The sequence below is a fragment of the Variovorax sp. V213 genome (assembly GCF_041154455.1).
In the GTDB taxonomy this organism is placed as follows: domain Bacteria; phylum Pseudomonadota; class Gammaproteobacteria; order Burkholderiales; family Burkholderiaceae_C; genus Variovorax.
This window is the reverse complement of record NZ_AP028664.1, coordinates 3410621-3466650: the sequence shown is the minus strand read 5'-3', so window position 1 is coordinate 3466650 and position 56030 is coordinate 3410621. Positions and strand designations below refer to the sequence as shown.

The window sequence follows — 56030 nt, the reverse complement described above, 5'->3', positions numbered from 1 at the left end:
CGCGCACATGGCAGTACAGGTCGCCCGGATAGCTCGAGCGCACGCCCTTGATGCCCTTGCCGCGCAGGCGGAACTGTTTGCCGCTCTGGGTGCCGTCGGGAATGTCGATGGCCGCGGCACCCTTGAGCGTGGGCACGCTGATCTCGCCGCCCAGCGCTGCCGTGGTCATGCTCACGGGCACCACGCAATGCAGGTCGTCGCCGTCGCGCTCGAACAGCTCGTGCTTCTTGAGGCGGATCTCGATGTACAGGTCGCCGGGCGGCCCGCCATTGGTGCCCGGTTCGCCGTTGCCGGTGCTGCGAATGCGCATACCGTCGTCGATGCCGGCCGGGATCTTGACTTCGAGCGTCTTGTTGTTCTTGATCTTTCCCTGGCCATGGCACACCGCGCAGGGCTCGGGAATGATCTTGCCGCTGCCGTGGCAGGTAGGGCAGGTTTGTTGCACGCTGAAAAACCCCTGGCGCATCTGCACTGCGCCAGCACCGTGACAGGTTGTGCAGGTAATGGGCTTGGTGCCCGGCTTGGCGCCGGAGCCGTGGCAGGTGCCGCAGTCGTCCCAGCTCGGGATGCGGATCTGCGCTTCCTTGCCGTCGGCCGCTTCTTCCAGCGTGACTTCCATGGCATAGCTCAGGTCGCTGCCGCGGAACACCTGGCGGCCACCGCTGGTGCGGCCGCGTCCGCCGCCGAACACGTCGCCGAAGATGTCGCCAAAGGCCTCGGCAAAGCCGCCGAAGCCGTCGGCGCCGGGGCCGCCGCGCATGTTCGGGTCGACACCGGCGTGGCCGTACTGGTCGTAGGCTGCGCGCTTCTGTCCGTCGGACAGCATTTCGTAGGCTTCCTTGACCTCCTTGAACTTGGCCTCGGCGTCCTTGCTGGTGTCGCCGTGGTTGCGGTCCGGGTGGTGCTTCATCGCAAGCTTGCGATAAGCCTTCTTGATTTCCTCCTCGCTCGCGTTCTTGGGAACGCCGAGGGTCTCGTAGTAGTCGCGTTTTGTGGCCATGGCTGATTCGGTCGGGGCGGGCGGGAAGCCGTAACTTGAAGCGAGAAAGGCTGGACCACCCGATCAGGTGATCCAGCCTTGTTCAAAGGGCTGAAGCTCAGCCTTTCTTGACTTCCTTGACTTCGGCGTCGACCACGTTGTCATCGGCCGGGGCGCTTGCAGCTTCCGGGCCAGCAGTGGCGCCCGGGCCGCCAGCGGCGCCTGCCGCGGCCTGCGCATCCGCATACATCTTTTCGCCGAGCTTCTGGCTCGCGGTCATCAGCGTGTTGGTCTTTTCCTCAATCGAGGCCTTGTCCTCGCCTTTGAGGGCTTCTTCCAGGTCCTTGATCGCGGCTTCGATCTTTTCCTTCTCGCCGGCGTCCAGGCTCGCGCCGTGCTCGCCGAGCGACTTCTTCACGCTGTGCACCATGGCTTCGCCCTGGTTGCGGGCCTGCACGATCTCGAGCTTCTTCTTGTCGTCGGCCGCGTTGAGTTCGGCGTCCTTCACCATCTTCTGGATCTCGTCCTCCGAGAGGCCCGAGTTGGCCTTGATGGTGATCTTGTTTTCCTTGCCGGTGCCCTTGTCCTTGGCGCCCACGTGCAGGATGCCGTTGGCGTCGATGTCGAAGCTCACCTCGATCTGAGGCGTGCCGCGCGATGCCGGCGGAATGCCCTCGAGGTTGAACTCGCCGAGCAGCTTGTTGCCCGAGGCAATGTCGCGTTCGCCCTGGAACACCTTGATGGTCACGGCCGGCTGGTTGTCTTCGGCCGTGGAGAAGGTCTGCGCGAACTTCGTCGGGATCGTGGTGTTCTTCGTGATCATCTTGGTCATCACGCCGCCCATGGTCTCGATGCCCAGCGACAGCGGGGTTACGTCGAGCAGCAGCACGTCCTTGCGGTCGCCCGAGAGCACCTGGCCCTGGATGGCGGCGCCGACGGCCACGGCTTCGTCCGGGTTCACGTCCTTGCGCGGCTCCTTGCCGAAGAAGGCCTTCACCTTTTCCTGCACCTTGGGCATGCGGGTCATGCCGCCGACCAGGATCACGTCGTTGATGTCGGACACGCTGATGCCGGCGTCCTTGATGGCCAGGCGGCAGGGCGCAATGGTGCGCTCGACCAGCTCGTCGACCAGGCTTTCGAGCTTGGCGCGCGTGAGCTTGATGTTCAGGTGCTTCGGACCCGAGGCATCGGCCGTGATGTAGGGCAGGTTGATGTCGGTCTGGGCGCTGTTCGACAGCTCGATCTTGGCCTTTTCGGCGGCTTCCTTCAGGCGCTGCAGCGCGAGCACGTCCTTGCTCAGGTCGACGCCTTGCTCTTTCTTGAACTCGGCAATGATGTAGTCGATGATGCGCTGGTCGAAGTCTTCGCCGCCCAGGAAGGTGTCGCCGTTGGTCGACAGCACTTCGAACTGCTTCTCGCCGTCGACGTCTGCAATTTCGATGATCGAGATGTCGAAGGTACCGCCGCCGAGGTCATACACGGCAATCTTGCGGTCGGCCTTGTCCTGTTTGTCGAGGCCGAAGGCCAGGGCTGCAGCGGTGGGCTCGTTGATGATGCGCTTGACGTCCAGGCCCGCGATACGGCCGGCGTCCTTGGTGGCCTGGCGCTGGGCGTCGTTGAAGTAGGCCGGCACCGTGATCACGGCTTCGGTCACGGGCTCGCCGAGATAGTCTTCGGCGGTCTTCTTCATCTTGCGCAGGATGTCAGCGCTGACCTGCTGCGGAGCGATCTTCTTGCCGCGCACTTCCACCCATGCGTCGCCGTTGTCGGCCTTCGCGATGGTGTAGGGCATCAGGTCGATGTCCTTCTGGACTTCTTTTTCTTCGAACTTGCGGCCGATCAGGCGCTTGATCGCGTACAGCGTGTTCTTCGGGTTGGTGACCGCCTGGCGCTTGGCCGAGGCACCGACCAGCACTTCGCCGTCTTCCTGGTAAGCCACGATCGATGGCGTGGTGCGCGCACCTTCCGAGTTCTCGATCACACGCGTGGTGTTGCCTTCCATGATCGACACGCACGAGTTGGTGGTGCCGAGGTCGATGCCGATGATCTTTGCCATGTTCTTTACTCCTGAAAGCCTGAAAAATGTGTTGTTATGAACTTGTGGATAACCCGGTGCGATTCAAGGTATGAAGCGGGGATTTCCTGTGGGAATCGTGTGTGTGGCCCGGCAGGGGCCGATTACTTCGGCGCGCTGACCGTGACCAGCGCCGGGCGCAGCACGCGGTCGTTGATGGTGTAGCCCTTCTGGAGCACGCTCACCACGGTGTTGGGTTCCTGCTCGGGAGCGGGCACCACCGAGATGGCCTGGTGCTGGTGCGGGTCGAACTTGCTGCCGGGGGCGGGCGCCACCTCGATCACCTTGTTGCGCTCGAGTGCGCTCTTCAGCTGGCGCAGCGTGGCCTCGGCGCCTTCGCGGATCTGCTCCGGGGTGGCGTCCTTGATGGCCAGGCCGGCTTCGAGGCTGTCCGTCACGGGCAGCAGGCTCTCGGCAAAGGCCTCGACCGCGAACTTGCGGGCCTTGGTGATCTCGTCGTCGGCGCGGCGGCGGGCGTTCTGGACGTCGGCCTGGGCGCGCAGGTATTGATCGGCCAGTTCGGCGTTCTTGGTCTGCAGGGCGGCAAGCTCGCCTTGGGCCACGGCCAGGGCGTCTTGCGCCTCGGCTTCGTTGGCAGCCTGCGCGGCCTCCAGTTCTTCGGGGCTTGGCTCGCCTTGCAGCATTTGCGAATTCTGAGCGGATTGTTGCGGGTCAGACATTTTTCAAAGAACCGGCGTGTGCCGGGAAACAAACGATAGCCAGCCACTTGGGGCTGGTCAGGGGCTTTTCAAGCGAAAAAATGCGGCTCCAAGAGCCGCAACGGGAACAAAAGCGCTGGATTTCTTCCAGGAACACCGCGGAACCGGCTTTGCCGGGCCGCAGGTGTGGCCCCCGGTCAGGGGGAGGCTAGCGGCGCAGCCCTGGGGGGCGAGCCTTCAATGCGCGTCGAGCAGCTCGACGTCGAACTTCAGGGTGGCGTTCGGGGGGATCACACCGCCGGCGCCGCGTGCGCCATAGCCGAGCGATGCGGGAATGATCAGCGTGCGCTTGCCGCCGATCTTCATGCCGGCAACGCCTTCATCCCAGCCCTTGATGACCTGGCCCGCGCCCAGCGAGAAAGCGAACGGGTCGTTGCGGTCGCGGCTCGAATCGAACTTGGCGCCTTGCACGCCGTCGTTGTAGAGCCAGCCGGTGTAGTGCACGTGCACGTGCTGGCCGGCTTTGGCTTCAGCGCCGTCGCCCACGGTGGTGTCTTCGTATTGCAGTCCGGAGGGGGTGGTAGGCATGTCGAACGCTCCTTGCGTCAATGGAATGAATGTGAATGGATAAGCAGAGACCGAAGGCGCGAAGTTTACCGACGCCCCGGAGCTCGCCGGCCAGCCCGCTCAATTGCCAGTGTCAGGAGGCGGGCTGGAGGGCGGCACCGAAGGAGAGGAAGAAGGCGGCGCCGTCGGCGAAGAGGACGGTGCCGAGGGGGCGGAAGACGACGAGAGAGACGGTGGCGGCGAAGAAGAAGGGGGCGCAGTCGCGGCAGTCGCGGGCGCCGCGGCCTTCTTGATCTGCCCCAGCTGCCACTTGCCCGCGAAGGCCTGCAGGTCCGACAGCCGCTTGAGCAGGTCTTGCCCGCTCACGGTCAGGCTGTAGCCGTCGCCGCCATGGCTGACGAGGCCCGCCTCGCGCAATTCCTTGATGCGGGTGTTGAGCGTGTTGGGGGTGATGCCGCCGACGCTGTCCTGCAACAGGCGAAAGGTCTGGGCGTGGCCGTCGCGCAAGGCCCAGAGCACTCTCATGGCGTAGCGGGCCTCGAGAAGTGCGAGCAGCTGGCTGACGGCTGCGTTTTCCTTGGTACTCATCGACATCATCTCCTCGGGGCTGGTCGGACATCGGTCCTGGGGGGCAGGACCGTTGCCTCGTTCTTGTGGCTTGTAGCCTGCTATGGCGCTCGTTGGCCGGCGACTATAGCGCAAGGATCATGATGCTACTAGTTTTATAGCTACGGGTGCATGCTGCACGCGGCCCCTGAGACAAAGCTTCACAAATTTGCGAAATTTGCCATGGCTTCACCCAGCCGGACCGCACGGGTGGGCGACCATTCCGGATTGAAAGCCAGCGCGGGCGGCGGGAACAGCATGACCACGGTGGACCCGAGCAGGAAACGGCCCATCTCCTCGCCCTGCTTGAGCACGATCTGCTGGTCGCCGTAATGCCACTCGCGCAGCTCGCCGCCGCGAGGTGGATTGACCACGCCGTGCCACACGGTTTCCATGCTGCCGACGATGGTGGCGCCCACCAGCACGAGCACGAAAGGCCCGCGCGCCGATTCGAAGACGCAGACCACGCGCTCGTTGCGCGCGAACAGGCCTGGCACGCCGCGCGCAGTGGCCGGATTGACCGAGAACAGGTCGCCGGGCACGTAGATCATGCGCAGCAGCCGCCCGTCGCAGGGCATGTGAATGCGGTGGTAGTCCCTCGGGCTCAGGTACAGCGTTGCGAAGCTGCCGTGGGCGAACTGGCTCGCAAGCGCCGCATCGCCCCCGACCAGCGCGGTGGTCGTGTAGTTGTGGCCCTTGGCCTGGAAGATCTGGTGGCCTTCGATGGCGCCGAACTGGCTGATCGCGCCATCCACCGGACACACGAGATCGGCCTTTGCGAGAGGCCGGGCACCGGGCTTGAGCGCACGCGTGAAGAACTGGTTGAAGCTCTTGTAGTAGTTGATGTCGGATTCGAGCGCTTCGCCCATGTCGACGCCGTACTTGGCCACGAAGCGCCGGATGATCCACGTGGTGACGGCGCCGCGCTCCTTGCCTGCGACCCAGCCGGCGAAGTTCGTCAGGGCCTGCTTCGGGAACAGGTATTGGTGCAGTACGGCTGAGCGGTCGGACACGTGTGAAAGGCGTGGAGTGCCTGGAATGCGAATCGGAGGGGCATTCTATAAAGGGCTCCGCGCGCCGGGCCTAGGAAGCTTCCCTTGTATGCGGGGGCCCCTCGTTCGTACGCGGCGCCCCTTGCAGGCACGTCGCCCGGCGTCAGTCCGCCTTGATGCCGGCCGCCTTGATCACCTGGGCCCACTTCTCGACTTCGGACTTCTGGAAGGCCGCGATCCTGGCCGTGGTCAGGTCGGCGGGCTCCATGCCGAAGCCCTTGAGCTTGTCCTGCATCTCGGGCGTTGCAAGAATCTTGCGAATCTCGGCATGCAGCCGGTCGACGACGGGCGCCGGCGTGCCGGCGGGCACGAAGATCGCCTGCCACGACAGCACTTCGAAGTCCTGCAGCCCCGGCAAGCCGGACTCCGCAACGGTCGGCACGTCGGGCATCGAAGCCAGGCGCTTGGCCGAGGTCACTGCAATGGCGCGCAGCTTGCCGCTCTGCACGTGCGGGCCCGCCACCACGGTGGTGTCGAACATCATGTCGACCTGGCCGCCGATCACGTCCTGGATGGCCGGACCGCTGCCCTTGTAGGGAATGTGCGTGAACTTCACGCCCGACTTGAACGCCAGCAGTTCGAGCGACAGGTGCTGCGACGTGCCCGTGCCGGCCGATGCCGACGACAGCCCGCCCGACTTGGTCTTGCTGGCTTCCAGCACGTCCTTCAGTGTCTTGTAGGGGCTGGCCTGGTTCACCACCAGCACCAGGGGGTTGGTGCCGATCAGCGTCACTGGCGCAAACGACTTCTGCGGGTCGTAGCCGAGCTTCGGGTACAGGCTCACGTTGATGGCGTGCGAGCTGATGGTGCCGCCGACGAGCGTGAAGCCATCGGGCGCGGCGCGCGCGCCGATCTCGGAGCCCACGCTGCCGCCGGCGCCGCCCTTGTTGTCGACGATCACGCTGGTGCCCAGCACCGTTCCGAGCTTCTGGCCGATCAGGCGGGCCAGCACGTCGGTCGTGCCGCCCGCGGGAAAGGGCACGAGGTAGGTGATGGCCTTGCCCGTGGGCCAGGTGTTGGGGCCCTGCGCGAAAGCGGGCAGGCTTGCGGCGAGGGAAGAGGCGAGGGCCGTGCGAATCAGTGTGCGGCGTTGCATTGCGAAATCTCCTTTGATGATGTTGTGTGTCGTTGTCGTCGTCACGGTGTGTCGACGATCTCGATCCAGTTCGGGTTCTTGCCCACGTCCATGCGCGAGGGCCTGCCCAGCGCGCCGGTCGCGGAATCGATGGCGTACAGCGAAATGCCGTGCGACTCCTGGCCGGCGGCAATCAGGTAGCGGCCGCTCGGGTCGATCGCGAAGCCGCGCGGCGTTTTCTCGGTCGGCGTATGGCCGATCGGCTGCAGCTGCCCCGTGGCGGCATCCACCCTGAAGGCGGCGAGCGTGCTCGACGTGCGCTCCGAGGCATACAGGAAGCGCCCGTCGGGTGTCAGGTGCAGGTCGGCCGCCCAGGGCTTGCCCGTGAATCCCGGCGGCAGCGCGGTGGTGCTTTGTTCGAGCTTGAGCGTGCCGCGGGCGGCGTCCCAGGCGAAGACATGCACGGCGGCGTCGAGCTCGTCGAGCAGATAGACGCGCCGCTGCGCCTTGTCCCAGACGAAGTGGCGCGGCCCCGATTTGGCGGCGCCCTGGGTCAGTGGCGGATCGTTGGCCGACAGCAGCCCCTTCTCCGCATCGAAGCGCCAGCTCGACACGTTGTCGCCGCCCAGGCTGGTGGCAAGCACGAAGCGGTTGCTCGCATCCGGGTGGATCGCATGCGCATTCGGCGCGGTCTGGACCAGCTGCTGGATCGGACCCGCCGCACCATCCTTGCCGATGGCGTTGACCGAGATCTTGCCGCCCTGGTAGGAGGCCGCAAAGAGCCACTTGCCGCTCGCATCGAGATCGATGTTGGCCATGCTGTCGGCCAGCGGCGCCTCGCCGAGCTTCTGCAGCTTGCCGGTGGTGGCGTCGATCGAAAGCGACACCACGCGGAACGGCTGCGAGCGAAGCGCCGCATAGAGCACGCGCTTGTCGTGGCTCACCGCCATGGGCATCACCGTGCCGCCGACGTTGAGCGTCTGCACCGGCTTGAGCACGCCCTGGCCGCGGTCCAGCTCGAGCACCGAGATTTCCTGGCTGTCCGCGTTGGACACATAGACCCAGGTGGCCGCGGACGCGTGGCCTGCAACGAGCGACACCAGTGCGACGGCGAACCCGGCCGCTCGGGGCATGCGAAGGATTTTTCTTTTCATGAAGGTGTTGTCTCCGTTGTCGTTGTCGATCAGATGCCGCAAGGCTCGAAAAGAGGGCGTTCCCGTGTCAGGGCATGTACTGCCCGCCGTTCACCTCGATCACCTGCCCCGTCACATAGCCAGAGAGCTGCTCCGAAGCTAGGTAGAGAAAAGCGCCCACGCATTCGTCGGGCGTGCCGATGCGTCCCATCGGAATGCCGGCGCGGAAGGATTCGAGCATCGCGGGCGTCGAGAAGCGGTCCTGGAACGGCGTCTGGATCACGCCGGGCGCCACGGCGTTGACGCGGATCTTGTCGCCGACGAGTTCCCTGGCGAGCCCGTGCGTGGCCGTGCTCACGAAGCCCTTGGAGCCCGCATACAGGTAGGCGCCGGGCCCGCCGCCGGTGCGTGCCGCGACCGAGGTCACGTTGATGATGTTGCCGCCCCCGTGGGTGCGCATCATCGGAACCACCTCGCGGCAGAACGCGAGCACCGAACGTGCATTGATGTGCATCACTTCGTCGAACAGCGCATCGTCCAACTCGGCAATGGGCACGCGCTTCACCAGGCTGCCCGCGTTGTTCACCAGCACGTCGATGCGGCCGAACCGCGATGCCGTCTGCTTGGCGCATTCGCGGATCGCGGCCGTGTCGCGCACGTCGGCCTTGAGGGCGAAAGCATCGCCCCCGGCCGCGCGAATGGTCTCGACCACCTGGTCGGCGGCATCGGCCGAGCTGTTGTAGTGCACCGCCACGCGCATGCCGCGGGCGGCGAATGCAATGGCCACCGCGGCACCGATGCCGGTGCTGGCGCCGGTGACGAGTGCGGTCTTGCCTTTGAGGTCTTCCATGGATCTTCCTTTCGAGGTCGGGTGAAGTCAGGTCACGGGTGCCGGGTTGAACAGCACCAGCGCGTTGTGCAGCTTCCACTGTTCGGCCCAGGTCTTCTTCCTGCCGCTGGCCACCTCGAGCATCAGGCGGAACATCTCCCAGCCCACGTCCTCGATGGTGGCGTCGCCGTCGGCAATGCGGCCCGCGTTCACGTCCATCAGGTCGTGCCAGCGGCGCGCCAGGTCGCTGCGCGTGGCCACCTTGATCACCGGCACCTCGGCCAGGCCGTAGGGCGTGCCGCGGCCGGTGGTGAACACATGCAGGTTCATGCCGGCGGCCAGCTGCAGCGTGCCGCAGATGAAGTCGCTGGCGGGCGTGGCGGCATAGAGCAGGCCCTTCTGCCTGGCCTTCTCGCCGGGCGGGACCACGCCGGAGATCGGCGCGCTGCCGCTCTTGACGATCGAGCCCATGGCCTTTTCGACGATGTTCGAGAGCCCGCCCTTCTTGTTGCCCGGCGTGGTGTTGGCGCTGCGGTCGACGCGGCCGCGGTCCAGGTAGGCGTCGTACCAGGCCATCTCGCGGATCATGGCCTCGGCCACTTCGGGCGTGGTCGCGCGCGAGGTGAGCTGGTCGATGCCGTCGCGCACCTCGGTCACCTCCGAGAACATCACGGTGGCGCCGGCGCGCACCAGCAGGTCGGTGCAGAAGCCCACGGCCGGATTGGCGGTGACGCCCGAGAAGGCGTCGCTGCCGCCGCACTGCACGCCCACCACCAGTTCGCTGGCGGGCACGGTCTCGCGCCGGCGGGCGTTGAGCCGCTCCAGGTGCTCTTCGGCCTGGCGCAGGATCGAGTCGATCATCGACATGAAGCCGACGTGCGCGTCGTCCTGCAGGCACACCACGTCGAGCTTGCTGTCAGCGCTGGTGCCGACGTCGGCCACGCTGCGCTCGTCCACCAGTGGGATGCTGCCCGGGGGCAGCAGGCGTTCGGGCTGCAGCTTCTCGCAGCCCAGGCTGATGACCATCACCTCGCCGCCGAAGTTCGGGTTGAGGCTGATGTTGCGCAGGGTGCGGATCGGGATGACCGCGTCGGGCGCGTCGATGGCCACGCCGCAGCCGTAGCTGTGGGAGAGGCCCACCACGTCGTCGACATGGGGGTACTTGGGCAGCAGCTCGGCCTTGATGCGCTGGACCGCGAAATCGACCACGCCCGCCACGCACTGCACGGTCTGGGTGATCGCGAGGATGTTGCGCGTGCCGACCGATCCGTCGAGGTTGCGGTAGCCCTCGAAGGTGTAGCCCTCCAGAGGCGGCTGGGCGGGGGGCTTGACGGTGGCGATCGGCAGGCCTTCGAGCTCGCGCGCGGCGGGCATCTGCAGCAGGCGCTCGTGCACCCAGCTGCCGCGCGGGATGGCCTTCAGCGCGTAGCCGATCGGCACGTTGTAGCGGATGACGGCGTCGCCTTCGGCCAGGTCGGTCAGCGAGACCTTGTGGCCCTGCGGCACGTTGTCGACCAGCACGAGGCCGTCGGCAAAGGTGGCGCCGGCCTTCAGGCCGCCGTCATTGGCCACGATGGCGACGTTGTCCGCCGCGTGCATGTGGATGCGGTGCGGCGGGCGCGCCGCCGGAGAAGAGGGCAGTGATGAGTCGGCCATCGGAACGAACTCCGCGTTGCTTGTCTTTTGTGTCACTTGACCGCGTTGACGAGGTCCGGCAGCCACATCGAGAACGCCGGAACATAGGTCACGAGCATCAGGCAGATCAAGAGGGCGCCGTAGAACGGCCAGATCGACCGCATCACCTGCCCGACGGATACCCCTCCGATCGCACAGCCTATGAACTGCGTGGTGCCTACCGGCGGCGTGTTGAGGCCCAGTGCGCAATTGATCAGCATGACGATGCCGAACTGCACCGGGCTCATGCCGAACTGCATGGCAATGGGCAGGAAGATCGGTGTGCAGATCAGGATGGTCGCGGCCATGTCCAGGAAGGTGCCGAGCACGAACAGCAGCACGTTGATCATCAGGAAGATGACCCACGGATCGCTCGAGACGCTGGTCATGAGCTCGCCGGTCTTCTGCGGCACTTCGTACAGGGCCATGAAGTAGCCGAAGGCGGAAGAGATACCGATCAGCAGCAGCACGACGCCGGTCGTCTTGCAGGCCTTGGCGCAGGCCTTGAAGAAGTCCTTGCGGCTGAGCGAGCGGTACACGAACACGGTCACGCCCAATGCCCAGAGCACCGCCGTTGCGGCCGACTCGGTGGCGGTGAACACGCCCGACAGGATGCCGACCAGGATGATCGCCACGATCATGAGGCCCGGCAGCGCGCCGATGAAAGCCGACAGCACTTCGCCCCAGCCCGGAAACGCGCCGCGAATCGGGTAGCCGCGGCGGATGGCCACGTAGTAGGCGGCGCCCAGGTTGCACAGCGTGAGTATCAGCGCGGGGATCAGGCCCGCGAGAATCAGGCTCAGCACGCTGACCGAGGCGATGCCGGTGGTCGCGAGCGTGAAGATGATGAGGTTGTGCGACGTGGGCATCAGGGCGCCCACCAGGGCCGCGTGCGTCGTGACGTTGACCGCGTAGTCGGCGTCGTAGCCTTCCTTCTTCATCAGCGGGATCATCACCGAGCCCATGGCCGAGACGTCGGCCACCGGCGAGCCGGCCACGCCGCCGAACAGCGTGCAGCCGATCACGTTGCTCATGCCCAGGCCGCCGCGCACGTGGCCCACCAGGCTGTTGGCAAAGCGGACGATGCGCTGCGCGATGCCGCCATAGAGCATCAGTTCACCGGCGAAGACGAAGAACGGAATCGCCAGGAACGAGAAGACCTGCATGCCGCCGACCATCTTCTGGAACACCACGGCAACGGGCAGGCCCGCATAGAGCACGGTGGCGACGGAAGCCAGGCCGATCGAGAATGCGACCGGCACGCCCAGCACCAGCAGCACCAGGAAAACGAGGGATAGGACAGTCAGTTCCACGCGGGCACCACTTCTTCATCGCGCAGCAGGGCGACGATATGTTCAATCGAAAAGAGGACGATCAGGAGACCCGCGATCACGAGCGCGAGATAGTCGAGACCCACCGGAATGCCCATCATGGGCTTGATGTCGGTCCACTTGAGCGTGGTCCAGACCCAGCCGCTCCAGGTCATGATTGCGCCGAAGAGCGCGACCAGCGCATGGATCAGTATTTCGACCTTCAGGCGCAGCGCCTCGGGAAGCAGCACCACCAGCGAGTCGAGCCCGATGTGGCCCGCATCGCGCACACCGACGGCAACGCCCAGCGCCGTGACATACAGCACCAGTTGCAGCGCGAGCCCTTCGGCCCAGGTCGGCGTGTCGTTGAACACATAGCGGCCGACGACCTGGTACTGAACGCACACGATAATGGTGATGAGCATCGCCACGGCGAGCATCAGGCTGGCCTTGGAGAGGAACGCGCAGAAGCGCGAATAGGCGTGGTTGGACGGAGGGCGCCCATTCGGGTCGACCAGGTCTTCGAGCTCGATGGGCGCGCCGGTCGCCATCGTGTCTACCGCGGGGACGGTAAGTGTCATGGGAATTTCCCTGAATATGGGTGAGGGGCCCTCCCCGGAAAGCGGGAGGGCCGGGACACGCTACTTGTTGTCTTGAACGGCCTTGACGAGGCGCTGCAGATCGGGCGTCGAGATGAACTTCGTGTAGACCGGGGTCATGGCTGCGCGGAACGATGCCTTGTCCACATCGGCAATGATCTGGGCGCCGCCCTTGGTCACGACCTCGAGCGACTTGGCTTCCTGCTCGTCCCACTTCTTGCGCTGGAAGGCGACCGATTCCTTGGCCGTGGCGCGGAACAGGTCCTGGTCGGCCTTGGGCAGCTTGTCGTAGACGGCCTTCGACATCACGAGCATTTCAGGCGCCATCGAGTGTTCGGTGCGCGAATAGAACTTCACCGCTTCGTAGTGCTTGAAGCCGTCGTAAGAGGGAATGTTGTTTTCCGCGGCATCGATGAGCCCGGTCTTGAGGGCGGTGAACACTTCGCCGGCGGGCATTGGCGTGGCATTGGCGCCCATGGCGCTCACCAGCGCGACCCACAGGTCGGACTGCTGCACTCGGATCTTGAGTCCCTTCGCGTCGGCCAGCGTCTTCACCGGCTTCTTGGCGTAGATCGAGCGCGCGCCGCTGTCGTAGAAGGCCAGGCCGACCAGGCCTTCATGTTCGCAGCCCTTCAGGATCTCTTCGCCGATGGGTCCGTCGAGCGACTTGCGCATGTGCGCGATCGAGTCGAACAGGAAAGGCATCGTCGGCACCAGCGTCTTGGGGCAGATCGAATTCAGCGCACTGATGTTGACGCGGTTCATTTCGAGCGCGCCGATCTTGACCTGGTCGAGCGTTTCCTTTTCGCTGCCGAGTGCGCTCTTGTTGAATACCTTGATCTTGTACTTGCCGTTGCTGCGCTTGTCGAGCAGTTCGCTCATGTACTTGACCGCCGCGACGGTGGGGTAGTCGTCGCTGTTGTGCACGTCGGCCGAGCGGAACTCGACCGCGTTGGCTGCCATGGCGCAGGCGGCGACGGCCAGCGCGATGAGGTGGCGGGTGTATTTCATTTGTCTTCCTCTTGGGGTTGGTGGTTGAAAAGCAGTCAGAAACGGCATTCGGGTTCCGCAAGCCCCTTGATGCCCGGGTGCAGCGCGAATACGCCGCCCGCCAGCGGTTGATCGGACAGGTCGCCTCCGGGGCGGATCGATGTCACGTAGAGCGTGTCGAGTTGCGGGCCGCCAAAGGCGCACATCGCGGGCTTCTTCACCGGCACGGCAAGGGAGCGGTCGAGCCGTCCCTCGGGCGTGAAGCGGTGAACGAGCCCGGCGTCGTTGCCGCAGATCCAGTAGCAGCCATCGGCGTCCACGGCCGCTCCGTCGGGGCGTCCCGGCAACGGCTTCATGTCGACGAACACGCGTCGGCCATGCGGCGTGCCGCTGTCGGTGTCGTAGTCGAAAGCCCAGATGGTCTGCACCGCCGGATGCGAATCGGAGAGGTACATGGTCTTGCCGTCGGGGCTGAAGGCGAGGCCGTTGGGAACGATCATGTGTTCGAACTGCGCGCGCAGGGCGACCTCCGCATTCACATCGCCCTGGTAGCGGTACACGCGGCCGACCTCGTGGGCTGCCGCCATGTCCATCTGCATGGTGCCGGCCCAGAAGCGGCCCTGGCGGTCGCAGCGGCCATCGTTGAAGCGCATGCCGCGTTCCGCGTGGACGGCGCTCGCAATGGGGCTCGCGGCCAGCGTGCCGTCGGCGCGCGTGGCGATGGCGAACAGTCCGCTTTCCATGCCGGCGATCCATTGGCCCGGATGGCCGGCACGCGGCGCGATGCAGGCCAGCATTTCGTCGCCGGTCCAGCAACTGTGATGGCCGGTCGCGGCGTGCCAGCGGTGCAGTTGCCGCGCCGGAATGTCGACCCAGTAGAGCGCCTGCTCATCGGCGCGCCAGACCGGGCTTTCGCCGGTCGCGCACCTCGCATCGAGAACGAGTTCGGCCTGCATGCCGGCTGTCATTGGTCGCCGAACGGGCCCTGCGCCGTGAAGGCGCCGCCTTGGTAGATGGCGTTGGGGTCGGTCGGCGCCACGGGAGGCTGGGCCTCGACCTTGTCGCGGAATACTTCGGAGGTGTCCTGCGGCACGAAGCCCAGGTGCGCCGCCGCGCTGTTGTCCCACCAGACGTCGCGGTTGGCCGACATGCCGTAGACGATCGTGTGCTTCACGCCGGGCGTGAAGATCGATTTCTCGATCAGCGAAGTGAGGTCGCGGTAGCTGAGCCAGGTGCTCATCATCCGGCGGTTGAGCGGCTCGGGGAACGAGGAGCCGATGCGGATGCTCACCGTCTCGATGCCGTAGCGGTCGAAGTAGAACTGCGCGACGTCCTCGCCGAACGATTTCGACAGGCCGTAGTAGCCGTCGGGCCGGCGCTGGGCGCTGGCATCGAGCCGATCGGTCTGCTTGTGAAAGCCGATCACATGGTTGGAGCTTGCGAACACCACGCGCTTCACACCGTGACGGCGGGCGGCTTCGTAGACGTTGAACACGCCCTTGATGTTGGCCTCGAGAATTTCCTCGAACGGGCGCTCGACCGAGACGCCGCCAAGGTGCACGATGGCGTCGCAGCCCTCGACCAGCGCATGGACTGCCGCCTTGTCCGACAGGTCGCAGGCCACCACTTCTTCGTGCGCACCCTCGGAAGGCGCGATCGCGGCGATGTCCGAAAGACGCAGGATCCCGGCAAAGGGGCGCAGGCGTTCGCGCAGTACCTTGCCCAGGCCGCCGGCCGCGCCGGTCAGCAGGATCCGGTGCAGCTTGTTGTTGGAAGTTTGTGAGGACGTCGACATGTGTGGTGGCGTGTGAATGGGTTGGGTCCAGGGCGATAGGGCAGTCACGAAAGCTGGCCAGCACGCGGCTTCATCTCCCATGCCGCGCCAGTTCAAATAACGGCCGATGGGTGGACGGGCACTTACGGCGAACTAGTGATAAGTTATCTGTTGTCGTACAACTAATAGGGGATTATTATCTTGACCATGGTCCAAACGGCTACGGGTAATCCCTCAATTTCGGATGCGGCGGCAGACGCTGCTGCCGGTGCCTCCTTTGTGGGGCGCCCGCGCCCGCGCGGCCTGGCCCACGGGTTGGTGGAAGACCTGGGCGAGAAAATCCGCAACCAGTCGCTGCGCCCCGGCGACAAGCTGCCCACCGAATCAGCCATCATGAAGTCCTTCGGCGTGAGCCGAACGGTGGTGCGCGAGGCGCTGTCGAAGCTGCAGGCCGCCGGGCTGGTCGAAACGCACCATGGCGTCGGCACCTTCGTGCTGCAGCCGCGCGCAGCGGGCATGTTCCGGCTCGATTCCGCCGACATCGCCACCTCGGTGGACGTGCTGGCGGTGCTCGAGCTTCGCATCAGCCTGGAGACCGAATCCGCGGGCCTGGCCGCCTCGCGCCGCACCGAGGAGCACCTGCTCGCCATGCGCCAGGCGCTCGACGATTTCGAGCGCAACGTGGCGGTGGCCGGGGACACCGTGGCGCCCGATTTCCGCTTTCACCTGCAGATCGCCCAAGCCACCGGCAACCCGTATTTCGCGGACATCATGAGCCACCTGGGCACCACGATCATCCCGCGCACGCGCATCACAGCCATTCGCAACTACGACCGGCGCGGCGAGTACCTGAGCCGCGTCAACCGCGAGCACGAAGAGATCTATGCGGCCATTGCGCGCCGCGATCCGGAGTCGGCTCGCGCGGCCATGCGCATCCACCTGACCAACAGCCGCGAGCGGCTGCGCGTGGCACAAGAAGCGGCGCAACAAGCCACGGCCAACACGCCGCCGGCCGCTTCCTGAGCAAAATTCATTGCCAAAGCTGGACAAGCGTCATTTGTGGTTGTACGATGACTGACAACACAATCCGACAGGAGACCTGAATGAGCTTGAAAAGACGTGACCTGATGCTCGGCGCCCTTGGGGGCGGCGTGCTTGCGGCCGGTGGCGTGCATGCCGCCGACACCTGGCCCTCCAAACCTGTGCGCATCGTGGTGCCGTACCCGCCGGGCGGTTCGTCCGACATCATTGCCCGCTCCATCAGCCAGCCGCTGTCGGAGGCGCTCGGCCAACCGGTCATCGTCGAGAACAAGCCGGGTGCCAACGGCAACCTGGGCGCCGATTTCGTCGCCAAGTCGAAACCCGATGGCTACACGCTGCTCCTGTGCGACGTCGGCGCGCTCGCTATCAGCCCGTCGGTCTACACGCGGCTGCCTTTCGACCCCTCCAAGGATCTGCGCGGCGTGACCATGCTGGCCTATTCGCCGCACTTGCTGGTGGTGCATCCGTCGGTCCAGGCCAACAACCTGAAGGACCTGATCGCACTGTCGAAGAAGTCGGAAATCAATTTTGCCGTGACCGCCACCGGCAGCGCGCCGCATCTTGCCGGCGTGGCGCTCGAGCGTGCCAGCGGTGCGCGCTGGCAGTACGTGCCCTACAAGGGCGGCGTGCAGGCGGTGCAGGACACGGTCGCCGGCCAGACCCAGATTCTGATGAACGGCATGCTGGCCACCTTGCCGCATGTGCAAAGCGGCAAGCTCAAGGTGCTCGGCGTTTCGAAATCGACGCGCATGCCGCTGATCGGCGACGTGCCTACCATCGCGGAGCAGGGCGTGGCCGGCTTCGAATCGGGCACCTGGCAAGGCGTGCGGGTTGCCAAGGGCACGCCCGACGCCATCGTGCAGCGCCTCAACAAGGAACTCATCACGGTCATTCGCGCGGCCGACATCCGCTCGCGCCTTGCAGGGCAGGGCGCCGAGGTCGTGACCATGGCGCCGGCCGAGGAAGAGCAGTTCTTCGGCAAGGAACGCACGCGCTGGGCCAAGGTGGTTGCCGACGCCGGCATCAAGCTGGATTAATAGGTTCTCCCCCAGTCTGCGCGCACTTCGTGTCGCTTCGCCAACCCCCTTCCGGGGGCACTGCCAGCGGCCCGGCGGAGCCGGTTCCGCGGCAGTCCACGAAAAGAACGGATCCATTTTTTAACCCACTCTCATTGGTGTCTCGATGAACCCTCAAGAACTTAAATCCATCATGGGCTCCGGCCTGCTCTCGTTCCCGCTGACCGACTTCGACGCGAACGGCGACTTCAACCGGAAGGGCTACGAGAAGCGTCTCGAATGGCTCGCCCCCTACGGCGCGAGCGCGCTGTTCGCGGCCGGCGGCACGGGCGAATTCTTCTCGCTGACCGGCGACGAGTACCCCGGCATCATCCAGAGCGCGGTCGACACCTGCCGCGGCGTGGTGCCGATCATTGCCGGCGCCGGCGGCCCGACGCGCTTTGCGATCCAGTGCGCGCAAGCGGCCGAGAAGGCCGGCGCACACGGCATCCTGCTGCTGCCGCACTACCTGACTGAAGCCGGCCAGGAAGGCCTGGCCGCGCACGTCGAAGCGGTGTGCAAGAGCGTGAAGTTCGGCGTCATCGTCTACAACCGCGCCACCAGCCGCCTCAAGCCCGACACGCTCGCCGGCCTGGCCGAGCGCAATCCGAACCTGGTCGGTTTCAAGGACGGCATCGGCGACATCGAAGCCATGGTTGCCATCTACCAGAAGATGGGCGACCGCTTCGCCTACCTGGGCGGCCTGCCCACGGCCGAGGTCTATGCCGCGGCCTACAAGGCCATGGGCACACCGGTGTATTCGTCGGCCGTGTTCAACTTCATTCCGAAGACTGCGGTGCAGTTCTATGAAGCCGTGCGCGATGACGACATGGCCACCCAGCATCGCCTGCTGAAGAACTTCTTCATGCCCTATCTTGAGTTGCGCAACCGCACGCCGGGCTATGCAGTGAGCATCGTCAAGGCCGGAGCCAAGATCGTCGGCCACGACGCCGGCCCGGTGCGCGCGCCGCTCACCGACCTGAAGCCCGACGAGATGGAACAGCTCAAGGCGCTGATCGACGCGCTCGGTCCGCAGTAAGCGGCCGGGTCGAGAAAACCAACAACGGAGACAACAAGACATGCTCATGAAGAAGCTTCTTCTCATCGCGGCGTCGGCCGTTCTTTTCACGGGCTGCGCCATGGTTCCGGCCGGCGGCGGCGCCCCGGCCGAACCGGCAGTGGCCGCGGCCGCGGAGCGGCTGCGCATTGCGATGATCGACCCGACGCCCGCCGCCCTCGGTGCGCTGGTGGCCGACGACCTGAGCTACGGTCATTCGAGCGGCAGGGTCGACACCAAGGCCAGCTTCATCGGCGACCTCGTCGCCGGCAAGTCGGACTTCGTGGCCATCACGATCAGCGACCAGACCGTCAAGGTGGTCGACGGCCAGACGGCCATCGTGCGCCACACGCTCGCGGCCGATACCAACGATTCGGGCAAGCCCGGCAAGGTGGCGCTGAAGATCCTCGGCGTCTGGCAGAAGCAGGGCGGCGACTGGAAGCTGCTGGCACGCCAGGCCGTGAGAATCTAAGCACTGCATTTCCCCAGGGTTCGCGCAAATGACACTTTCAGCCTCCACTTCCCCCATCTCCGGCGCGCCCGTGGTCACCGGCATGCGCGTCGTGCCCGTCGCGGGCCACGACAGCATGCTGATGAACCTGAGCGGCGCGCACGGCCCGTTCTTCACCCGCAACCTGCTGATCCTGACCGACAGTGCGGGCCACACCGGCGTCGGCGAAGTGCCGGGCGGCGAGAAGATCCGCCAGACGCTCGAGGATGCGCGCGACCTCATCGTGGGCCAGCCCCTGGGCAAGCACAACGCGGTGCTCAACAGCATGCGCGGCGCGTTTGCCAACCGCGACAGCGGCGGCCGCGGCCAGCAGACCTTCGACCTGCGCGTGACCATTCATGCGGTGACGGCCGTCGAAGCCGCGCTGCTCGATCTGCTGGGCCAGCATCTCGAAGTGCCGGTGGCGGCACTGCTCGGCGAAGGCCAGCAGCGCGATGCGGTGCAGATGCTCGGCTACCTGTTCTACGTGGGCGATCGCACCAAGACCGATCTGCCGTACGAGAGCGACCCCGGCGCCGGCAACGACTGGTTCCGCCTGCGCCATGAAGAAGCGATGACGCCCGAAGCCATCGTGCGCCTGGCCGAGGCCACGCATGCGCGCTACGGCTTCACCGATTTCAAGCTCAAGGGCGGCGTGCTGCGCGGCGAAGAAGAAGTCGAGGCCATCCGTGCGCTGCACGAGCGCTTTCCGAAGGCGCGCGTCACGCTCGACCCGAACGGCGGCTGGCTGCTGCAGGACGCGATTCGCCTGTGCCGCGACCTGCACGGCGTCATGGCCTATGCCGAAGACCCGTGCGGTGCCGAAGGCGTGTTCTCCGGACGCGAGGTGATGGCCGAGTTCCGCCGCGCCACGGGCCTGCCTACCGCCACCAACATGGTCGCCACCGATTGGCGCGAGATGGTGCACAGCCTCTCGCTGCAGTCGGTCGACATTCCGCTGGCCGACCCGCACTTCTGGACCCTGCAGGGCTCGGTGCGCGTGGCGCAGCTGTGCCAGGCCTGGGGCCTGACCTGGGGTTCGCATTCGAACAACCACTTCGATGTGTCGCTCGCCATGTTCACGCATGTGGCGGCCGCGGCACCGGGCAAGGTCACCGCCATCGATACCCATTGGATCTGGCAGGACGGCCAGCGCCTGACGAAGGCGCCGCTGCAGATCGAAGGCGGCTTCGTGAAGGTGCCCACCCGCGGCGGGCTGGGCGTGGAGCTCGACATGGACGAGGTCGAGAAGGCGCATCAGCTCTATCTGAAACACGGCCTCGGTGCGCGCAACGATGCGCAGGCCATGCAATACCTGATCCCCAATTGGAGCTTTGACAACAAGCGTCCATGCATGGTCCGATGAAGGTTTAATCTCGGAATCCCTTTCCGCAGCCGGGGCGGCCTCATCGCTCCGGCTTCTTTCTTTCCATTTCGCAGCAGCAAGGAACCCTACATGCAAAACTTCGACAACCTGATCGGCGGCGAATGGCGAGCCGGCGCCAGCTACAGCCCCAACCTCAACCCCAGCAACCTCTCGGACGTGCTGGGCCAGTACGCCCAGGGCACGGCCGCGGACGTCGAGGCCGCCGTGGCCGCCGCCACCGCCGCCTTCCCCGCCTGGGCCACCGGCAGCATCCAGGCACGCAGCGACGCGCTGGACAAGATCGGCACCGAGATCCTCGCGCGCAAGGAAGAGCTCGGCACCCTGCTGGCGCGCGAAGAAGGCAAGACCCGCGCCGAAGGCATCGGCGAAGCCACCCGCGCCGGCCAGATCTTCAAGTTCTTCGCCGGCGAATGCCTGCGCCTGTCGGGCGAGGTGCTGCCCTCCGTGCGCCCGAACATCGGTGTCGAGATCACCCGCGAGCCGGTCGGCGTGGTCGGCCTCATCACCCCCTGGAACTTCCCCATCGCCATTCCGGCCTGGAAGATCGCCCCGGCCCTGGCTTTCGGCAACTGCGTGGTCCTCAAGCCGGCCGACCTGGTGCCCGGCTGTGCCTGGGCGCTGTCCGACATCATCCACCGCTCGGGCATCCCGGCGGGCGTGTTCAACCTCGTGATGGGCCGCGGCAGCGTCATCGGCGAGGCTCTGGTCGGCCACCCCGGCATCCATGCCATCAGCTTCACCGGTTCGGTGGGCGTGGGCCGCAACATCGCCATCCAGTGCGTGACGAACCACAAGAAGGTGCAGCTGGAGATGGGCGGCAAGAACCCGCAGGTGATCCTGGACGACGCCGACCTGGCCCAGGCTGTGGAGCTGAGCGTGCAAAGCGCCTTCTACTCCACCGGCCAGCGCTGCACGGCTTCCAGCCGCCTGATCGTGACCGAGGGCATCTACCCCCAGTTCATCGAGGCGATGAAGGCGCGCATGGCCAGGATCAAGGTGGGCGATGCGCTGGCCCAGGGCACCGACGTGGGCCCGGTCTCGTCGAAGTCGCAGCTCGACCAGGACATGGAATACATCGCCATCGGCAAGGGCGAGGGCGCCACGCTGGCCGCGGGCGGCGAGCTTCTGAAGCTGGAGACCGACGGCTACTACATGTCGCCGGCCCTCTTCAGCGAATCGGCGGCGGCCATGCGCATCAACAAGGAAGAGATCTTCGGGCCGGTGGCCAGTGTGATCCGGGTGAAGAACTACGAGGAGGCGCTGGCCACGGCCAACGACACGGAGTTCGGGCTCTCGGCGGGCATTGCGACCACGAGCCTGAAGTACGCCACGCACTTCAAGCGCCACAGCCAGGCCGGCATGGTGATGGTGAACCTGCCGACGGCGGGGGTGGACTACCACGTGCCGTTCGGCGGGCGCAAGGGTTCCAGCTACGGTCCGCGCGAGCAGGGCAAGTATGCGCAGGAGTTCTTCACCACGGTGAAGACGGCGTACACGCTGGCTTGATGCTTTCCAGGCCGGGCGCGGTGCGCCCGGCCATCTGTCTTATCGGGCGTGGCCGCTGCGTGTCAGAGAGCGCCGCAGCCCGAGCGCAAGCAGCACGCCGATCACGCCCGCCACCGCAACGATGGCGGCCGCCGCGGGCCAGCCGAGCGAATCCACCGCGCCGCCCACGACCACGGGGCCGATCATCTGGCCCAGGTTGCTCCCGAGCATGAGCAGGCCCATCGACATTGGCGCCAGCCGCGCGCTCGGCGCCACGAGGGCCGAGGTGCCGATCAGCGTGGCGGGAAGCAGGCCGCCCGCGGCGGAGAAGGCCAGGCACAGCGCAAAGGCTGGCGCCGCGCCGAGCACCGGCAGGAAGATGCCGATGGCCGAGAGGCCCATCAAGGCGCTGGCCGATGCTGCCAGCAGCCAGCGAGCGGCGCCGCGCTTCAACAGGACGCCGGCCACCAGATTGCCCGCCACGTTGACACAGCAGGCCAGGGCGCTCAGCGATCCGGCCGTGGCCGTGCCCACGCCCATGCGCTCGATCAGCAGCACCGGCAGGAAACTGAAGAGCGCGAAGAACTGCAGGCTGTAGATCACGAAAGACGCTGCAATCAGCGCCGGCGTGCCGGCTCGGAGGGCGAGAGCCGCATCGCGCGCCATGCCGCGCCATGACACCGGTGCCTCGTGGCCGCTCGAACCGCGCGAAACACCCAGCAGCAACAGCACTGCGAGCACGGTCGCAAGCGCGGCATTGCCCAGCCAGAAGCCGCGCCAGCCACCCTGCAGCGAGCCGCTGAAGAGCGCAATCGCAATCCCGGTCGGCATGAAGCAGCTCCAGATCGCGAACGCAAGGTCCTTGCCGCCGGGCGCGACCAAGCGCTGCAGCACCGAGGGGCCCGCGATGGTGATCAGCACGAAACCCAGGCCTTCGACGACGCGGCCCGCCAGCAGCGCTGCAACGCTGCCTGCCAGCGCGCCCGCCGTGCTGCCCACGGCAATGGCCAGCAGGCCGACGAGTACCAGACGCCTGTCGCCGGCACGCGCGACCCACGCGCCGACGGGCACGGCGCCCAGCACGCCCAGCAGCGAAAACACTGCCATGAGCCATCCGACCATCGAGAGATCGAGGCCGAAGTCGGTGCGCAACTGCGGCACCGCGATGGCGACCTTGCCGACCTGGAGGGACGCCACCACACCGGCGGCCACGACCAGGGCGACGCCGGGCCAGTGGGTTGAAGAAGGCGAGCGGGGTACGGTGGCGGGCGGGGAGCCGGGCATTTCGAATTGCTTGTGCATGCCGCCACTCTGAAGCGAATACTGTATCTATGAAAGCGAATAATATCGACCAACTCAATCGATTATTAAGATCATGTTGGACATCCTCACACTGAGCCAGATGCAGATGTTCGTCGCCGTGGCGGATGCCGGGAGCTTTCGTGCCGGCGCTGACCGGCTGCACCGGGTGCAGTCGGCCGTGAGCCACGCCATCGCCAATCTGGAAGAGCAGCTTCAGGTGCGGCTCTTCGATCGTTCCGGCCACAAGCCGGTGCTCACGCCCACGGGCAAGGCGTTGCTGGGCGACGTCCGGGTCATCCTGTCGAAGGTCGAGGCCTTGCGCTCGCGCGCGCAGGGGATCGGACAGGGCATCGAGCTCGGCCTGGCGCTGGCGGTGGACACGCTCTTTCCTCCGGCGCTCGTGGCCAGTGCCTTGCGCGGCATGCACGCGGTGTATCCGAGCATCGCCATCCGCGTGGAGTACAGCTCCATGGGCGGCACCATCGATGCCCTGAATTCAGGGCGGTGCAATCTCGCCATCGCGGCCTTCGGCCATGCCGACGAAAAAATCAGCCGCGAATTCCTGATGCAGCTTCATACGGTGGCCGTCGCCGCGCCTTCGCATGCGCTGGCGGTCCACGCAGGGCAGCGCGGCGCCAAGGGCCTGGATGCCGCCGCGGCAGAGCACGTGCAGATCGTGGTGGAAGACCCCAGCACGCTCAGCCAGGGCTACGACATCGACGTGCTCTCGCCTTCGACCTGGCGCGTGACCGACATGTACATCAAGCTCGAATTGCTGCGCGCCGGCCTCGGATGGGGAAAGATGCCGGCGTGGCTGGTGGCGAACGACCTGGCGGCCGGAGCGCTGGTGCAATTGCCGGTGAGCCGCATCGGCCCAGGTGGTGGAACGGAGCAGCACTCGTACTTTTGCCACCGTGCCGACAAGACACTGGGCGCGGGTGCCACGCTGCTGCGCGACTGCCTCATGGAGGAAGCGAAGACGGCGGCGTCCGGCGCCGGCGGCGCATCAGCATCTCCACGAGTTCGAAGATCCCCTCGCTCAGCAGCGCCAGCGCCGCGGCCGGCAGCGCGCCCGCCACGAGCAGCTCGCGGTCGTTGAGTGCCAGCCCCGTGACGATGCGTTCGCCGAATCCGCCCGCGCCGATGAAGGCGGCAATGGTCGCGGTGCCGATGGCAATGGCCGTGGCCGTTCGAACGCCCGCCAGCAGCGTGGGCAGCGCAAGCGGCAGCAGCACCAGCCGAAGGCTCTGCGGCGGCGTCATGCCGAGGGCGGTGCCCGCCATGCGCAGGCCGTTCGGCACTTCGGCCAGGCCGGTCACCGTGTTGCGCATGATGGGCAGCAGTGAATAGAGCGTGAGCGCAATCAGCGCAGGCAGCGCGCCGATGGCGCCCAGCAGGGAGATGAGCACCGCGAGCAGGGCCAGCGACGGCACGGTCTGCAGGATGCTCGCGGCGCCGAGCACCACCGCGCGCAGCCGCAGATGCGGAAACACCAGGATGGCAAGCGGCACGCCGATCAGGATCGCAACGCCCACGGACACCGCCACCAACACCAGGTGCTGCCGCGTGAGCTGCCAGAGGTCGGGGCCGAACAGCTTGGCGATGAAGCCGCGCCTGGCTTCCTGGGATTGGGCCTTGCCGTTCTTGCCCGAGCTGGCCAGGAAGTCGCGTGCAATCGCGTCGAAGGGTACGCTCTGCAGCTCGGCGCGCGCATTCATCGCGATCATCGCGCGCTCGTCGATGCGGCCTTCAAGTGTTTGCAGTGCGGCCCAGGCCTTCGGCAGCCGCGCCGACAGGTCGAGCCGGTACAGCACCACGGCGTCGTAGCGTGGAAAGTATTTCTTGTCGTCTTCCAGCACGCGCAGGCCCAGATGGTCGATCTTGGCGTCGGTGGTGTAGATGTCGATCGCGTCGATCTGCTTCGCGGCCACCGCTTCGTAGGCCAGGCCGTGGTCCAGGCCGGTCGGCGTCTGCGTGAAGCCGTAGCGCGCGGCAAGACCCTTCCAACCATCGACGCGGCCGATGAACTCGTTCGAGAGGCCCAGCCTGAGTTCGGGGTGGCGTGCCAGGTCGCTCAGCGTGCGCAGGCCGAGCCGTTCGGCATCGGCCGCCCGCACGGCCAGCGCATAGCCGTCGTTGAAGCCCAACGGAATGGCCACGCCCAGGCCCAGCGGCGCCAGCGCCGCATTCATGGCCTCGCGCGTTTCGGCCGGCGAGCCCTTGAGGATTTCGAGCGCGATGGTGCCGGTGTATTCGGCATACAGGTCGATGGCGCCCGAACGCAGCGCTTCATACACGATCGCCGTGTTGCCCAGGCCCTGCCGCACCACCGGGGGCGATGCGGTGTGCGGTGCCGCTGTCTGTGCCAGCAGCTCGGCCAGGATGTACGACTCGGTGAACCGCTTGGACCCGACACGCAGCGTGCCCTCGCCGGGTTGCGCCGACGCAGCGGCACCGAGCCAGGCAATGGCGAACAACAACAAGGCGGCGCGCAGGATGCGGCGGTGGGGCAGGCACATCGGGGGCCAGTGTATAGACATCGCCCCGATCGGCGCACCCGCCAATCTCCTACAAATCCTGGTGCGGGCTACCGATGCTGGCCAGATGCAATCGCATCCATCATGGCCGCCATGAAGAAGAAAACCCACCTCCTGCCCGGCCCCGACGTGCACGGCCTGCGCGAGCTCCCGGGCCTCAGGGTGGAGGGCTACAGCCTGCAGCTGCGCGACAAGGACGGCTTCGTCGGCGACCAGGCCAGCCAGACCGCCTTCAGGGAGTTGCTCGAACGCTGGCGCAAGCGCCGCCGCAAGACCGGCAGCGATCCCTTGGGGCGGGAGCACTCGCGCGACCTCAGCAAGGAGCAGCTCGACCGCGTGCTCCACAAGACCTCGGCCGCCGGCGATCTGATGCATGGCGCCATCGAGGAATTCGCCAAAGAATTGGCCTTCGTGATCCAGCGCTTCACGCGCCAGCCTTCATGGAAGAAGGTGGAGCGCATCGTGGTGGGCGGCGGCTTCACCGAAAGCGACGTGGGCGAGCGCGCCATCCTGCAGACCGCGGCCATCCTGGAAGACATGGGCGTGCACGTACAGCTCGGGCGGCTGTCGCACGAGGTCGACGACGGCGGCCTGATAGGCTGGGTGCACCTGACCCCGCCGGCCATGCTGAAGAAGCACGACGCCATCCTGGCCGTGGACATCGGCGGCACCAACGTGCGCTGCGGCATCGTGAAGACGCGCCGGCGCAAGGCGCCCGACCTGTCGCGTGCCAAGGTGGTGCGGCTGGAGAAGTGGCGCCATGCGGACGACGACCCGAACCGCACCGACATGGTCGAGCGCATCGCGGCCATGCTCGAGGACATGGTTCGCTATTGCGAGCGCAGGAAAATCAGGCTTGCGCCTTTCATCGGCATTGCCTGCCCGGGGTTGATTCGCAAGGACGGCTCGATCGAGCGCGGCACGCAAAACCTGCCGGGCGATTGGGAAAGCCGCGCGTTCCACCTGCCCAGCGCACTGTGGCGCCGCATGCCGATGATCGGCTCCGGCCCCACGCTGATCCTGATGCACAACGACGCGGTGGTGCAGGGGCTGAGCGAGCTGCCCTTGATGCGCGACGTCTGCCATTGGGGCGTGCTGACCATCGGCACCGGCCTTGGCAACGCGAGCTTCACCAATACCTAGCCCGGAGCCGCTGCGGCGGCGGGCGGCATGGTGCCGCCGAGCGCCTTGTAGACCGCCACCATGGCGACCGCCATGCGGCTCGTGCTCTGAACCTGGTCGCGCCGGGCCTGCAGCAGCGTGCGGCGGGCGTCGAGTTCGACGCCGAAGTCCGTGAGGCCGTTGGCATAGCGCGCATGCGCGAGCGTGAGCGCGTCGCGGCTGTTGCGCTCGCGCTCGACCAGTTCCCGGTGGCGCTGGCGCTCGGCGGTGTAGGCGCCCAGCGCCGAATCGATCTCGTGCCATGCCTTGAGCACGGCCTGCTGGAAGGCCACCGCCGCTTCCTGCTGCTGAAGCTCGCGCAGGTTCACCGTGCTCCGGCGCCGGCCGTTGTCGAAGATGGGCAGGCTGATGGAAGGGCCGACATGCCATTGCCGGCTGCCCCATTCGCCAAAGCGCTCGCTGCCCGCCGATTCGTAGCCGAAGCCCGCGCCCAGCGTCACGCGCGGATAGAGGTCCGCCATGGCCACACCGATGCGTGCCGTGGCGGCATGCAGCTGCGCTTCCGCCGCCGCGATGTCGGGGCGCCGGCGCGCCAGGTCGGAAGGCAGGCCCAGTGCGAGGTCGGGCAACGATGGCGCCTGCAGCGCTTCGAGCGTGTCGCCCGCACGGTCGGCAGGTGGTGCGAGCTCGGTGTTCAGCGTACCGGGCGGCGCACCGGTCAGCAGCGTGATCTGGTTCATGGCCTGGGTCTCCTGCTGCAGCAGCATCGGAATGCGCGCCCGCAGCTCGGCCAGTTGCGTGCGCTGGCGCGTCGGATCCAGGTCGGTGACCAAGCCGCCGTCGGCGCGCGCCTGCACCAGCTCGAGCGACTCGGCCGCCGCCGCGATGTCGGCGCGCGCGAGCCGCAGTTCGCGCTGCGCACCGCGCAACTCGAAGTAGTTGCGCGCCACCTCGGCCTGCACGCTGAGCTGCGCCTGCCGCAGCAGCGCGGCCGATGCGCCGGTATCCGCATCGGCGGCCTCGATGCTGCGCCGCACGCGGCCCCACAGGTCGATTTCCCACGACGCATCGAAGCCGGCCTGGTAGAGGTTGTAGGGCTCGCTGAGCGTGCGGATCAGCTGGTCGCGGTTGGACACCGACGAACCGAGCGCATCGATCATCCGCGTAGCGGCGCCGGTCTCGCTCTGGCGCTGCCGGTTGACGCTGCCGCTGGCGTTGAGCTGCGGCACCTGCTGCGCCGCCGCCGCGGTCCGCTGGACGCGGCTTTGCGCAAAACGCAGGGCGGCGGTCTGCAGATCGTGATTGGCCGTTAGCGCGAGTGCCTGCAGGCGATCGAGCAGCGGATCGTCGAAGGCTTTCCAGTCGCCCGATGCGACGGCCGTGGGCGCCGCTGTCCGCTCGGTGCCGAGCAGCGCCGCCGAGCCGCCGTGCCATGCGGCCCAATCGGCGGGTGCCTGCGGCTCCGCGGGCCGGTGGTCGGGACCCACTGCGCAGCCTGCCAGAAGAAGCGCGAGCGCGGAACAGGAGAAGAGGGTGCGCGGTGCAGACATGCGGTGCTCCCGGATTCAGACCAGACGATGGCGAAACAGCCAGGCCGCCAGCGGCAGCGTGACGATGGCGATGATCGACAGCGGAATCAGGTTGTGCCACACCGTGGCCAGGCCCACGCCCTCGAGGTACACGCGCTGCACCAGGTCGATCGCAAAGCGCAGTGGGTTGGCCATGGTGATCACCTGCAGGACGTGCGGCATGTTGCGCACCGGGGTGGTCAGGCCCGACAACAGCATCATCGGCATCAGCAGCACGAAGGTGTAGAGCATGGCCTGCTGCATGTTGGCCGACACCGCCGAGATCGAGAGGCCGATGCCCACGCTGGCCACGGTGAAGAAAACCAGCCCGGTATAGAGCGTGGCCAGCGAGCCCGCCATCGGAATGCCGAACCAGAACAGGGCCACCAGCAGGATCAGCGTCGACTGCGCAAGGCCGACCAATATTGGCGGCAGCGCCTTGCCGATCATGATTTCGAGCGGCGACATCGGCGTGACCAGCAGCTGGTCGAAGGTGCCCTGCTCGCGCTCCCTTGCCACCGAGAGGGCGGTGAGCAGCAGCGTCTGCAGCATGCTGAGCGCGGCGATCAGGCCCGGCAGCAGGTTCCAGCGCGTCTGGAGGTTCGGGTTGAACCAGGCCCGCGTTTCGATGATGAGCGGTGTGGGCGGCGCGCCGGCGCGTGTGCGCAGCTCGGCGTTGTAGCGCTCGACCACCGCGCTCACGTAGCCGGCTGCGGACCCCGCCGTGTTGGAATTGCGCGCATCCAGAATCAACTGGATGGCCGCGGGCTGGCCCGCGCTGAGCTGCTGCTCGAAGTTGGGCGCGATCTGGATCACCAGCAGCGCCTTCTCCGTGTCGATCACCTCGCGGATGTCCGCCTGCGTCCGCAGCGTGGCCACGCGGTGGAAGACGCCGGTGCTGTCGAGATGCGCAATCAGTTCGGTCGATGCGCCCGTGCGGCTCTGGTCGAGCAGCGCATAGGGCACATTCGTGAGGTCGTAGGTGGCGGCGTAGCCGAAGACCAGGCTTTGCATGATGGCGGGAACGAACAGAATCACGCGGCTCGCCGGGTCCTTGAAGATGGCGAGCAGCTCTTTCCTGCAGAGGTTGGCGATGCGCAGCAGAAAATCGGTCATGGGGTGCCGTCCTTCAGTCGAGGCTCTTGCGCGTGACGGCGCGGGCGAGAAGCAGCAGGCCCAGCGCATAAGCGAGCAGGATCGCGCAGTTTCTCCAGATCAGCGGCCAGACGTCGCCCGCGAGAAACAGCGTCTTGATCAGGTCCATGAAGTAGGTGGCCGGCAGCACATGGCCGATCACGCGCACGGCAATGGGCACGTTGCGCAGGTCGAACAGGAAGCCCGACAGCATCATCGAAGGCATGAAGGTCGCGATGAGCGCCACCTGGCTCGCGAGAAACTGGTTGCGCGTGACCGATGAGATCACGAGGCCGAGGCTCACCGCCACGATCAGGTAGAGCATGGAGCTGAGCACCACCACGACCAGCGAGCCGTACATCGGCACCGCGAACAGGAAGCGTGCGGCCAGCAGGCACAGCGTGAGCCCGAGCATGCCGACCGCGAAGTACGGGATGATCTTGGCCAGCAGTATTTCCACCGGCCGCACCGGAGTGACGAACAGCGCCTCGAGCGTGCCGCGCTCCCATTCGCGGGCCATCACCAGCGCGGTGAGAAACGCGCCGACCAAGGTCATGATCAGCACGATGAGCCCCGGCACCAGGTACCAGGTGCTGGTGTTCGCGGCGTTGAACCACATGCGCTGCTCCACGGTCACACGGCCCGCTGGGGGGGCGTCCGCACCGGTGCCGCCGCCGCCGCGGTCGGCCTGCCGCACGGCCGCTTGCGCCAGGGCGCCGCTCACGTAGGCCTGGATGATGGTCGCGCGCCCCGCGTCGGCGCCATGCACGATGAGCTGCACGCGCGCGTGGCCCGCGGCCAGCGTGCGCGAGAAGTCGGAGGGCACGCGCACGATGCCGTCGATCTTGCGCTCGCGCATCAAGGCCTCGGCATCGTGCATGGAGCCCAGCAGCACGGGCGCGATGGTCGGTGAAAGCTGCAGGCCGGCAATGGCTTCGTGCGCCGTGGGCGACGGGTCTTCGAGCACCACGCCCACCGGTGCGTTCTTCACGTCGAGCGACATGCCGTAGCCGAAGATCAGGATCAGCACCATCGGCAGCAGGATGCCGATGGCCAGGTTGCTGCGGTCGCGCAGCAGCTGGCGAAACTCCTTGCGCGTGAGCGAGATCAGCCGGGTCCGGAAGCCGCTCATGCCGCCACCTTCTCGCTTTTCTTTTCGCGCTCTTCGTGCCGCGCCTTCTCGACGATGCCGATGAACGCCTGCTCCATGTCGATGCGCTTTTCATGACTCTCGCCGTCGAGCGCCTGCGTGCGCACCTCACGCGGCGTGCCGATCGCCAGCACCTTGCCGGCGTCCTGGATCACGATGCGGTCGCAGTACTCGGCCTCTTCCATGAAGTGGGTCGTGATGACGACGGTGGTGCCGCCTTCGGCCAGCGCCGTGATGCGGCGCCAGAATTCGCGGCGGGCCAGCGGATCGGCGCCGCTGGTGGGCTCGTCGAGAAACAGGATCTCGGGCTCGTGCAGCAGGCCTGTGGCCATGGCCAGGCGCTGGCGGTAGCCGCCGGGCAGCTGGCCGCTGGGCGCATCGAGTTCGCGCTCGAGGTCGAACTGCCGCAGTACCGTGTCCATGCGCCGCTGCAGCATTTGCCCGCGCAGGCCGTAGGCGCCGCCGAAGAACGAGAGGTTCTCGCGCACCGTGAGGTTGCCGTAGAGCGCGAACTTCTGCGACACGTAGCCGATGCGCTGGCGGGCCTGCGCGCGCGCATGGCGCAGGTCGACACCGGCCACGCGCAGCTGCCCGCCGCTCGCGGGAAGCAGGCCACAGAGCATGCGGAACGTGGTGGTCTTACCCGCGCCGTTGGGTCCGAGCAGGCCGAAGATCTCGCCGCGCCGAACCGAGAAGCTGGTGCTCGCCACGGCCACGAAATCGCCGAAGCGGCGCACCAGGTCTTTCACCTCGATGACCACTTCGCCGGGTTCGCCCTCGGCCGGCGCAAGGCCCTCGGCCGCGGGCGGCGCGATGTTCGCCGCAGTGGCCTGGTGGGTACGCAGCAGCGCCATGAAGCCGTCTTCGAGCCGCGGCGGCACGGGCTCGGCGCGCGCGCCGTCCAGCAGCTTCTCGAGCGCTGCGTCGTCCGCGCCCTGGCGGCGGATGAAGTGCACATCACCGCCTTGCGGCACGGCATCGACGATGTCCTGTTTCGCATCGAGCAGGCGGGCCTGCATCAGGCGCGGCGGCTCGCCCTCGGGCGGCGCGGCGACGAAACACATGCCCTGCGCATGGCCGCGAATCTCGGCGGGCGTGCCCTGCGCGAGCAGCCGGCCCTCGCGCAGAACGAACACGTAGCTGCAGCGCTCGGCCTCGTCGAGGTACGCGGTGCTCACGATGACCGAGAGCTTCTCGTCATCGACCAGCTGCTGCACGATCTGCCAGAGTTCGCGCCGCGAAAGCGGATCGACGCCGACGGTGGGCTCGTCGAGCAGCAGCAGGTCGGGCGAGCGCACCAGCGTGCAGGCCAGGCCGAGCTTCTGCTTCATGCCGCCCGAGAGCTTACCCGCGGGTCGATTGGTGAAACGGCCGAGGTCGGTCATTTCCATCAACCGCCCATAGCGCTCGCGGCGCTGGCCGGCAGTCACGCCGTGCAGGTCGGCGTAGAGATCCAGATTTTCCTGCACGCTCAGGTCGTCGTAGAGGCCGAAGCGCTGGGGCATGTAGCTGATGCGGTCCTGCACTGCCTGCGGGTCGGCCGACACGTCGATGCCGAGCACGCGCAGTTCGCCTTCGTCGGCGCGCATCAGGCCGGCCATGAGCCTCAGCAGCGTGGTCTTGCCCGCGCCGTCGGGCCCGACCAGTGCGGTGAGCGTGCCGGCCGGCACTTCGAGCGACACGTCGTCGAGCGCGCGCACCGTCTGCTTCGAGGCCTTGACCATGAAGCGCTTGTGCAGGGAGCGTGCTGCCACGGCGGGCCCGTTGTCGCGCATCAGTGTTTGCCGCTGGCGGTGGGGGAGGCGAGCTGCAGCCGCACGGTCGCCGGCATGCCGAGCCGCAGCCGGTCTTCCTTGTCTTCGACCATCACGCGAATTTCGTAGACCAGGCTGCTGCGCAGTTCCTCGGTCTGCACCGTCTTGGGCGTGAACTCGGCCACCGACGAGATGTAGCCCACCTTGCCGGCGATCGGCTGGCCGGGCTGGCTGTCGGTGATCACGCTGGCTTCCTGGCCCGGCCGCACGCGGCCGAGGTCGGGTTCGGCCACGTAAGCGCGCACCCACTTGGGATCGGTGATCGCCAGCGTGAAGGCTGGGCGCTGCGGCGAGGCCATGTCGCCGGGCTCGAGCAGGCGCGCGCGCACCACGGCGTCGATGGGCGACTTGAGCTCGGCCTCCTGGAGCTGGTGGTTCATGAGCGCGAGATCGGCGCGCGCGGATTCGAGCTGGGCCTGCGCCTGCGCGATGTCTTCCTTGCGCGGACCGGCAACGGCGAGCTGCTGCGCCCTGCGCACGTTGTCCAGTTGCGCCAGCGCCACCTTGCGGCGGGCCTGGGCGCTGTCGAGGTCCTGCTGGCTCACCGCGCGACCGGCGGTGGTCTGGCCGATCGCCTGCAGGCGCGCGAGCTGCTGCTGCGCAAGGTCGGCATCGGCCTGCGCCGCGGCCACCTGGGCGCCGGCCTGCGCCAGTTCTTCGGGGCGGCTGCCGGTCTTCAGGCGCAGCAGCGCCTGCTCCTGCACCCCGATGCGCGCCTGAGACTGCGCCACGCGCAGCACGAGCGAGCGGGTGTCGAGCCTGCCCAGCAACTGCCCTGCGCGCACGTGGTCGCCTTCGCGCACCGCGAGTTCGGCCACGCGCTCATTGGCGTTGAAGGCCAGCGAGACCTGGCGCACGTCGACGTTGCCGTACAGCACGAGCTGGTCGGACGGCGCGGCCGAACGATGGAGGTACCACCAGCCACCCGCCGCAGCGGCCAGCACCACGACGGCAGCGGCGATGAGGGGTTTCTTGTTCATGAGGACGGGCTCCTGCCGGTTTCCAGATCGGAACACGGCTGGATGTTATCAAATTGAAATTTGAATTTGAAGTATTTTTTCAATTCGATTAACCTTGGGCCATGGCTTCCCGCTCTTCCAGCACCCGTTCTTCCGGTGCCCGTCTTCCTTCCCCGCGCCAGGCTGCGGCGCGCATCCCGCGCGCCTCTCGCACCGACGGCAGCACCACGCGCCTGCACATCCTCGAAACCGCGGGCCAGCTGTTTGCCGAACGCGGCTTCGCCGAGAGCACCAGCAAGGAAATCTGCACGCGCGCCGGCACCAACATGGCCGCGGTCAACTACCACTTCGGCAGCAGGGACGGGCTCTACGAGGCGGTGCTGATCGAGGCGCACCGCCAGCTCGTGAGCATCGACGAGCTGGTCAGCCTGGCCAGCGCGGCGGCCGATCCGCGGCTCAAGCTGCGGGCCTTTCTCACGCACCTGATCGAGATGGGCAGCCAGCCCAAGGCACCCTGGGGATTTCGCGTGGTGCTGCGCGAGGCGCTGTCGCCGTCGCCGGCCATGCCGGTGCTGATCCGGCGGGCGGTGCTGCCCAAGGCCAAGCTGATCCGCGGCCTGATCGGCGGCATCATGGGCCTGCCCGACGATCATCCCTCGGTGCAGCGCGCGCTGCTGTTCACGGTGCTGCCCTGCATCGTGATGACGGTGGCGCCCAGGGACCTGGGCCGCAAGGTGCTGCCGGCCCTGAAGGATGCCGAAGGCCTGGCGGACGACCTGATGCGCTACGTCTTCGCAGGGCTCGATGCCCTTGCGGCGGAGGCCAGGGCCTCGGCGCCCGCTACAGCTGGAAAGCGACGGTGAGCAGCAGCCCCTCGGCCACGTCGCGCAACAGGCCCGGCCGCCGCGCGCGGTAGGGCTCGCCGGCGGAAGCTGTGGTGGCGACCCATTCGGCCAGCCAGTCGATCTCGTGCGGGCCGTAGAACACCACGGCCGCCTCGTGGTTGAGCAGCAGGCTGCGCAGGTCGAGGTTGATCGAGCCGCACATGGCCAGCTCGTTGTCGACCACCACGGCCTTGGCGTGCGCCATGAAAGGCAGCATGCGAAAGCTCACGCCCGCGCGGGCCAGGTCGCGCATGGCGCGTGCGCGCACGAAATCGGCCAGGCGGTGGTTCGACCGCGCGGGGATCGCGATGGTCACTTCCACGCCGCGCCGCGCGGCCAGCCGCAGCGCATCGCGCAGGCCGTCGCCGGGCACGAAGTAGGGCGTGATCGCCAGCACGCGGTGCTCGGCCCGAAAGCAGGCGTCGATGAGCAGCGCATGGGCCGTGTCCTCGGTCTGGTCCGGGCCGCTCGGCAGGAACTGCGCCATGGCGCCGCCCGCGCTTTCGTCCACGTCGTCGGCCGTGATGGCGCGCGCCTTGCGGCCGCGCACCGAGCTCCAGTCGTGGTCGAACTGGCGGGCCGCCGCGGCGGCCACGCTGCCGCGCAGGTCGAACGAAAGATCACGCCAGGCTTCGGGATGCTTGTCGTTGCCGGTGAAGTATTCGCCCGCCAGATTGCGCCCGCCCGACCACAGCCAGCCGTCGTCGGCAATGGTGAACTTGCGGTGGTTGCGCAGGTTGCGCGGCCCGATGCGGCGCAGGCTGAAGAAAGGGCGGAACACGGCGACCTCTCCGCCCGCCGAACGCAGCAGTTCGACGTGATGGCGCGGCAGGGTCAGCGCACCGAAGCCGTCGAGCAGCACGCGCACCTTGATGCCTTCGCGCGCGCGCTGCGCCAGCCGCTCGATGACGGCGCGGCCCAGCGCGTCGTCGCCGATGATGAAGGTGCACACGTCGATGCGCTCGCGCGCGCCGTCGATCACCTGCCACAGCGCCTCGCGCGCGGCCTCGCCGTCGGCATGCAGGCGGATCGCGCAGCGCCCCGGCGGCGCAAGGCCGAAGCTCTCGATCAGATCCGCCGCCCAGTGCCCCGGCGGCACCGAGCGCGGCGGCCGCGGCGAGCCCGCCGGGCGCAGCTTGCGCTGGCCGAACAGCAGATAGATCGGCAGGATGAAGTAGGGCACGAGCACCAGCCCCATGACCCATGCAATGGCCGTGGTGGGCGCGCGCTGCTCGCGGCGCGCGCGCGTGGTCAGCACATAGACCAGCAGCGCAAAGGTGACGACAAGAAAATGCTGGGACGGTGAGGGGAGCCAGTCGAACCTTGTATTCGGCATGGGGCAATGATGCCTGAGGGTGGCCGCTCGCCCGATCAGCGTTGCAGGAAGGCGGGCACGCCGCGCCCCTCGGAGGCGAGAAACCGCATCATCGGGTCCACCACCGCGCGCACCGCGGGCCGTTCGCCCACGCGGGTGCGCCAGGCCAGGAGCCGCGGCGTGGCATCGGTCATGCCGGCGCCCTTGCGGTCGGCGAACACACAGGCCATGTAGAAGGCGATGTCGGCGAAGGAGTAGGGCCCCGCCAGGTACTCGCGCGTGGCCAGCAGGCCTTCCATTTCCTCGTAGTAGCGGGCGCACGCGGCGCAGGCCGCCACGGCGGGCGCGCTCTGCATGTCGTGCTGCAGGCCGAAGAGCCTGATCACGTTCGGGAAGAAAACTTCGTCCGACTTCTGTTCGAGCTGCCGCGCGCGAGCCCGTTCCGCGATGCCTTCGGGCCACAGCGCGGGCGTGGGGTACCGGTCTTCAAGGTACTCGAAGATCTGCGTCGAGTCGAAGAGCCCGACCTCGCCGTCGATCAGCACCGGCACCTGCTGCTTCACCGGGTTGACGCGCAGCACCTCGGGGTGTTTGGGCTCGTAGGCGTCGTCCTTGGTGAACGGCACCATGACCAGTTCGAAGGGAATGCCTTTTTCGAGCGCGGCGATCTGCACCTTCGCGCCGAACATGCTGAGGGGGCCTGAGTAGATGGTCGTCATGTTGCCAATTTGACCAGAAGAGGGCGCCCGGGCCTTCCGCCGGGCCGCCCCAACTATTCAGGTCGAGCCCCAGACCTCCTGCGCTGTTTCGACCACCAGGCGCAGCTTGCTGCGCTGCGCTTCCACCGCGATGTTGTTGCCGTGCACCGTGCTCGAGAAGCCGCATTGCGGCGAGAGCGCGAGCTGTTCGAGCGGGGCGTACTTGGCGGCATCTTCGATGCGGCGCTTGAGTTCGTCCTTGTCTTCCATCTCGCCGAACTTGGTGGTCACGAGGCCCAGCACCACGGTCTTGCCCTTGGGCAGGTAGCGCAGGGGCTTGAAGTCGCCCGAGCGGGCATCGTCGTATTCCATGAAGTAGGCGTCCAGGTCCATCTCCTTCAGCAGCGCCTCGGCCACCGGCTCGTAGTTGCCGGCCGCCGCGTGGGTGCTCTTGAAGTTGCCGCGGCACAGGTGCATGGCCAGCAGCATGCCCGGCGGCTTCTGCGCCACCACCTTGTTGATGAAAGCGGCATAGCGGTGCGGCAGTTCGTTCGGGTCGTCGCCGCGCTTGCGGGCGGCTTCGCGCATGTGCTCGTCGCACAGGTAGGCCAGGTTGGTGTCGTCCATCTGCACGTAGGTGCAGCCCGCTGCGGCCAGCGAGCGCAGTTCGTCGCCGTAGGCCTTGGCCACGTCGTCGTAGAACACCGGGTCGAGCTCGGGGTAGGCCTCCTTGCTGATGCCGGCGCGGCCACCGCGGAAGTGCAGCATGGTCGGCGAAGGGATGGTCACCTTGGGCGTGCGGCCGGCCGAGACCTGGCTCTTCAGGTACTGGAAGTCGGCCAGCTGGATGTCCTTCACGTGGCGCACCTTGTCGATCACGCGCATGGCGGGCGGCGCGAGTTCCTCGGTGCCGTCGGGCTTGCGGATGGTGACCGGAATGTCGGTCTTCACGCCGCCGAGCTGGTCGAGAAAGTCGATGTGGAAATACGTGCGGCGGAACTCGCCGTCGGTGATGCTCTTCAGGCCGATGTCTTCCTGGAACCGCACGATCTCGGTGATGGCCTTGTCTTCGACCTTGCGCAGTTGCTCGGGCGTGATCTCGCCCTTGGCCTTCTGCTCGCGCGCCTCGAGCAGGTATTTGGGGCGCAGGAAGCTGCCGACGTGGTCGTATCGGGCGGGCAGGGCGGCGTGCTGGGACATGTTTATCTCCGTCGTGGCTGAAAACGAATCGGACATCGTATCGCCTTGGAAACACGCCTATGTGTATACATTGTGGTTGGTGTTTACCCTCATTTGGTTGAATTTTGCTGGATATTCTCGTGTTTATGTATACATTGGGTATTCATGAAAACGCCCGCGACCACCTTTCCGCTCAACGCCTGGTATGCCGCCGCCTATGACGTCGAAGTGCGTCATGCGCTGCTGCCGCGCACGATCTGCAACGAAAAACTGGTGCTGTTCCGCCGTACCGACGGCCAGGTTGCCGCGCTCGAAGACGCCTGCTGGCATCGGCTCATGCCGTTGTCGCTGGGCAAGCTCGAAGGCGACGAAGTGGTGTGCGGCTACCACGGCCTCGTCTACAACAGCCAGGGCCGCTGTACCCACATGCCGAGCCAGGAGACGCTGAACCCCTCGGCCTGCGTGCGCAGCTTCCCGGTGGTGGAGAAGCACCGTTTCGTCTGGATCTGGCCCGGCGACCCGGCCAAGGCCGACCCGGCGCTGGTGCCCGACATGCACTGGAACGACGACGCGGCCTGGGCCGGCGACGGCAAGATGATTCGCGTGAACTGCGACTACCGCCTGGTGGTCGACAACCTCATGGACCTGACGCACGAGACTTTCGTGCACGGCTCGTCCATCGGCAATCGCGAAGTGGCCGAGGCGCCTTTCGTCGCCACGCACGGCGACCGCTCGGCCACCGTCACCCGCTGGATGGAGAACATCGACCCGCCGCCGTTCTGGGGCGGCCAGATCCGCCATGCGCGCGGCTACGCCGGCAAGGTCGACCGCTGGCAGATCATCCGCTTCGAGGGGCCGTGCACGGTGAACATCGACGTCGGCGTGGCCGAGGCGGGCAGCGGCGCGGTGCCGAAGGACGGCAATCCCGGCGACCGCAGCAAGGGCGTGAACGGCTACGTGCTCAACACCATCACGCCCGAGACCGACAAGACCTGCCTCTACTTCTGGGCCTTTGCGCGCAACTACTGCCTGGGCGAGCAGCGCCTGACGCATGAGCTGCGCGAGGGCGTGGCCGGCATCTTCCGCGAGGACGAACTCGTGCTCGAGGCGCAGCAAAAGGCCATGGACGAGCGGCCCGACCACCAGTTCTACAACCTCAACATCGACGCGGGTTCGATGTGGGCGCGCCGGCTGATCGACCGCATGGTCGAGAAGGAGAAGCCCGCGCGCGCCGCGATTCCGATCCATCCCGCCGAGACGCAAACCGCATGAAAGTCGCGGCCGTATCCCCCATCGAACCCGGCGACGGCGGCAGCTCGCAAGCCGTGAAGGCGCAGCTGCGGTTGCGCGAAATGATCCTGGCCGGCGAACTGCCGGGCGGCGCGCGCATTGCCGAAGTAGCCATCTCCGAGCAGCTCGGCGTCTCGCGCACGCCGGTGCGCAGCGCGCTCATGCGGCTGGAACAGGAAGGCTTGCTCGAAGCCTTGCCCAACGGCGGCTACGCGGTGCGTACCTTTTCCGAGCGCGACGTGGCCGATGCCATCGAGCTGCGCGGCACGCTCGAAGGCCTGGTGGCGCGGCTCGCGGCCGAGCGCGGCGCGGCGCCGGTGGTGCTGCGCGAGGCGCGCGCCTGCCTGACACGCATCGACGAACTGCTGCGCGAATCCGCGCTGGACGATGCGGCGTTTTCGCGCTACGTGACGCACAACGAGAAGTTCCATTCGCTGCTGTGCGAAATGGCCGCGAGCCCGGTCATCGCGCAGCAGCTCGAGCGCGTGATCAACCTGCCGTTCGCGTCGCCCTCGGGTTTCGTCATCGTGCAGGCCAACTCGCCCGCCGCGCGCGACATGCTCGTGATCGCGCAAGACCAGCATCTCCAGGTGCTCGACGCCATCGAGGCCGGGGAAGGTTCGCGTGCCGAGGCTCTGATGCGCGAGCACAGCCGCATCGCGCGGCGCAACCTGCGCGAGGCGCTGCACGGCACGCCCACCGCCGAGCAGCGTCCCTTGCCCGGCGTGCAGCTGATCCGCCGCCGCGGCTGAGCGGCCGATTTCCTTTTTCCGCTGGTTTTCTTCCCGATGAAAAACGACCTTCAATGGATGCAGGCGCAAGTCGTTGCGCTGCGCGACGTCACGCCCACCGTGCGCGAATTCGAACTGCGGCCCGAGCCGGGCTTTGCCGCCACCTACGAGCCCGGATCGCATCTGCAGGTGCAGGTGATGGCGGCCCATGGCAAGCTGCAGACACGCTCGTACTCGCTGGTGGGCGAGGGCGACGGCCAGTGCTGGCGCATTGCCGTCAAGCGGCTCGACGACGGCCGCGGTGGTTCGCTCGCGATGTGGCGCCTGGCCGTCGGCGACCGGCTGCAGGTGAGCGCGCCGCAGAACCACTTTGCGCTCGACCTTTCGGCGCCCGGCTACCTGCTGGTGGCGGGCGGCATCGGCATCACGCCGCTGGTGATGATGGCGCAGCGTCTGGGCGACCACGCGCGGCGCAGCGGCGTGCCGGTGAAGATGCTCTACGGTGCGCGCCATGCGGGCGAATTCGCCTACCTCGACCGGCTCCGCGAAGCGCTGGGCGATGAGGTCGTGTCGCACGAAGGCGCGGCGCCCATCGACTTCGCGGCCGCCATCGCGGCGCTGCCGCCGGGCGGCCAGCTCTACACCTGCGGCCCCGTGCCGATGCTCGAAGCCGTCAAGCGCGCCTGGCAGGCGGCGCAACGCGCCCCGGCGGACCTGCGCTTCGAAACCTTCGGCAGCAGCGGCCGGCTCGCGACGCAGGCCTTCACGGTGCGCATTCCGCGGCACGACCTGTCCATCACCGTGCCGGCCGATTGCACCTTGCTCGAAGCGCTCGACGCCGCCGGCGTGGAAACGCTCTCGGACTGCAAGCGCGGCGAGTGCGGCCTCTGTGCCATGGACGTGCTCGCGGTCGATGGCGAAATCGACCACCGCGACGTGTTCCTGAGCGAGCACGAAAAGCAGGCGACCACCCGCATCTGCGCCTGCGTGTCGCGGGCCGTGGGTACCCTCACGCTCGATTCCGCGTACCGGCCCGACAGCTGAAAACACCCTGCGCGATCATCGCGCAGTTCATTTGTTCATCGCGCAACAAAGATTCGCCTCGGGGGCGGAGTAGGTGATTGCCTGCTCCGCCGGATGTTGCAAAGTGTTGAAAAATAGCCCGGTATCCGCTTTCGTCCTCCAAGGAAAAACTCATGCAAAGACGCCAACTCATCCAGACCGCAGGCCTCACGGCGCTTGCGCTTTCCATGTCGCTTGCCAGTGCGCAGGACAGCAACAAGTTCAAGATCGGCCTGATCCTGCCCATGACCGGCCAGCAGGCGTCCACCGGCCGGCAAATCGAAGCGGCAGCGCGGCTGTACATGGCGCAGAACGGCGACACCGTGGCGGGCAAGAAGATCGAGCTGATCATCAAGGACGACGTGGCCACGCCCGACGTGACCAAGCGCCTGGCGCAGGAACTCATCGTCAACGACAAGGTGAACGTGATCGCCGGCTTCGGCGTCACGCCGGCCGCGCTGGCCGCCGCGCCGCTGGCCACGCAGTCGAAGACGCCGCAGGTGGTGATGGCCGCGGCCACGTCGAGCATCACCGAAGCCTCGCCCTACATCGTGCGTTCGAGCTTCACGCTGCCGCAGGTGTCGGTGGCCATGGGCGACTGGGCACCGAAGAACGGCGTGAAGACGGTGGTCACGCTGGTGGCCGACTACGGCCCCGGAAACGACGCCGAGAAGTTCTTCAGCGAGCGCTTCCAGCTCAACGGCGGCAAGGTGATCGAGAAGCTGCGCGTGCCGCTGCGCAACCCCGACTTCGCGCCGTTCCTGCAGAAGGTGCGCGACGCCAAGCCCGATGCGCTGTTCGTCTTCGTGCCCTCGGGCGCGGGCGCGGCCGTGATGAAGCAGTTTCTCGAGCGCGGCATGGACAAGGCCGGCATCCGCATGATCGCCACCGGCGACGTGACCGATGACGACCAGCTCAACGACATGGGCGAAGGCGCGCTCGGCGTGGTCACCTCGCACCACTACTCGGCCGCGCATCCGTCGCCCGCCAACAAGAAGTTCGTCGAGGCCTTCCAGAAGGCCAACCCGAAGATGCGCCCCAACTTCATGGCCGTGGGCGGCTATGACGGCATGCGCGTGATCTATGAAGCGCTCAAGGCCACCAAGGGGCAGGGCGGCGGCGATGCGCTGCTGGCCGCCATGAAGGGCCAGATCTTCGAGAGCCCGCGCGGGCCGGTGTACATCGATGCGCAGACGCGCGACATTGTGCAGGACGTGTATCTGCGCAAGGTCGAGAAGAAGGACGGCCAGCTCTACAACGTCGAGTTCGACGTGATCAAGGGTGTGAAGGATCCGGGCAAGGCGAAGTAATTGGGTGCAAGGCACCCCATCGACGTGATCGTCGGTCAGAGCGGTTGTTGATCGAGCGGAACAACCGCGGCGCCCGGTGTGCGCAGGGCGCCGGGTGCTCCCCGCAGCGAAATAAAGGAGGAGGCGAAGCCGGGGGACATTCGCGGAGGGGAGTACCCGGTGGCCTGTGCACGCGCCCTGAACAAAAACATCCGAAACGAGAACCACGCCATCACGCGGCAAGAAATTTGACATGTTGACCATTCTTTTCGACGGCATCGCCTACGGCATGCTGCTCTTCGTGCTCGCAGTGGGCTTGGCCGTGACGCTCGGGCTGATGAACTTCATCAACCTCGCGCACGGTGCCTTCGCCATGGCGGGCGGCTACCTCACGGTGTTTGCGATGCAGAAGCTGGGCGTGCCGTTCCTGGCCTGCCTGCCGCTCGCGTTCATCGTCGTCGCACTGGCCGGGGCACTGCTCGAGCGCACGCTCTACCGGCCGATGTACGGCAAGCCGCACCTCGACCAGGTGCTGTTCTCCATCGGCCTCGCCTTCATGGCGGTGGCGGCCGTCGACTACTTCGTCGGTTCGTCGCAGCAGAACATCCAGTTGCCCGAATGGCTGCGCGGCCGCACCGAGGTTGGCGATGGCGCGCTGCTGCTCGGCATGGGGCACTACCGGCTCTTCATCATCGCGGTGTGCGCCGTGCTCACGGTGGTGCTTCAGCTCATTCTCTCGAAGACGCGCTTCGGCAGCCGTCTGCGCGCCGCGGTGGATGACCCGCGCGTGGCGGCGGGGCTGGGCATCAACGTCAACATCGTCTTCCTGCTGACCTTCGCGGTGGGCTCCGGGCTCGCAGGGCTGGGCGGTGCATTGGGCGCCGAGATCCTCGGGCTCGATCCGACCTTTCCGCTCAAGTACATGATCTATTTCCTGATCGTGGTGTCGGTCGGCGGCACCTCGTCGATCACCGGGCCGCTCGCGGCCGCGCTGCTGCTCGGCATTGCCGACGTGGCCGGCAAGTACTTCATTCCCAAGATGGGTGCATTCACCGTCTACCTGCTGATGATCCTGATATTGATGTGGCGACCCCAGGGCCTGTTCACGCGCAAGGGAGGCCGCTGAATGAGCGCACCTTCGCCTTACGAATCGGCCCTGTTGCGCAAGGCGCACTGGCGCCCGCTCGAGTTCGTGGTGTGGGCCGTCGCCTTCGCGCTGCCTTTCGTCATGCCCTCGCATTCGCTGCTGGTCAACGAGATCGCCATCGTCGCGCTGTTCGCGATGTCGCTCGACCTGATCCTCGGCTACACCGGCATCGTGTCGCTCGGCCATGCGGCTTTCTTCGGCTTCGGCGCCTACGCCGCGGCACTGTTCGCCAAGCTCGTGATGCCGGACCCGACCGTGGGGCTGGTGCTGGCCACCGTGCTGTCGGCGCTGCTGGGCCTCGTGGCCAGCGTCACGATCCTGCGCGGCAGCGACCTGACGCGGCTGATGGTCACGCTCGGCACCGCGCTGCTGTTGCTCGAACTCGCCAACAAGCTCGACTGGCTCACCGGCGGCGCCGACGGGCTGCAGGGCGTGGTGATGGGGCCGGTGCTCGGCCTGTTCGAGTTCGACCTCTTCGGCCGCACGGCCGCCTGGTATTCATTGAGCGTGATGCTCGTGCTGTTCCTCGTGATGCGCCGGCTCGTGCACTCGCCCTTCGGCGCCACGCTGAAAGCGATTCGCGACAACCGGCTGCGCGCCATGGCCATCGGCATTCCGGTGGTGTCGCGGCTCGTGGTCATCTACACCGTGGCCGCCGGCATTGCCGGCGCCGCCGGTGCGCTGCTGGCGCAGACCACCGGTTTCGCCTCGCTCGACGTGCTGGCCTTCGACCGCTCGGCCGACGTGCTGCTGATGCTGGTGATCGGCGGCGTGGGCTGGCTCTATGGCGGCGTGGCGGGTGCCATCGTCTTCAAGCTGCTGCAGAACTGGCTCTCGGCCGTGACGCCGCAGTACTGGATGTTCTGGATCGGCCTGCTGCTGGTGCTGCTGGTGCTCGTGGGGCGCGACCGCGTGCTCAAGCCATGGACGTGGCTGGGCGCCGGCAAGAAGGGCGGTGCATCGTGACCGAAACCGTGCTTTCCACCCAAGGCCTGGTGATGCGCTTCGGCGGAATCACGGCCACCAACAACGTCACGATGGAACTCAGGCGCGGCGCGCGCCATGCGTTGATCGGCCCCAATGGCGCCGGCAAGACCACGCTCATCAACCTGCTGACCGGCGTGCTCACGCCGACCGAAGGCCGCATCTCGCTGCTCGGCGAAGACATCACGACCCTGGCGCCGCACAAGCGCGTGGCGCGCGGGCTGGTGCGCACTTTCCAGATCAACCAGCTCTTCGACTCGATGACGCCGCTCGAAACGCTGGCACTCGTTGTGTCGCAGCACCAGGGCATCGCCTCGCAATGGTGGCGCCCGCTGGGTGCCACCAAGGCCGTGACGGAACGCGCGGCGCAATTGCTGGAGCAGTTTCATCTGGGCGACGTGGCGCAGCAGCAGACGAAGTTCATGGCCTACGGCAAGCGCCGCCTGCTGGAGATTGCAATCGCACTGGCCTGCGAGCCGCGCGTGCTGCTGCTCGACGAGCCCGTGGCGGGCGTGCCCGCCGGCGAGCGCGAGGAGCTGCTGGAGACCGTGGCCGCATTGCCGGCCGATGTGTCGGTGCTGCTGATCGAGCACGACATGGACCTGGTGTTCAGTTTTGCAGACCGCATGACGGTGCTGGTCAACGGCACGCTGTTGACCGAAGGCGACCCCGAAACCATCGCCAACGATCCGAAGGTCAAAGAGGTCTACCTCGGCCATGGAGAAATCGCCCATGTCTGAACTGCTCCGTATCGAAAACCTGAGCGCGGGCTACGGCGAAGCCGTGGTGCTGCACGACGTGGCGTTCGCGCTCGGCGAAGGGCAGACGCTGGCGCTCCTGGGCCGCAACGGCACGGGCAAGACGACGCTGATCAACACGCTGGCAGGTGCCACGCGGCAGCACGGCGGAACCATCGCGCTGGGCGGCCAGGCTCTGCACAAGCTGGCGCCGCACCAGCGCGCGGCGGCCGGCATCGGCTGGGTACCGCAGGAGCGGAACATCTTCAAGTCGCTCACGGTGCACGAGAACCTCACCGCGGTGGAACGGCCCGGCAAATGGAACGCGCAGCGCGTCTACGAGATGTTTCCGCGCCTCGCCGAGCGCAAGACCAACCTGGGCACGCAGCTCTCGGGCGGCGAGCAGCAGATGCTGGCCGTGGGCCGCGCGCTGGTACTGAATCCGAAGCTGCTGCTGCTCGACGAACCGCTCGAAGGGCTGGCGCCGATCATCGTCGAGGAGCTGTTGCGCGCCATTCGCCGCATCACCCAGGACGAGGGGCTGGCCGCCATCATCGTGGAGCAGCATCCGCAGGCGATCCTCGCGATTTCCGACCACGCGGTGGTGCTCGATCACGGCACCATCGTCCACACCGACAGCGCAGCGGCATTGCGCAGCCAGCCGCAGGTGCTCGAACGGTTGCTGGGCGTGGCCCGGTAGCGATTCCGACGAACAAGAAGGAGACAGACAAATGGCGATCCCGAAAACACTGTCATGCGGGGGCGCCATGTGGGCCTCCGCCATGCTGCTTGCGGCCTGCAGCACCACCGGCCCGCAGAGCCTCGCGCTCGGCGCCAACCCGGCCGCGGCCTGCGCGGCGCTCGTTGCACCGGTCGCTCCGGCTGCCATCGGCCTGCCGAGCGGCGCGGCGACGGTAGATTCCGCCGTCCTCATGCCCGCCGTGGCGCTTGCCGTCGCAGAGCGTGGCCCCAGCCCCGCGTCGCGCATCACGCCGACGACGCCCGCGCACTGCAGGGTGCTGGGCCGCATCGCGCCGCTCGATGCGAGCGCGCCGCCGATCCAGTTTCAGGTGAACCTGCCGCTCGCGTGGAACGGCCGCAGCGTGCAGTACGGCGGCGGCGGGTTCAACGGCGTGCTGATCACCGGCCTTTCGCTGGTGCCGGCCGGCCGCTTCGATCAGCCCACGCCATTGGCACAGGGCTACGTGACCTACGGCACCGACTCCGGCCACCAGAATGTGGCCGGCCAGCCGCCGCAGGCCTTCGCGCTCAATGACGAGGCATTGGTGAACTTTGCGCATGCCTCGTACAAGAAGGTGCGCGACGTGGCGGTGGCGCTGATGCAGCGCGCCTACGGGCAAGCGCCGCAGAAGCTGTACTTCGTGGGCAGCTCCGAAGGCGGGCGCGAAGCGCTCACCATGGCGCAGCGCTATCCGCAGGACTTCGACGGCATCTTCAGCCGCGTGCCGGTCATCCACTGGACGGGGCTGCAGCACGCAGGCACGCGCAACGGCATTGCCACCTTCGGCGAAGGCTGGTTGCGGCCGGCGCAGGTGCAACTGGTGCACGACGCGGTGCTGGCATTGTGCGATGCCGCGGATGGCGCGGCGGACCGCATCGTGTCGAACCCCGTGGCCTGCCTGCAGCGCTTCGATCCCGCGAGCCTGCGCTGCGCTGCCGGCACCAGCGGCGACAACTGCCTCAACGATGCGCAGGTGCAGGCGGTGCGCACGCTGCGCTCGCCCTGGCGTTCGCCCGTGCCGCTGGCCAACGGCGTCACGGACTACCCGGGCTGGGGCATCGGCGGCGAGGGCACGCCGGCCTTTGCATCGACGGGCGGCTGGAACGCCTGGTGGACGGGCACCGCGGCGCCGACGGTGCCGCCGCAACCGAGCAACGGCATTGCGTGGTTCTACGGCAGCGGTGCGCTGCAGTATTTCTATGCGCGCAATCCGTCGATCGACGTGCGCAACTACCGCGCGGAAGACTTCGCCGCGCGGATCGCCACTGTGTCTCAGTTGATGGATTCGACCAACCCCGACCTCAGCGCCTTCAATGCGCGCGGGGGCAAGCTGCTGATGCTCGAACACATGGCCGACTATGCGCAGAGCCCGTTCGCGGGCATTCGCTATTACGAATCGGTGGTGGCGCGCATGGGTCGCGACAACACGGACCGCTTCATGCGCCTTTACACCGCGCCCGGCGTGGACCACGTGGGCAGCGGCGCCCCGGCCAACGTCGACATGCTCGGCGCGCTGGCCGACTGGGTCGAGCGCGGCCGTGCGCCGGCCGGCCTGCAGCTGGCCGAGCAGGAGGTGCTGCCGCCGTTCAGGATCGTTCGCGCCCGGCCGCTGTGCGAGTGGCCGCTGTGGCCGCGCTATACCGGCGGCGATGTGTCGCAGGCCGCGAGCTTCCAGTGCAGCAGGTAGCGCGACGCGCCTGGACGGCCTAGATCGCGCAGCTGTCCGGACCGCACGACGCCGGGCCGGTACCGGCGTCCGCCGCCGTGGGCGAGGGCGGCACGAGCTTGGCCAGCTGCGCCTTCCATTCCCCGGGGCGGCCAAGCCAGGGACCGATGTCGATGCGGCTCGCGGTGCCGTCGGCCTGTGCCAGCACGAAAGTCGGAAAGCCCTGGCCGCCCGCGCGTTGCAGCCACTGACGGCTTTCGGCCATGTGCTTGGACGTCGCTTCGCCCGACAGGCGCGCGAAGGCCGAGGCAAAAGCATCCGCATCGAAGCCGAGCTCGGCCGCCAGTGCGCCAAGCACCTGCGCATCGGCGATGCGGCGGCCCTCGACATAGTGCGCACGTTGCAGCCGATGGACCATGTCCAGCCCGCCGCCCGTTCGCAGCGCTTCGGCCGCGAGAACGGCCGTGGTCGGCGGTTCGGAATCCATTACCGCGCCGGTGTCGCGCAGCAGACCCTCGAAGTACGCCTCGCCAAAGGGCTGGCCCGAGAGCTCGGCGATCCGCCGGTCGTGCGGCATGACGTAGTCGCGCCACTGCGGCGTGATGGCGCGCCGGTTGCCACCGGTCATCATGCCGCCGCCATGGAACGCGACCTCGAGGCCCGGCACGTTGCGCGCGGCGTCGACCAGCGGTGCCGCCGCATAGCACCAGCCGCACATCGGATCGAAGATGTAGTGCAGGGTGGCGCCTTGCGCCGATAGGGTGTTGTCGTTCATTGCGTCCATTTCCATTTCTCCGAATGTTAGGTTCCGGGAACAGAAACAAAAACCCTGCTTTCGCCAACGAACAGTTTCCGATTTCGTTCGAGTCAGGAGGCCGCAGAGCGATCTGTTGCGCACTGCTCCAGATGCGCCACCAGCAGTTGCGCCGACAGCGACAGCGTCGCTTCGTCGCGAAAGCAGATCGCGAAGCGGCGGCGTGCCCAGGCATTGGTGAGCGGCATCAGCCGCAGGCGGTAGGTGTCGGCAAAGGGCTGCGCCACTTCCGCCGGCACCACGCTGATCGCGAGCCCGGCGCGCACCACGCGCAGGGCGGCGTCGAAGTTGGTCACCAGCACGCGGTATACCAGCGGCTTGCCCGCCACGGCGGCCTCGCGGGCGAGCATCAGCTGCACGGCGCTCAGGGCGGGCATGCCGACGAACTCGTGATCGAGCACGTCCTCGAACCGCACCTTGCCGCGGCGCGCCGCCGGGTGCGACGGGTGGGCAACGATGGCCAGATGGTCCGTTCGGTAGCTGCGCCGCTGCAGGCCCTCGAGGTCGGCGGCGTCCCAGCACAGGCCGATCGATGCGCTGCCCTCGCGGATGCCGCGCACGATCTCCGGGCTGACGCGCTCTTCCATGTCGATCCGGATGTCTCGGTGCGCAGGGTTCTGCAGAAAGTTGGCGACGTCCTCGGCCAGCGATTCGGCCAGCACCGACGCCGAGGCGAGGATGCGCACATGACCTCGCGCGCCGCCGGCATAGGCCGCCATGTCGCGCTCGATGCGCTGGGCGCTGCCGAGCATCGCGCGCGCATGCTCCAGCAGCGTTTCTCCGGCGGGGGTCGGCACCACGCCGCGCCGCTTGCGCAGCAGCAGCGGCGTGCCCACCGTGTCCTCAAGCTGCGCCAGGCGCTTGCTGATGGCCGATCCGACGATGCTGGCCTGCTCGCCCGCGCGCGCGATGCTGCGCGTTTCGCAGACGGAGACGAAGAGGCGAAGGGTGGTCAGGTCGAGGTCGCGCATGGGGTTTCCGGTCGAACGATGTGATATTCCATTTTGGAACGAATCTGATTCCAAAATCTATTTTCTGAATCGAACCGGAACTTCTAGCATCGGCGTCAAACCTTCAAAGGAGACACCTTGAACGAAGCCACGGTTGCGCCCGCAGCGCACGCCTTTCTGCCGCCCCGCGCGGTGGTCCGCGAAGTGGGGCTGCGCGACGGCCTGCAGAGCATCGCGAGAACCTTGCCCACCGCGCAAAAGCTCGAATGGATTCGAGGCGCGCATGCCGCCGGCCAGCGTGAGGTCGAAGTCGGCTCCTTCGTGCCCGCGCGCCTGCTGCCGCAGCTGGCCGACACGGCCGAGCTGCTGGCGTACGCGAAGACGCTGCCGGGGCTTTTTGCCTCGGTGCTGGTGCCCAACCTTCGGGGTGCGGAACTTGCCATTGCCGGCGAGGCCGATCTCATGATGGTGCCGCTGTCGGCCAGCCATGCGCACAGCCTTGCCAACCTGCGCAAGACACCCGACGAAGTGGTGGCGGAGGTCGCGCGCATCCGCGCCGCGCGCGATGCCGCGGGCTCCAAGACGCTGATCGAGGGCGGCGTGGGCACGGCGTTCGGTTGCACCATCCAGGGTCACGTAGAGATCAGCGAGGTGCTGCGCTTGATGCAGGCGCTGCTCGACGCCGGTGCCGACCGCGTGAGCCTCGCCGATACCGTCGGCTATGCCGATCCCGCGATGGTTCGCAGCCTGTTCGAGCGCGCAAGGCGCATCGCCGGCGACCGCCTGTGGTGCGGCCATTTCCACGACACGCGCGGCCTCGGGCTCGCGAATGTGTATGCCGCGCTGGAAGTCGGCATCGCGCGCTTCGATGCCTGCCTGGCCGGCATCGGCGGCTGTCCGCATGCGCCCGGCGCCAGCGGCAACGTCGACACCGAAGACCTCGTGTTCATGCTCGAGAGCATGGGTGTCGGCACAGGCGTCGACCTGCCGAAGCTGCTCGACCTGCGCCGGCGCGTGGCTGGGTGGCTGGAAGGCGAGACGCTGCAGGGCACCGTGTGGCGCGCGGGTTTTCCGAAGACCTTCGCGGCGACGGCAGGAGCATCGGCATGAGCGTGAACACCCAGGAAAAACGCCTGCCGCTCACCGGCATCCGCGTGGTCGAGTTCACGCACATGGTGATGGGGCCGACCTGCGGCATGGTGCTGGCCGACCTGGGCGCGGAGGTCATCAAGGTCGAGCCGATCGACGGCGACCGCACGCGGCACCTGCTGGGCGCGGGTGCCGGTTTCTTCCCGATGTTCAACCGCAACAAGAAGAGCATCGCGCTCGACCTGCGCCACCCGCAGGGGCTCGAAGCGGCGTTGCGCCTGTGCGCCACGGCCGACGTGGTGGCGCAGAATTTCAGGCCCGGCACCATGGAGAAATACGGGCTCGGCCATGCCGCGCTCAGCAAGCTCAATCCGCGCCTGGTGTATGTGAACCACACCGGCTTCCTGCCCGGCCCCTACGAGCATCGCACCGCGCTCGACGAGGTGGTGCAGATGATGGGAGGCCTGGCCTACATGACGGGCCGGCCCGGCGATCCGCTGCGCGCGGGCACCAGCGTGAACGACATCATGGGCGGCATGTTCGGTGCCATCGGCGCCATGGCCGCACTGATGCAGCGCGCCCAGACCGGCAAGGGGCAGGAGGTGCAGTCCGCGCTGTTCGAGAACAACGTGTTCCTGGTCGGCCAGCACATGCTGCAATACGCCATCACCGGCCAGGCAGCGGCGCCGATGCCCGAGCGCATCTCGGCCTGGGCGCTGTACGACGTGTTCACGGTGAAGGATGGCGAGCAGATCTTCCTGGCCGCGGTGAGCGATGCGCAATGGACGGTGTTCTGCGACGCCCTGGGCTTCGACGACCTGAAGGCCGACCCTGCCTTGCGCACCAACAACGACAGGGTGCGCCTGCGGCCTACGCTGCTGGCGGACCTGCGCAAGCGGCTGGCCGACCGCCCGGCCGCCGAGTTGTCGGCGATCTTCGAGGCGCGCGGGCTGCCTTTCGCGCCCATCGTGCGGCCCGAAGACCTCTACGAGGATCCGCACCTGAAAGCGACCGGCGGGCTCGCCGACATCCGCCTGCCCGACGGCGAACGCGCGGGGCAGACGGCGCAGACGACACTGTTCCCGATCACGTTGGGCGGCCAGCGGCTGGGCGTGCGCCTGGACCCGCCCACGCTCGGCGAGCACACGCGCGAACTGCTGGCCGAACTCGGCTATGCGGAGTCGCAGATGGCGGCCATGCAGGCCGAATCGGCCGTTGCCTGAGTGTTTTTTCCAGAACCATAAAGAGAGACAAAGCCATGCACAAGATTCTTCCCCCGATGACCCGCCGCGCTGTACTGGGCTTCGGTGCCTCCGCTGCGGCGCTGGCGGCTTGCCCGGTGCTCGCGCAGGGCTCCGACAAGCCTATCCGCTTCATCCTGCCGATCAGCGCCGGCTCGGGCGTGGACGCCATCGTGCGCGCGGCCTCGGTTGCGCTCGGCAAGGCCTTCGGCCAGCCGGTGGTGGTCGAGAACCTGCCCGGCGCGGGCGGCATCACCGGTACCTCGGCGCTCGTCAAGGCGGCGCCCGACGGGCTCACGCTGGGCATGGTGTCGAACAACCACGTCATCAACCCGGCGGTGTACAAGAAGATGCCGTTCGACGCCATCGCCGACGTGACGCCGATCAGCGTGGTGGGCGCGACGCCGCTGGTGCTGGTGGTCAATCCGAAGCTGCCCGCCAGGAACGTGAAGGAACTGGTGGCGCTGCTGCGCGCCAAGCCCGAGGGCTACAACTACGCATCGTCGGGCAACGGCACGATCATTCACCTGGCCGGCGAAATGTTCATGGACGAGGCCGGCGTGAAAGCACGGCACATTCCCTACAAGGGTACGGGCCCGATGGTCACCGACATGATCGCGGGCCAGGTCGAGATGGGGGTGGTGGCGCTGCCCGCGGTGCAGCCGCACATCAAGAGCGGCGCGCTGCGCGCCATTGGCCTGTGCGGACCGGTCCGCTCGCCGGCTGCGCCCGATATTCCGACCATTGCGGAGCAGGGGCTGCCCAACTATGCGGTCGAAGGCTGGTTCGCGGTGATCGGCCCGCCGAAGATGCAGGCCGCCGACATCCAGCGCGTGCACGCCGCCGTGGCTGCTGCCTTCACGAGCGCCGAGGTGCGCGAGGCCATGGACAAGCAGGGCAACATCATCAAGCTCACCTCGCCCGAGCAGGCCGCGAGCTACTTCCGCACCGAAGCGGCGCGCTATGCGGCGCTGGTGAAGAAGGCCAATGTGGTGCTGGAGTAGGGCCTTGGGCCGTCCTCGGCGCTACGCCGCCGGCCCCACCGCGCGGTAGAGCGCGCGTACGAAATCCGACTGCGTGATCATCCCGGCGAGGCGCCGCTCGCCGTCGATGATCGGAATGTGGTGGTGCCCGCCTTCCGAAAAAAGCGGCACCAGGTCGACCACGGGGCGGTCTGCGCTGGCCACGCGCACCTGGCGCGTCATGATCTGGCCCACCACCTCGGGCTTGTTCGAGACCACGGTGCGCGTGGCGCGGATCAGGTCGCGCAGTTTGCCGGCGATGCCTTCGTGGTGCTCCAGGTCGAGCAGGCGGAAGAAGTCGGCCTGCGTCACGATGCCGACCACGCGGCGCGTGCGGTCGGTGACGGGCAGTGCCTTGATGCGGCGCTGGGCCATCAGCATCCAGGCCTCCTGCAGCGGCGTGCCGAACTCCACCGACACCGGGTCACGCGACATGATGTCGCCGCAATGCAGCGTGCCGAGTCGCCGCTTGTAAGACTCGAGTTCGGTCTGCTGGATCAGCGACTCGAGATCGTCGCGGCTGATGTCCAGCACCTGGTTGTAGCGCGCCAGCACCGCGTCGATGTCGGACTGGCTGAAGCGGGCGTCGGCCGATGGTGGCCGCACCACCTGCACGTGCGGATAGCGCCTGCCCGTGAAGGTGTTGTAGGCCACACCCGCCAGCACCAGCAAGAGCGAATTGGTGAAGGTGGGAAACAGGGCCGCCGAGAAATGGTCGGTGTGCGTGAGCACGGCGAGCAGTGCCGCGGCCCCGCCCGGTGGATGCAGGCTGCGCGTGGCGAACATCAGCCCGATGGCCGCACCTACGGCAATTGCCGCGGCCCAGGCCGGATCGGGTATCCAGCGCACGCAGGCAATGCCCACGAGCGTGGACAGCGTGTTGCCGACGATGACCGGCCAGGGCTGCGCCAACGGGCTTGCGGGCACGGCAAACACCAGCACCGCGCTTGCGCCCATCGGCGCGATCAGCCAGATGCTGACGCCCACCGCTTCGGCCATCCAGCGGCACAGCAGCGCGGTGATCAGCAGCCCGATGGCCGCGCCGGCCACGGCACGCATGCGTTCGCGCGCATCGACGGTGGTGCGGCCCGGCAGCCAGGCACGCGCATGCGTCAACAGGGCGGAAAACTGTGTCATGGCGTCAGGCCTCCGCGGCCACCCGGCGGCCGATCTCGGGCCACCGCCCATGCAACCAGACCCACGCGACGAGGCCGATGCCCAGCATCAGCGTGGAGGTGAGCGCCAATGCAAGTGTGGAATGCATGACCAGCGGTGCCACCACGCCGGCCACGATGCCGTTGGCGGTGGAGCCGATCACGGCCTGCAGCGACGAGGCCATGCCGCGCCGCTCGGGATGAAGGTCGAGCACCAGCAGGGTCACCACGGGCACCATCAGCGCCCAGCCGAAAGCGAACACCGCCAGCGGCCACAGTGCCCAGGCGGCGTGCGCGGTGAAGAGCGAATTGGCCACCACGTTGACGAGCGAGGTCACCAGCATGATCAGGAAGCCGTCGCGGATCTGCCGCTTGGGCGCCACCTTGCCCGCCATGCGGCCGCTGGCCCACGCGCCCGACATGATGCCGCCGATGGTCAGCAGGAAGAACCAGAAGAACTGGGTCGGCGCCAGCGCGAGGTGGTCGCCGAGGAAGGCGGGTGCGGCGAGCACGTAGAGGAACATGCCGTTGAACGGAACGCCGCTCGCGAATGCAAGCAGCAGAAAGCGCGGGTCCGAGCACAGGTCCCAGTAGCCGCGCATCAGGTGCCGCACCTGGAACGGCTGGCGCTGGCTCTGGTGCAAGGTTTCAGGCAGCAGCTTGAAATTGGCCACGAACAGGATCACGCCGACCGCGACCAGGAACCAGAAGATGGCGTGCCATCCGGCATGGACGAAAAGAAAGCCGCCGACGATCGGCGCAATGGCCGGCGCCACGCCGAAGTAGATGGTCACCTGGCTCATCACGCGCTGTGCGTCGGCGGGCGGGAACATGTCGCGGATCACGGCGCGCGAAACCACGATGCCCGCGCCGGTCGAGAGGCCCTGCAGCCCGCGGAACAGCACCAGCTGCGCAATGTTCTGCGACAGCGCGCAACCCAGCGAGGCCAGCGTGAACACCGCGAGACCCCACAGCACCACGGGCCGGCGGCCGAAGCTGTCCGACAGCGCGCCGTGGAACAGGTTCATGAACGCAAAGCCGAACAGGTAGGCCGAAAGTGTCTGCTGCATTTCGGCCGGCGTGGCGCCTATGGAGCGCGCGATGCCCGAGAAGGCCGGAATGTAGGTGTCGATGGAAAAGGGACCGAGCATGCCCAGCACGGCGAGCAGCACGGCAAGCGCCCAGCGCGGGGCTTGCCAGAGCTTGTCTGCATCGGGATTCATGGGATTTGCTCCATTTTTCTTGTCGGTAGAGGCCAAAAAAGAAAGCGCCCTTGCGGGCGCCTCCTCGTCAGAGAGAAATACCGGAGACCGGCTCAGAGCGTATCAATAAAGCTGCGCAGTTTGTCGGAACGGCTCGGGTGCTTGAGCTTGCGCAGTGCCTTTGCCTCGATCTGGCGGATGCGCTCGCGGGTCACGTCGAACTGCTTGCCGACTTCTTCCAGCGTGTGGTCCGTGCTCATCTCGATGCCGAAGCGCATGCGCAGCACCTTGGCTTCGCGCGGCGTAAGGCTGTCGAGAATGTCCTTGACCACGTCGCGCAGGCCCGCCTGCATCGCAGCTTCGATGGGCGCCGTGTTGCTACTGTCCTCGATGAAGTCGCCCAGGTGCGAATCGTCGTCGTCACCGATGGGGGTTTCCATCGAGATCGGCTCCTTCGCGATCTTCATGATCTTGCGGATCTTGTCTTCCGGGATCTCCATCTTGGCGGCCAGGATGCCGGCGTCGGGCTCGAAGCCGAACTCCTGCAGATGCTGGCGCGAGATGCGGTTCATCTTGTTGATCGTCTCGATCATGTGCACCGGGATGCGGATCGTGCGGGCCTGGTCGGCGATGGACCGGGTGATGGCCTGGCGGATCCACCACGTGGCGTAGGTCGAGAACTTGTAGCCGCGGCGGTATTCGAACTTGTCGACCGCCTTCATGAGGCCGATGTTGCCTTCCTGGATCAGGTCCAGGAACTGCAGGCCGCGGTTGGTGTACTTCTTGGCGATGGAGATCACGAGGCGCAGGTTGGCCTCGATCATTTCCTTCTTGGCGTCGCGCGAGGACGACTCGCCCTCGTTCATGCGCTTGTTGATTTCCTTCAGCTGCGTGAGCGGCACCACCACGCGCGACTGGATGTCGGTGAGTTTCTGCTGCAGTTCCTGCACCGGCGGAATGTTGCGCGCGAGCACGGCGCTCCAGGGCTTGCCGGCGGCGGCCTGCTTCTCGACCCACTTCAGGTTCAGCAGGTTCGACGCGATGCGGTTGCCGTTCTTGTCGTAGCCCGAGAAGTCGCGAATGAACTCGTCCTGCGGGAAGCCGCACTTGTCCACGATGATGCGGCGCAGCTCGCGCTCCTTCTTGCGCACGTCGTCGACCTGCGTGCGAACCAGGTCGCACAGCTTCTCGATGGTCTTGGCCGTGAAGCGGATGGTCATGAGCTCGTCCGACAGGGCCTGCTGGGCCTTCTGGTAGGCCGGCGTGCCGTAGCCTTCCTTGTCGTAGATCTTGTGGACCTTCTCGAACATCGCCGCGATGCGGTCGAAACGCTCGAGCGCGTCGCGCTTGAGTTCCTCGAGCTTCTTGGTGAGGGCCTTGGAACCGCCCTTGCCGTCGTCGTCGTCTTCCTC

The 56030-nt window shown here is 67.0% G+C and carries 50 protein-coding genes and 1 pseudogene (2 of these 51 running past the window's edge); 21 read left to right on the top strand and 30 right to left on the bottom strand.

Going from position 1 to position 56030, the window contains the following annotated elements; all coding sequences use genetic code 11:
* From dnaJ to ACAM55_RS16425, 15 genes are all read right to left on the bottom strand, one after another.
* A protein-coding gene (gene dnaJ / locus ACAM55_RS16495; protein WP_369652580.1) for a molecular chaperone DnaJ crosses the window boundary here: on the bottom strand, nucleotides 1-1000 show its 5' portion. 137 nt of this gene lie to the left of the window's left edge; only the first 1000 of its 1137 coding nucleotides appear in the window; the start codon lies at nucleotides 998-1000; its stop codon lies beyond the left edge, outside the window.
* Nucleotides 1001-1097: 97 nt separating this feature from the next.
* Nucleotides 1098-3035, bottom strand: coding sequence for a molecular chaperone DnaK (dnaK, locus tag ACAM55_RS16490; RefSeq protein ID WP_369652579.1), 1938 nt, complete (start codon nucleotides 3033-3035; stop codon nucleotides 1098-1100).
* A gap of 122 nt (nucleotides 3036-3157) precedes the next feature.
* On the bottom strand, nucleotides 3158-3697 hold the full coding sequence (gene grpE, locus ACAM55_RS16485) for a nucleotide exchange factor GrpE (protein ID WP_369652578.1): 540 nt from the start codon (nucleotides 3695-3697) through the stop codon (nucleotides 3158-3160).
* Between the two features lie 252 nt (nucleotides 3698-3949).
* Nucleotides 3950-4300, bottom strand: coding sequence for an FKBP-type peptidyl-prolyl cis-trans isomerase (locus tag ACAM55_RS16480; protein WP_012746856.1), 351 nt, complete (start codon nucleotides 4298-4300; stop codon nucleotides 3950-3952).
* A 99-nt stretch (nucleotides 4301-4399) separates the two neighbouring features.
* Entirely contained in the window at nucleotides 4400-4867 is a 468-nt protein-coding gene (locus ACAM55_RS16475) for a winged helix-turn-helix transcriptional regulator (protein ID WP_369652577.1), read from the bottom strand.
* Between the two features lie 179 nt (nucleotides 4868-5046).
* A complete protein-coding gene (gene asd / locus ACAM55_RS16470; protein ID WP_369652576.1) occupies nucleotides 5047-5898 on the bottom strand; it encodes an archaetidylserine decarboxylase in 852 nt (283 codons plus the stop codon).
* A gap of 142 nt (nucleotides 5899-6040) precedes the next feature.
* Nucleotides 6041-7033 carry a Bug family tripartite tricarboxylate transporter substrate binding protein gene (locus ACAM55_RS16465; RefSeq protein WP_369652575.1) on the bottom strand — a complete coding sequence of 331 codons (993 nt, stop codon included), beginning with the start codon at nucleotides 7031-7033 and terminating at the stop codon, nucleotides 6041-6043.
* A 41-nt stretch (nucleotides 7034-7074) separates the two neighbouring features.
* Nucleotides 7075-8166 carry a lactonase family protein gene (locus ACAM55_RS16460; RefSeq protein ID WP_369652574.1) on the bottom strand — a complete coding sequence of 364 codons (1092 nt, stop codon included), beginning with the start codon at nucleotides 8164-8166 and terminating at the stop codon, nucleotides 7075-7077.
* 67 nt (nucleotides 8167-8233) lie between these two features.
* The gene (locus tag ACAM55_RS16455) at nucleotides 8234-8995 is read right to left on the bottom strand and encodes an SDR family NAD(P)-dependent oxidoreductase (protein WP_369652573.1); all 762 of its coding nucleotides are present in this window, start codon (nucleotides 8993-8995) and stop codon (nucleotides 8234-8236) included.
* 27 nt (nucleotides 8996-9022) lie between these two features.
* The gene (gene garD / locus ACAM55_RS16450; protein ID WP_369652572.1) at nucleotides 9023-10630 is read right to left on the bottom strand and encodes a galactarate dehydratase; all 1608 of its coding nucleotides are present in this window, start codon (nucleotides 10628-10630) and stop codon (nucleotides 9023-9025) included.
* A gap of 32 nt (nucleotides 10631-10662) precedes the next feature.
* A complete protein-coding gene (locus ACAM55_RS16445; RefSeq protein WP_369652571.1) occupies nucleotides 10663-11961 on the bottom strand; it encodes a TRAP transporter large permease in 1299 nt (432 codons plus the stop codon).
* Nucleotides 11952-12398, bottom strand: a complete 447-nt coding sequence (locus ACAM55_RS16440; protein ID WP_369656414.1) for a TRAP transporter small permease — start codon at nucleotides 12396-12398, stop codon at nucleotides 11952-11954. The genes ACAM55_RS16445 and ACAM55_RS16440 overlap by 10 nt, the downstream gene beginning before the upstream one ends.
* 201 nt (nucleotides 12399-12599) lie before the next feature.
* Entirely contained in the window at nucleotides 12600-13568 is a 969-nt protein-coding gene (locus ACAM55_RS16435; protein ID WP_369652570.1) for a TRAP transporter substrate-binding protein, read from the bottom strand.
* Nucleotides 13569-13603: 35 nt separating this feature from the next.
* Nucleotides 13604-14503, bottom strand: coding sequence for an SMP-30/gluconolactonase/LRE family protein (locus ACAM55_RS16430; protein ID WP_369652569.1), 900 nt, complete (start codon nucleotides 14501-14503; stop codon nucleotides 13604-13606).
* An 8-nt stretch (nucleotides 14504-14511) separates the two neighbouring features.
* The gene (locus ACAM55_RS16425) at nucleotides 14512-15342 is read right to left on the bottom strand and encodes an NAD-dependent epimerase/dehydratase family protein (protein WP_369652568.1); all 831 of its coding nucleotides are present in this window, start codon (nucleotides 15340-15342) and stop codon (nucleotides 14512-14514) included.
* Nucleotides 15343-15528: 186 nt separating this feature from the next.
* Here ACAM55_RS16425 and ACAM55_RS16420 point away from each other — a divergent pair, with 186 nt between their 5' ends.
* The 6 genes from ACAM55_RS16420 to ACAM55_RS16395 all read left to right on the top strand — a co-directional run bounded on the left by ACAM55_RS16420 (nucleotide 15529) and on the right by ACAM55_RS16395 (nucleotide 21857).
* On the top strand, nucleotides 15529-16344 hold the full coding sequence (locus ACAM55_RS16420) for a FadR/GntR family transcriptional regulator (RefSeq protein WP_369656413.1): 816 nt from the start codon (nucleotides 15529-15531) through the stop codon (nucleotides 16342-16344).
* 104 nt (nucleotides 16345-16448) lie between these two features.
* Entirely contained in the window at nucleotides 16449-17399 is a 951-nt protein-coding gene (locus ACAM55_RS16415; protein ID WP_369656412.1) for a Bug family tripartite tricarboxylate transporter substrate binding protein, read from the top strand.
* 145 nt (nucleotides 17400-17544) lie between these two features.
* Nucleotides 17545-18456, top strand: a complete 912-nt coding sequence (gene kdgD / locus ACAM55_RS16410) for a 5-dehydro-4-deoxyglucarate dehydratase (RefSeq protein WP_307580947.1) — start codon at nucleotides 17545-17547, stop codon at nucleotides 18454-18456.
* 40 nt (nucleotides 18457-18496) lie between these two features.
* Complete coding sequence (locus ACAM55_RS16405) at nucleotides 18497-18946, top strand: nuclear transport factor 2 family protein (RefSeq protein ID WP_369652567.1); 450 nt, start codon at nucleotides 18497-18499, stop codon at nucleotides 18944-18946.
* Between the two features lie 28 nt (nucleotides 18947-18974).
* The gene (gene gudD / locus ACAM55_RS16400; protein ID WP_369652566.1) at nucleotides 18975-20330 is read left to right on the top strand and encodes a glucarate dehydratase; all 1356 of its coding nucleotides are present in this window, start codon (nucleotides 18975-18977) and stop codon (nucleotides 20328-20330) included.
* Between the two features lie 90 nt (nucleotides 20331-20420).
* Nucleotides 20421-21857 (top strand): aldehyde dehydrogenase family protein, encoded by a 1437-nt coding sequence (locus ACAM55_RS16395; protein ID WP_369652565.1) that lies wholly within the window; start codon nucleotides 20421-20423, stop codon nucleotides 21855-21857.
* Between the two features lie 39 nt (nucleotides 21858-21896).
* Here the strand turns inward: ACAM55_RS16395 and ACAM55_RS16390 are convergent, their stop codons facing one another.
* Nucleotides 21897-23138, bottom strand: coding sequence for a CynX/NimT family MFS transporter (locus ACAM55_RS16390; protein ID WP_369652564.1), 1242 nt, complete (start codon nucleotides 23136-23138; stop codon nucleotides 21897-21899).
* 73 nt (nucleotides 23139-23211) lie between these two features.
* On the opposite strand from ACAM55_RS16390, the pseudogene ACAM55_RS16385 reads away from it, so the two are divergent.
* Nucleotides 23212-24054 (top strand): annotated as a pseudogene (locus tag ACAM55_RS16385) (LysR family transcriptional regulator); the annotation flags it as partial.
* A gap of 46 nt (nucleotides 24055-24100) precedes the next feature.
* On the opposite strand, the gene ACAM55_RS16380 reads toward ACAM55_RS16385, so the two are convergent.
* On the bottom strand, nucleotides 24101-25657 hold the full coding sequence (locus tag ACAM55_RS16380) for a glycine betaine ABC transporter substrate-binding protein (RefSeq protein WP_369652563.1): 1557 nt from the start codon (nucleotides 25655-25657) through the stop codon (nucleotides 24101-24103).
* A 111-nt stretch (nucleotides 25658-25768) separates the two neighbouring features.
* Between ACAM55_RS16380 and ACAM55_RS16375 the strand changes: the two genes are divergently transcribed.
* On the top strand, nucleotides 25769-26818 hold the full coding sequence (locus ACAM55_RS16375; RefSeq protein ID WP_369652562.1) for an ROK family protein: 1050 nt from the start codon (nucleotides 25769-25771) through the stop codon (nucleotides 26816-26818).
* Here the strand turns inward: ACAM55_RS16375 and ACAM55_RS16370 are convergent.
* From ACAM55_RS16370 to ACAM55_RS16350, 5 genes are read right to left on the bottom strand one after another with little or no spacing between them, the layout of a single operon-like run.
* Nucleotides 26815-28347 (bottom strand): efflux transporter outer membrane subunit, encoded by a 1533-nt coding sequence (locus ACAM55_RS16370; RefSeq protein WP_369652561.1) that lies wholly within the window; start codon nucleotides 28345-28347, stop codon nucleotides 26815-26817. The two genes, ACAM55_RS16375 and ACAM55_RS16370, sit on opposite strands and share 4 nt — an antisense overlap.
* Before the next feature lie 15 nt (nucleotides 28348-28362).
* Entirely contained in the window at nucleotides 28363-29481 is a 1119-nt protein-coding gene (locus ACAM55_RS16365) for an ABC transporter permease (RefSeq protein WP_369652560.1), read from the bottom strand.
* 13 nt (nucleotides 29482-29494) lie between these two features.
* Nucleotides 29495-30631: an ABC transporter permease gene (locus tag ACAM55_RS16360; RefSeq protein ID WP_369652559.1), complete on the bottom strand. Its 1137-nt coding sequence runs from the start codon at nucleotides 30629-30631 to the stop codon at nucleotides 29495-29497.
* On the bottom strand, nucleotides 30628-32424 hold the full coding sequence (locus ACAM55_RS16355; protein WP_369652558.1) for an ATP-binding cassette domain-containing protein: 1797 nt from the start codon (nucleotides 32422-32424) through the stop codon (nucleotides 30628-30630). Before ACAM55_RS16355 ends, ACAM55_RS16360 begins: the two co-directional genes overlap by 4 nt.
* Nucleotides 32424-33443 carry an HlyD family efflux transporter periplasmic adaptor subunit gene (locus tag ACAM55_RS16350; RefSeq protein WP_369652557.1) on the bottom strand — a complete coding sequence of 340 codons (1020 nt, stop codon included), beginning with the start codon at nucleotides 33441-33443 and terminating at the stop codon, nucleotides 32424-32426. Before ACAM55_RS16350 ends, ACAM55_RS16355 begins: the two co-directional genes overlap by 1 nt.
* A gap of 101 nt (nucleotides 33444-33544) precedes the next feature.
* On the opposite strand from ACAM55_RS16350, the gene ACAM55_RS16345 reads away from it, so the two are divergent.
* Entirely contained in the window at nucleotides 33545-34285 is a 741-nt protein-coding gene (locus tag ACAM55_RS16345) for a TetR/AcrR family transcriptional regulator (protein ID WP_369652556.1), read from the top strand.
* On the opposite strand, the gene ACAM55_RS16340 is transcribed toward ACAM55_RS16345, so the two are convergent.
* Genes ACAM55_RS16340 through ACAM55_RS16330 form a run of 3 tightly spaced genes read right to left on the bottom strand, consistent with a single transcriptional unit; the run spans nucleotide 34263 to nucleotide 37519 of the window.
* A complete protein-coding gene (locus ACAM55_RS16340) occupies nucleotides 34263-35642 on the bottom strand; it encodes a phospholipase D-like domain-containing protein (protein ID WP_369652555.1) in 1380 nt (459 codons plus the stop codon). The two genes, ACAM55_RS16345 and ACAM55_RS16340, sit on opposite strands and share 23 nt — an antisense overlap.
* A gap of 35 nt (nucleotides 35643-35677) precedes the next feature.
* Nucleotides 35678-36340, bottom strand: a complete 663-nt coding sequence (locus ACAM55_RS16335; RefSeq protein ID WP_369652554.1) for a glutathione S-transferase family protein — start codon at nucleotides 36338-36340, stop codon at nucleotides 35678-35680.
* A 57-nt stretch (nucleotides 36341-36397) separates the two neighbouring features.
* A complete protein-coding gene (locus tag ACAM55_RS16330) occupies nucleotides 36398-37519 on the bottom strand; it encodes a 5-methyltetrahydropteroyltriglutamate--homocysteine S-methyltransferase (RefSeq protein ID WP_369652553.1) in 1122 nt (373 codons plus the stop codon).
* A 144-nt stretch (nucleotides 37520-37663) separates the two neighbouring features.
* On the opposite strand from ACAM55_RS16330, the gene ACAM55_RS16325 reads away from it, so the two are divergent.
* From ACAM55_RS16325 to ACAM55_RS16285, 9 genes are all read left to right on the top strand, one after another.
* The gene (locus tag ACAM55_RS16325) at nucleotides 37664-38770 is read left to right on the top strand and encodes a Rieske 2Fe-2S domain-containing protein (RefSeq protein ID WP_369652552.1); all 1107 of its coding nucleotides are present in this window, start codon (nucleotides 37664-37666) and stop codon (nucleotides 38768-38770) included.
* Entirely contained in the window at nucleotides 38767-39540 is a 774-nt protein-coding gene (locus ACAM55_RS16320; protein WP_369652551.1) for a GntR family transcriptional regulator, read from the top strand. Before ACAM55_RS16325 ends, ACAM55_RS16320 begins: the two co-directional genes overlap by 4 nt.
* Before the next feature lie 36 nt (nucleotides 39541-39576).
* On the top strand, nucleotides 39577-40563 hold the full coding sequence (locus ACAM55_RS16315; RefSeq protein ID WP_369652550.1) for a 2Fe-2S iron-sulfur cluster-binding protein: 987 nt from the start codon (nucleotides 39577-39579) through the stop codon (nucleotides 40561-40563).
* A gap of 152 nt (nucleotides 40564-40715) precedes the next feature.
* The gene (locus tag ACAM55_RS16310; protein ID WP_369652549.1) at nucleotides 40716-41891 is read left to right on the top strand and encodes an ABC transporter substrate-binding protein; all 1176 of its coding nucleotides are present in this window, start codon (nucleotides 40716-40718) and stop codon (nucleotides 41889-41891) included.
* Between the two features lie 232 nt (nucleotides 41892-42123).
* Nucleotides 42124-42996 carry a branched-chain amino acid ABC transporter permease gene (locus tag ACAM55_RS16305; protein ID WP_012746890.1) on the top strand — a complete coding sequence of 291 codons (873 nt, stop codon included), beginning with the start codon at nucleotides 42124-42126 and terminating at the stop codon, nucleotides 42994-42996.
* Complete coding sequence (locus tag ACAM55_RS16300; RefSeq protein ID WP_369652548.1) at nucleotides 42997-43983, top strand: branched-chain amino acid ABC transporter permease; 987 nt, start codon at nucleotides 42997-42999, stop codon at nucleotides 43981-43983.
* Nucleotides 43980-44741, top strand: a complete 762-nt coding sequence (locus ACAM55_RS16295) for an ABC transporter ATP-binding protein (protein WP_369652547.1) — start codon at nucleotides 43980-43982, stop codon at nucleotides 44739-44741. Before ACAM55_RS16300 ends, ACAM55_RS16295 begins: the two co-directional genes overlap by 4 nt.
* The gene (locus ACAM55_RS16290; RefSeq protein ID WP_369652546.1) at nucleotides 44734-45438 is read left to right on the top strand and encodes an ABC transporter ATP-binding protein; all 705 of its coding nucleotides are present in this window, start codon (nucleotides 44734-44736) and stop codon (nucleotides 45436-45438) included. The genes ACAM55_RS16295 and ACAM55_RS16290 overlap by 8 nt, the downstream gene beginning before the upstream one ends.
* A gap of 31 nt (nucleotides 45439-45469) precedes the next feature.
* Nucleotides 45470-47167 carry a tannase/feruloyl esterase family alpha/beta hydrolase gene (locus tag ACAM55_RS16285; RefSeq protein ID WP_369652545.1) on the top strand — a complete coding sequence of 566 codons (1698 nt, stop codon included), beginning with the start codon at nucleotides 45470-45472 and terminating at the stop codon, nucleotides 47165-47167.
* 19 nt (nucleotides 47168-47186) lie between these two features.
* Here ACAM55_RS16285 and ACAM55_RS16280 read toward each other — a convergent pair whose 3' ends face one another.
* Nucleotides 47187-47930 (bottom strand): DsbA family protein, encoded by a 744-nt coding sequence (locus ACAM55_RS16280; RefSeq protein WP_369652544.1) that lies wholly within the window; start codon nucleotides 47928-47930, stop codon nucleotides 47187-47189.
* Between the two features lie 83 nt (nucleotides 47931-48013).
* Nucleotides 48014-48931 (bottom strand): LysR family transcriptional regulator, encoded by a 918-nt coding sequence (locus ACAM55_RS16275; protein ID WP_369652543.1) that lies wholly within the window; start codon nucleotides 48929-48931, stop codon nucleotides 48014-48016.
* 117 nt (nucleotides 48932-49048) lie between these two features.
* On the opposite strand from ACAM55_RS16275, the gene ACAM55_RS16270 reads away from it, so the two are divergent.
* From ACAM55_RS16270 to ACAM55_RS16260, 3 genes are read left to right on the top strand one after another with little or no spacing between them, the layout of a single operon-like run.
* Entirely contained in the window at nucleotides 49049-50020 is a 972-nt protein-coding gene (locus tag ACAM55_RS16270; RefSeq protein WP_369652542.1) for a hydroxymethylglutaryl-CoA lyase, read from the top strand.
* A complete protein-coding gene (locus ACAM55_RS16265; protein ID WP_369652541.1) occupies nucleotides 50017-51222 on the top strand; it encodes a CaiB/BaiF CoA transferase family protein in 1206 nt (401 codons plus the stop codon). The genes ACAM55_RS16270 and ACAM55_RS16265 overlap by 4 nt, the downstream gene beginning before the upstream one ends.
* 35 nt (nucleotides 51223-51257) lie before the next feature.
* Complete coding sequence (locus ACAM55_RS16260; RefSeq protein WP_369652540.1) at nucleotides 51258-52244, top strand: tripartite tricarboxylate transporter substrate binding protein; 987 nt, start codon at nucleotides 51258-51260, stop codon at nucleotides 52242-52244.
* A 21-nt stretch (nucleotides 52245-52265) separates the two neighbouring features.
* Here ACAM55_RS16260 and ACAM55_RS16255 read toward each other — a convergent pair whose 3' ends face one another.
* The 3 genes from ACAM55_RS16255 to rpoD form a co-directional block, all read right to left on the bottom strand.
* Nucleotides 52266-53399, bottom strand: coding sequence for an HPP family protein (locus ACAM55_RS16255; RefSeq protein ID WP_369652539.1), 1134 nt, complete (start codon nucleotides 53397-53399; stop codon nucleotides 52266-52268).
* 4 nt (nucleotides 53400-53403) lie between these two features.
* Nucleotides 53404-54639 (bottom strand): multidrug effflux MFS transporter, encoded by a 1236-nt coding sequence (locus ACAM55_RS16250; protein WP_369652538.1) that lies wholly within the window; start codon nucleotides 54637-54639, stop codon nucleotides 53404-53406.
* A 92-nt stretch (nucleotides 54640-54731) separates the two neighbouring features.
* Nucleotides 54732-56030: the 3' portion of an RNA polymerase sigma factor RpoD gene (gene rpoD, locus ACAM55_RS16245; protein WP_369652537.1), read on the bottom strand. The gene runs 1050 nt beyond the window's last position; only the last 1299 of its 2349 coding nucleotides appear in the window; its start codon lies beyond the right edge, outside the window — the gene reads right to left on this strand; it ends in the stop codon at nucleotides 54732-54734.

What these genes read in the sequence shown, in the direction of transcription:
- ACAM55_RS16325 (WP_369652552.1), top strand. Translation starts at nt 37,664, where the DNA reads ATGAAAACGCCCGCGACCACCTTTCCGCTCAACGCCTGGTATGCCGCC.
- ACAM55_RS16480 (WP_012746856.1), bottom strand. Translation starts at nt 4,300, where the DNA reads ATGCCTACCACCCCCTCCGGACTGCAATACGAAGACACCACCGTGGGC.
- ACAM55_RS16405 (WP_369652567.1), top strand. Translation starts at nt 18,497, where the DNA reads ATGCTCATGAAGAAGCTTCTTCTCATCGCGGCGTCGGCCGTTCTTTTC.
- garD (WP_369652572.1), bottom strand. Translation starts at nt 10,630, where the DNA reads ATGGCCGACTCATCACTGCCCTCTTCTCCGGCGGCGCGCCCGCCGCAC.
- ACAM55_RS16340 (WP_369652555.1), bottom strand. Translation starts at nt 35,642, where the DNA reads ATGCCGAATACAAGGTTCGACTGGCTCCCCTCACCGTCCCAGCATTTT.
- kdgD (WP_307580947.1), top strand. Translation starts at nt 17,545, where the DNA reads ATGAACCCTCAAGAACTTAAATCCATCATGGGCTCCGGCCTGCTCTCG.
- ACAM55_RS16425 (WP_369652568.1), bottom strand. Translation starts at nt 15,342, where the DNA reads ATGTCGACGTCCTCACAAACTTCCAACAACAAGCTGCACCGGATCCTG.
- ACAM55_RS16465 (WP_369652575.1), bottom strand. Translation starts at nt 7,033, where the DNA reads ATGCAACGCCGCACACTGATTCGCACGGCCCTCGCCTCTTCCCTCGCC.
- ACAM55_RS16250 (WP_369652538.1), bottom strand. Translation starts at nt 54,639, where the DNA reads ATGAATCCCGATGCAGACAAGCTCTGGCAAGCCCCGCGCTGGGCGCTT.
- ACAM55_RS16345 (WP_369652556.1), top strand. Translation starts at nt 33,545, where the DNA reads ATGGCTTCCCGCTCTTCCAGCACCCGTTCTTCCGGTGCCCGTCTTCCT.
- ACAM55_RS16310 (WP_369652549.1), top strand. Translation starts at nt 40,716, where the DNA reads ATGCAAAGACGCCAACTCATCCAGACCGCAGGCCTCACGGCGCTTGCG.
- ACAM55_RS16290 (WP_369652546.1), top strand. Translation starts at nt 44,734, where the DNA reads ATGTCTGAACTGCTCCGTATCGAAAACCTGAGCGCGGGCTACGGCGAA.
- ACAM55_RS16390 (WP_369652564.1), bottom strand. Translation starts at nt 23,138, where the DNA reads ATGCACAAGCAATTCGAAATGCCCGGCTCCCCGCCCGCCACCGTACCC.
- ACAM55_RS16395 (WP_369652565.1), top strand. Translation starts at nt 20,421, where the DNA reads ATGCAAAACTTCGACAACCTGATCGGCGGCGAATGGCGAGCCGGCGCC.
- dnaK (WP_369652579.1), bottom strand. Translation starts at nt 3,035, where the DNA reads ATGGCAAAGATCATCGGCATCGACCTCGGCACCACCAACTCGTGCGTG.
- ACAM55_RS16330 (WP_369652553.1), bottom strand. Translation starts at nt 37,519, where the DNA reads ATGTCCCAGCACGCCGCCCTGCCCGCCCGATACGACCACGTCGGCAGC.
- ACAM55_RS16265 (WP_369652541.1), top strand. Translation starts at nt 50,017, where the DNA reads ATGAGCGTGAACACCCAGGAAAAACGCCTGCCGCTCACCGGCATCCGC.
- grpE (WP_369652578.1), bottom strand. Translation starts at nt 3,697, where the DNA reads ATGCTGCAAGGCGAGCCAAGCCCCGAAGAACTGGAGGCCGCGCAGGCT.
- ACAM55_RS16285 (WP_369652545.1), top strand. Translation starts at nt 45,470, where the DNA reads ATGGCGATCCCGAAAACACTGTCATGCGGGGGCGCCATGTGGGCCTCC.
- ACAM55_RS16460 (WP_369652574.1), bottom strand. Translation starts at nt 8,166, where the DNA reads ATGAAAAGAAAAATCCTTCGCATGCCCCGAGCGGCCGGGTTCGCCGTC.
- ACAM55_RS16320 (WP_369652551.1), top strand. Translation starts at nt 38,767, where the DNA reads ATGAAAGTCGCGGCCGTATCCCCCATCGAACCCGGCGACGGCGGCAGC.
- ACAM55_RS16475 (WP_369652577.1), bottom strand. Translation starts at nt 4,867, where the DNA reads ATGAGTACCAAGGAAAACGCAGCCGTCAGCCAGCTGCTCGCACTTCTC.
- ACAM55_RS16355 (WP_369652558.1), bottom strand. Translation starts at nt 32,424, where the DNA reads ATGCGCGACAACGGGCCCGCCGTGGCAGCACGCTCCCTGCACAAGCGC.
- ACAM55_RS16420 (WP_369656413.1), top strand. Translation starts at nt 15,529, where the DNA reads ATGGTCCAAACGGCTACGGGTAATCCCTCAATTTCGGATGCGGCGGCA.
- ACAM55_RS16380 (WP_369652563.1), bottom strand. Translation starts at nt 25,657, where the DNA reads ATGTGCCTGCCCCACCGCCGCATCCTGCGCGCCGCCTTGTTGTTGTTC.
- ACAM55_RS16360 (WP_369652559.1), bottom strand. Translation starts at nt 30,631, where the DNA reads ATGAGCGGCTTCCGGACCCGGCTGATCTCGCTCACGCGCAAGGAGTTT.
- ACAM55_RS16335 (WP_369652554.1), bottom strand. Translation starts at nt 36,340, where the DNA reads ATGACGACCATCTACTCAGGCCCCCTCAGCATGTTCGGCGCGAAGGTG.
- ACAM55_RS16260 (WP_369652540.1), top strand. Translation starts at nt 51,258, where the DNA reads ATGCACAAGATTCTTCCCCCGATGACCCGCCGCGCTGTACTGGGCTTC.
- ACAM55_RS16350 (WP_369652557.1), bottom strand. Translation starts at nt 33,443, where the DNA reads ATGAACAAGAAACCCCTCATCGCCGCTGCCGTCGTGGTGCTGGCCGCT.
- ACAM55_RS16455 (WP_369652573.1), bottom strand. Translation starts at nt 8,995, where the DNA reads ATGGAAGACCTCAAAGGCAAGACCGCACTCGTCACCGGCGCCAGCACC.
- ACAM55_RS16375 (WP_369652562.1), top strand. Translation starts at nt 25,769, where the DNA reads ATGAAGAAGAAAACCCACCTCCTGCCCGGCCCCGACGTGCACGGCCTG.
- gudD (WP_369652566.1), top strand. Translation starts at nt 18,975, where the DNA reads ATGACACTTTCAGCCTCCACTTCCCCCATCTCCGGCGCGCCCGTGGTC.
- ACAM55_RS16300 (WP_369652548.1), top strand. Translation starts at nt 42,997, where the DNA reads ATGAGCGCACCTTCGCCTTACGAATCGGCCCTGTTGCGCAAGGCGCAC.
- ACAM55_RS16275 (WP_369652543.1), bottom strand. Translation starts at nt 48,931, where the DNA reads ATGCGCGACCTCGACCTGACCACCCTTCGCCTCTTCGTCTCCGTCTGC.
- ACAM55_RS16435 (WP_369652570.1), bottom strand. Translation starts at nt 13,568, where the DNA reads ATGAAATACACCCGCCACCTCATCGCGCTGGCCGTCGCCGCCTGCGCC.
- ACAM55_RS16305 (WP_012746890.1), top strand. Translation starts at nt 42,124, where the DNA reads ATGTTGACCATTCTTTTCGACGGCATCGCCTACGGCATGCTGCTCTTC.
- ACAM55_RS16415 (WP_369656412.1), top strand. Translation starts at nt 16,449, where the DNA reads ATGCTCGGCGCCCTTGGGGGCGGCGTGCTTGCGGCCGGTGGCGTGCAT.
- ACAM55_RS16280 (WP_369652544.1), bottom strand. Translation starts at nt 47,930, where the DNA reads ATGGACGCAATGAACGACAACACCCTATCGGCGCAAGGCGCCACCCTG.
- ACAM55_RS16370 (WP_369652561.1), bottom strand. Translation starts at nt 28,347, where the DNA reads ATGTCTGCACCGCGCACCCTCTTCTCCTGTTCCGCGCTCGCGCTTCTT.
- ACAM55_RS16315 (WP_369652550.1), top strand. Translation starts at nt 39,577, where the DNA reads ATGAAAAACGACCTTCAATGGATGCAGGCGCAAGTCGTTGCGCTGCGC.
- ACAM55_RS16255 (WP_369652539.1), bottom strand. Translation starts at nt 53,399, where the DNA reads ATGACACAGTTTTCCGCCCTGTTGACGCATGCGCGTGCCTGGCTGCCG.
- ACAM55_RS16365 (WP_369652560.1), bottom strand. Translation starts at nt 29,481, where the DNA reads ATGACCGATTTTCTGCTGCGCATCGCCAACCTCTGCAGGAAAGAGCTG.
- ACAM55_RS16440 (WP_369656414.1), bottom strand. Translation starts at nt 12,398, where the DNA reads ATGCTCGCCGTGGCGATGCTCATCACCATTATCGTGTGCGTTCAGTAC.
- ACAM55_RS16430 (WP_369652569.1), bottom strand. Translation starts at nt 14,503, where the DNA reads ATGCAGGCCGAACTCGTTCTCGATGCGAGGTGCGCGACCGGCGAAAGC.